The sequence below is a fragment of the Streptomyces sp. Y20 genome, from assembly GCF_043195475.1.
Lineage (GTDB): Bacteria > Actinomycetota > Actinomycetes > Streptomycetales > Streptomycetaceae > Streptomyces.
On the sequence record NZ_JBIDDP010000006.1, the window covers coordinates 281,260 to 337,661 of the forward strand.

The following is a 56,402-nucleotide window of genomic DNA, read 5'->3' on the forward strand; positions in this document are numbered from 1 at the left end:
GCAGTACCTCTCATCACGCATCGACAGGCTCAAGGAGGGCGGGAGATGAACTTCTGGGAGAAGGTCACAGGCAGCGATCTCACCAGGGAATGGAAGGCGTTCGAGGCCCGGGTCGATGTCCTGCCGGACGACTACCGGGCGGCGTGGGGGCAGATCATCGCCCACCTTTTCCCCTACGGAGACTTCACCGGTCGCAACCTGATGCCGATCCTCGACTCCGCCCTGGGGCTGCTCGAAGTAGCAGCGGCGGACGGCCAGAGCGTCCACGAGGTGCTCGGCGAGGACATCCAAGGCTTCTGCACCGCGCTGGCCGGCGGAGCAGGGGCCCGGACTTATCGCGACCGGTGGCGCGAGCAGTTGAACAGGAACGTCGCGAGGAAATTGAGCCGGCTGGGAGGCTGACGTGAGCATTCAGGACATCATCGAAGGCAAGAAACAGTGGCGGGCGCACGTGGCTCGGGTCAAGGCACTCCCGCCGGACTACCAGATCGTCTACAAGGAGATGCAGAAGTACCTGTTCAAGGTCGGGCCGATCAGCCTGCCTGACGGGCCCCTGCTCCCCGGGATCGTCGACTTCTTCGAGGAGGGCGTCGCCGGTGGCAAGGGGGTTGTGGAACTCATCGGCACCGACGTCGCCGCGTTCTGCGACGACCTGGTCAAGGACTCCCCTACCTACGCCGATATCTACCAGGCATCCATCAACGCGGAACCCGGCACTGACGAGAAGTGACGCCCGCCGCCCGGGTCCGGGCCATCCCCGCCTCTCGCGTGGTGGTGGACGCGATCCGGGAACAGCACGGACGGGTCCGGGAACGCTTCGGTGGCGCGTGCCAGTGGCTGTTCCCCAAGGTCAGCGGCAACCCTGACGGAAAGTATCCGATGCCCTACGGCACCGTCGATACTCGATTCGACGCCTGGCTGAAGCGGATCCGCCTCGTCGACTCCAACGGCGACGCCGCCGCCGTCAGCTGGCATCAGTTCCGGCACACGCTGGGCACCAGAATGGCGAACGCGGGCGTGCCCGGGCGCACCATCCGCGAGGTCTTGGGCCACACCTCCTGGCAGATGCAGGAGCACTACTCGCGCATCGCGGACGACACGCTTCGCCGCGAGTACGAGGAGAAGTACGAGGTCCGCTTCAACCTCAAGGGCGAGGCCGTCAAGATCCACCGCGACAGCGACCTGTCCGGCGTCGAGTGGCTCGCCGAGAAGATCGGCCGCCGCCTCCACGCCGTTGCCGGCGGCTGGTGCGGACGGCACATCTCCCGCCCCTGCCCCAAGACCGCAGCCGATGGCTGCTACTTCTGCCAGGACTTCCAAAGCGACCGGCAGTTCCTGCCCATCCACCAGGACACCCTCGACCGCACTCGCGAACTGCACGCTGGCGCCACAGCCGCCGGCCGTTCCCGCGCAGCCGACCTCAACACACAGCTGGCCGTCGCAGTCGAGCATCTCATCACGCGCATTACCGAACGGGAGAACGACGGAGTCGCCCCGCCGCCAGACGACCTGCCTGGCGGCCCAGTCGAGACGAAGGGGGACGCAGATGCGGGCTGATAACTCGTCCCACCTGGCCAAGGTCGCACAGCAGCGCCGCCTGGACTGCATCGAGCGCGTCCAAGCCCCTGGGGGCCCTGGAACGCGACGGCGGAGCGGTGACCGTCGCCGGTGTCGCCGCACGAGCCGGGGTCTCCCGAACCTTCCTCTATGACGACGCCCAGGCCCCACTGCTGGCCAAGCTGCGAGAACTCGCGAACAAGCAGCCCGCTACGGGACGACCGGCCCTGCCCGACCACCAGCGCATCACCACCAAGTCACACGAGACGGTGGTGCGAGCACTGCGGGAGGCCAACCGGAAACTGAACGAGGAGAACGAACGGCTCCGCAACGAACTCGCCGTGGCCCTCGGACAGCTCCGCGACCTTCGCCGAGGTATCCCCGCCCCACGCGGTTAATGTCCGGTCTCGGGGTAAGGCGCGAACCGGCGGATCCGGTCCTGTTCGGCGGTCTCGTCGGAGGCGTCGAAGTGCCGTACCTGGTTCCACCAGCGGTTGTGGTCGTAGCCGTCGCAGTGGTTGAACTCATGAGCCGTACTCCGTAGCCGCTGCCACTCCCGCACGATCGCGGCACGCTGCCACGTCTCGGGCCGCTCCACCGTGAGGAGCGTGTACAGGAGCCCGGCCGAGTCGCCGACCAGGCGGAGCAGAGACCGCATCGCGAAGGACGTCTCACCGGTCTCCCCGACCTCCTCGTACACCCGCCCCAACTGGACGTTGAGGAACGTCTCCAAGGCGCGGACGTCCTCGGGCCTGAGGTCTTCGGCGTAGGTGAGGGTGCGCTCGGACGGCGGGTTCGTCATGCGGGTGGGGCCTCCCGTTCGTATGGTGCCAGTCGGATCAGCTCCGGTGACATCTGAGCAACTCTACGGAGAGGTGGCTGACACTGTCAGCCACCTAAAAGGCCAGCTCATCACGCCTACCGGGCACAAGAAGTCCAGATAACGGCCTGCTCATCGCTCAGAGATTCCACCGGCACGAGCCGGACCGTAGCCAGCCCCGGACCGGGCCCGGAGGCGTTTCACCGAACCCCAGCGGCGAAGTGGATCACTGTGCTAGACGGTCATGATCGTTCTCACCGATAGCCGCTGTACCTATGTTCCCCGAGGCCGTCGTCCGCCGGTCAGCCCGGCAAACGGACCGGCTGGGGTCCGCGCTGGCGTCCGGCCGTCCGTCTCGTGCTCGCCGCCCGGTCCGGCGCCCGGTCGGGCGGACGCCTTCGGGGACCTGCGCCGGACCTGGGATTGAACATGTTCAAAAAACAGGGCTACGCTGATGCGGAGGAAAACCGAGGGGGATCGATGAAGGTAGTGCTGCCCGGGGGAACCGGACAGGTGGGCACGATTCTCGACCGTGCGCTGTCGGCGGCCGGTCACGAGGTCACGGTATTGACCCGGCGTCCCGTGCGGGCGCACGACATCGGCTGGGACGGGGCCACGCTCGGCCGCTGGGCCGCGGCGATCGACGGCTGCGATGCCGTTGTCAACCTGGCCGGACGCAGCGTCTCCTGCCGTTACACCGCCGAGAACCTGCGGGCCATGATGAACTCCCGGGTGGATTCGGCGCGAGTGGTCGGCGAGGCGATCGCCGCCGCGGCGCGGCCACCGCGCGTCTGGCTCCAGATGAGTACGGCGACGGTCTACGCCCACCGCTTCGACGCGGCGCACGACGAGGCGACCGGGGTGATCGGCGGCTCGGAGGCCGGGGTGCCGGACTACTGGGCGTACAGCGTCGAGATCGCGGAGAATTGGGAGCGGGCGCAGGCCGAGGCGCCGACTCCCGAGACCCGCAAGGTGGCGTTGCGCGCGGCGATGGTCATGAGCCCGGATCGGGGCGGTGTGTTCGACGTGCTGTCACGGCTGGTGCGACTCGGGCTGGGCGGTCCGGTGGCCGGCGGCGCGCAGTACGTCTCCTGGATCCATGACGAGGACTTCGTGCGAGCGGTGGAGTTCCTGATCACCCGGGACGACCTCGAGGGACCGGTGAACCTCGCCTCTCCCGGCCCCCTTCCGCACCGCGCATTCATGCGGGCGCTGCGCACGGCGTGGGGCGTCCCGGTGGGGATGCCGGCGACGCGCTGGATGGCCGGGCTGGGGGCGTTCGCGCTGCGCTCGGACACGGAGCTGCTGCTCAAGAGCCGTCGTGTGGTGCCCGGCCGGCTGCGCGCGGCCGGGTTCGACTTCGCGTATCCCGAGTGGGAGAAGGCCGCTACGTCCCTCGTACGGCGGGCCAGGCTGGTTCGTGCGGCATCGGGCGAGGAGTTGGCACCTGCGCCGCGGCCACGCAGATCACTTTGAGACAGTCACGGTGGCTTCGTCCTTGCCTTGGGCCGAGCGTCATTACTGTGTGCTTGTGGATCAGCACATTCCGTGTCGATCTGTGCGAACCGATTCAGGCGAGCAGTGGCCAGGACTTGGACCGTCTGCGATGGGGCGGGGGCAGGTGCGGGCTGTGACTCTGCTGTGACAGCAGGCAGGAGCGCAGGATGGCGACAGAAGAACAAGCAGTGCAGGAAAGCGGCGTCCTCGAGGACGGCAGCCGGGCGACACCCCCGTCGCAGGAGGAAGTCGTCAAGGCGGAGGCGGCACGCAAGGAGCTCGGCGCGCGAGGCTACGCCGTTTCCGTCAAGACGTTCTGGTGGGGCTTTGAGATCCACCTCAACGCTGAGGCGGCCGCGTTGGCGGGCGACATCGCGGAACTGATCGGCGACGTGGCAGGGGAAGCGCTGCCGTCGCCGATGAACAAAATCGTTGAGGCGTACTGCAAGATCAAGGCGTTGTGGATCAAGGAGGTCGGCCAGACCTACGGCTGCAAGCTGGTCTCCCCCTGGATCGCTCCGGGCATGCTCATCCCGGTCAGCCTGAAGCCCAAGGAGGACACCAACCTGTGGTGGACGGTCTACGAGACCCGGGAGGAATGGAGCAAGGACGAGAAGTTCACCGCCCACCACAGCGCCTCGAACCCGGCGCTGGCCGAACATCAGGGCAAGCTGTACTGCGCCCACCGCGGCTCGCCGTCCGACTCCAGGCTCTGGTGGACCGTCTACGACCCGGACAAGGGGTGGAGCGAGGACACTCCGTTCGGGTCCCATTCGAGCGAAGGCGGACCGGCACTGGCCTCCTTCGAGGGACGGCTCCACTGCGTGCACCGGGGCAGCGGCAACGACAAGGACCTGTGGCACACCACCTTTGACCCGGCAACGGGAAGGTGGAGCGCCGACACCCGTCTCGGTGCCCACTCCAGCTCCGTGGGCCCAGCCCTGGCGGTGTTCGGCGGCAAGCTCCACTGCGTCCACCGGGGCAGTGACTCGGCGCATCTGTGGCACACCACCTGGACCCCATCCACGGGATGGACCCGCGACGTCAAGCTGAACGTCGGCACCTCGGCGAACCCGGCCCTGGCGGTCTACGACGGCAGGCTCCACTGCGTGTACCGCGGCAACAACACCACAGCCCTGCAGCACATCAGCTACAGCGCCGACGCCGGATGGGGTACCGAGCGCCAACTGGACGCCCATCACAGTCTGGAAGGCCCGGGCCTGGCCGTGTTCGACAGCAAGCTGTACTGCATCCACCGCGGCCACGGCGGCAACGACCAGAAACTGTGGTGGGCCACCTACACCACCAACGGCGGCTGGAGCACCGACAGGGACTTCCCCGCCCACTCCAGCGGAGCCGGCCCCGCGGTGATCGCCTACCGCGACAAGTACGGGGACAAGAACCAGCTCCTCGTCGTCCACCGCGGCTACGGCAACCGCGCCGCCGGCACCGACACCGCCGAAGACGAAGCACGCCTCACCGAAGAACAACGCGCATGGGCCGCAGAAACGGCCACATCCTGATCTGAGCCCAGGACGGATCCGGCGGAGGTCGTCCCGGGCGAGTGCCAGGCCACGGCCGGATCCTGCGACTGCACCCGATGGACGCGCGGGGGAAGGACGCCGAACGGCAGATCAGCCTCGGGGGAGGGTCTGCTGCACTTCTCCCTCCCGCATCCGCAGCGGCCGGCCAGGGACGTCCGGCGTCCGTGAACCCATCAGCGGTAGCACCTCGGATTCGGTGCTCTGGCTTTTCGACGCGGCGAGGCGGGTGAACTCCCACGGGTCGTGGGCCACGCACCGCGCTGCCCTGTCGACATCACCCTCGCCGCGCTGGGTGGTCGATGGACGCCGCTGGTACTGCGGGAATTCCTGCGCCGTGGTGAGGCCACGTACTCCGAGCTGTCCGCCGCCCTGCCCGCTCTCTCGGACAAGGTTCTCTCGGACCGGTTGGCCCAGTTGACCGGTGCCGGCGTCATCGAGCGTCACCGAACCGCCAGTTGGCCTCCCCGCGTCCGCTATGTCCTGACCGGCCAGGGCCAGGCGCTGGAGCCGGTGATGCGCAGTATGTGGGAGTGGGACAGGGCGCGATGGGACGCCCTTGGCTGATCGTCAGACCCGTCGGCCCCCCGCCGGCCCGCCGGTTCACGCTCGCTGCGGCTGGGAACGGGAAGAACCCCTGACGGGCGGGCGGCCCGGCAGGGGTCCTTGCGGGGGCGTGGGTCAGCCGTCCGACTCCGGCGACGGGATGTAGGCGCCGGGTACGTCGTTCGGGGCGTGGATCTTCTTCTCGCCGGGGTACGGGCGCGTCCAGTTGTGGGTCTGGTACCAGGTGAGGTGGTTCATCTGGGCCGGGTTGGCGTAGTCGGGGACGGCGTGGGGGCCGGTCAGGTGCTGCTTGGACTTCCAGGCGTCCCACGCTGCGGCGAGGGACTTCTTGTCCGCCGGTACCTTCGCCGTCGGTACGGCCGCCGCCTCGGGGTCCTGTGCGGCGGGGGTGTCCACGCCGCACGACGGCGGGGTCTTCAGGCCGTCGGTCAGTGAGGTGCGGTTGGGCAGGGCGGTGAACGGGGTGTAGTCGGGGTGCCGGGTGAACGCGCCCAGCATGGGGGTGGCCGCGCTGTCCTTCTGGTTCATCGGGTGGATCCCGAGGATCTGCTCGATGGTGCGGATCATCGTGATCTGCGAGTAGTAGTGGCTGTCGACGGTGCCGTGCCGGGCCCAGGGGCTGATGATCTGGACCGGGGCGCGGTGGCCGTCGACGTGGTCCAGGCCGGCCTGGGAGTCGTCCTCCACGACGAAGATCGCCGAGTCCTTCCAGTACTTGCTGTGGGAGATCCTGTCGACGATCTTGCCGGTGGCGAGGTCGTTGTCGGCGACCTGGGCGGCCGGGCTCGCCGGGCCGCCGGTGTGGTCGCTGGAGAGCCAGAACATGTTCAGGTCCGCCGGGCCGTTCTTCTCGAAGTCCTGCTTCCAGATCTGGTACCGGTACAGATCCGGGACGCTGGTGTCGAACTTGGGAAAGCCGGGCACCGAAACGCTGTTGAGCGACGGGATCGGTGAGGAGGAGTTCAGGGGGTAGGCGGTGGCCTGGCCGGTCGCGTCCATGTTCTTGGCGTCGCAGTACAGGTTCTGCCAGCTGGCGCCGGACGGCTTGGCCAGGAACTGCTGGAACTCGCCGAAGTCCCGCACGCTCTTGCCGGCCGCCTGCGCGCCCGTCCACAGGAAGCCGGTCTTCTGGTGGCCGAGGGCGTCGTCCTCGGTGTCGTAGCTGCGCTTGTACTCGCCGGCCGAGGACTCGGTGTACTCGGGGTTGTCGGCCTGCATGAGCCAGTTGTGGCCCTCGGCGGAGTTGGTGCCGATGTCGTAGGTGTTGTCGTACAGCCCGAACTGTTCGGCCAGGGCGTGCTGGTTCGGCGTCACGTTCTCGCCGAACTGCGTCAGCGACGGGTCGCCGTCGCCCTGGGGGATGTCGCCGAAGACCTGGTCGTAGGTGCGGTTCTCCTTGACGATCAGGAAGACGTGCTTGATCGTCGACTGGTCGCCGATCCGTGCCGGGACCGGCTGCGGCTTGGTGTGGCCGTGGCCCTTGGCCAACGGGACGGAGCCGGCGCTCCAGCCGTTCTGCTGGAAGACCTTGGCGGTCCGGGAGCGGATGACACGGTCGCCGGGCAGAGTGAACTGCGTCAGGCTGGAGGTCGTGTCGTGGGTGCCGCGGCCGGCGCTGTCGGGGCGGCGGGCGTCGACGCCGCGGGTGTTGGAGACGACGACCTTCTTGCCCACGGTGGTGATCTCGGCGGGGAAGTAGTCCGTCGGAAGGAGGCCGATGTAGCTGACCGGCTCCTGCGGGGAGGTGTACCGGTACACGGCGACGGCGTTGGCGCGGCCGAGCGTCACCAGCAGGTGGCCGTCGTCGGTGAGGGTCACGCCGTCGGGCTCGTAGCCGACCGAGGCCTCCGGCCACGGCTGGGTGGAGATGGTCTGTACGACCTTGCCGTCGGCGGTGTCGATGACCGACACGTTGTTGTCGGCGGTGTTGGTGACGAACACCGCGCCGCGCCGGGCGTACACGGCGGTCGGGTGCAGGCCGACGTCGATGGTGCCGACGGCGGCGGACGGGTCGGCCAGGTCGATGACGCTGACCGTGCCGGTGGTGGTGGCGCCGGTCTTCGGGTCGGCCGGCACCTGGGTGCCGTACGAGTTGAGCGTGGAGTCACCGGGCTTCGCGGGCCGTCCGCCCTCGTTGCCGACGTAGAGCTTGTCGCCGGCCCGGGCCATGCCGCGCGGGGCGTTGCCCACCGCCCAGCTCCGCTTGACGGCCCCGGTCGCCGCGTCGATCGCCACCACCCGGTTCTGGCCGTTGACCGCGGCGTACACGGTGGAGCCGTCGGCGGAGAACACCGCCGCGGCGACCAGGGCCTGCTTGTCGCCGTCGGCCGGGATCTTGACGGTCACCGGGTCGGTGAGGGTGCCGTCCGCGTTCACGGTGAATCTGGTGTACCCGTCGGCCTGGCCCAGCCACAGCTGCTTGCCGTCGGGTGAGTACGTCGGGCCTTCCTGGCCGACGGAGCCGCTGCTGATGCGCAGGTCGTCCGCGGCGTTCGCGCCGACACGCTGCTTGATCCGCCCGGTCGCGAGGTCCACGACGACCAGCGCGGCGTCGCCGTCGGTGAGCGCGGCGGCGAGGTGGCTGCCGTCCGGGCTGACCGTCGACGACATGATCTTGCCGTCGTCGATGACGAGGCGGTCGCCGTACGGGTCGATGTACTGGTCGGCGGAGACGACCTGGCCCCTGTCGGTGACCTGGCCGACCTGGTCGGTGCCGAACTGACGGGTCCCGGCGACGGCGGTGCCGGTGGCCAGGGCGGCCGTGGTGACGCATGCCGTGACCAGCGTGGCCCGGCGGCTGACACGTCTGCCCAGCAGGTCGTAGTACTTCTTCTCGGCCTGCCGGCGGCGGCGTGCTATCTGCATGACGTCATTCCTTCGCGCACTCGGGGGTTCGGGGGGTGGCCGGAGAGGAAGAGTTCAGGGAGCCGGGGAGTCCGGGGAGGTGGAGAGCAGGTCGACGCTGCCGTCGAACTGCCACAGCGGATTGGGTGCGTCTCCGGTCGAAGTCCGCACCAGGAAGTAGCCGTTCACTTCCTTCGGTCCGTCGCCGTCGGCGACGAACCGCCCGTCCGCCGTGATGTCCAGCTGGTAGACGGCCGACCCGGTGGCCGCGACGCCCGGCAGGTGCCAGGAGACGACGCACCGCCAGTCGTTGCCCGGGCCCCGGGCGCCGTCCTGGACACCGGCCTTGGTGCACGCCGCCGAGGTCCTCAACTGCGCCTCGGTGACAGCGGGCCGGTGGAGCTGGTCGGTCTGCATGCGGTACAGGTGGGCGAACTCGGTGGCGAGCGAGTGCTGCACCTTGGCCCGCTCGATCCCGGAGCCGGTGGCCGTGGTCGCCGCCGCCAGGACCGCGACCGTCACACCGAGCAGACCCATGAGCGGCAGGGCGGCCGTGGTGAGCGCGCGGCGCGCCGAGCCGTCGTCGGTGGGGTTCGTGAAGTCGCGCCGTATGAAGAGGACATAGGCCAGCGCCGTCGCCGCCACGGCCCACAGGAGGCTGACAACGACACTGATGAGGACCGGGGCGAGCCGCGCCGGGCTGGTGAACAGGCCGTTCCAGGTGAAGAACGCGTCGCCGGGCAGGGCGAGGCGTACGGCGACGGGGAGCGGCAGCATCTGGGCGAACTGCGTCGCCGGCGCGATGACCGCGGGCAGCAGCAGACCCATGGGGGAGCGCCCGAGGGCGACCGACCCGAGGAGCCCGATTCCGGCGAGGGCCAGCGTCGGGGCGAGCACACAGGCCCAGGCGAGCAGGACCGTGCCGGCGGCGTCTCCCGGCGCGAGCACACGGCCGTCCAGGCCGACCAGTGGCTGGTCGCCGACGGCCACCAGCCCGCCGACCGTGCTGGAGACGGCCGGCCCGGCCACGAGCAGCAGGATGACGGTGACGCCGGCCAGTGCCTTCGCAGCGAAGATCCGCCGGGGCGAGCGGACGGCGACGAGAAGGTGGCGCCAGGTGCCGAGCCGGTCCTCGGCGGCGAACACGTCACCGGCGACGACGGAGGTGAGCAGCGGAAGCGCCCAGGTACCGGCGAAACCGAGGGTGACCAGCGGCCCGGCCCACCCGGTGGCGTGCATCCAGCGGCCGAAGAGGGTGTCCGTGGGCAGCGTGCTCTGCGCGCTCACCCCGGCCACGAAGAGCGCCGGCGCGATCCAGCAGGCCAGGAGCAGGAGGCGGATCCGCCACTGGGAGAGGAGCTTGACGACTTCGAAGCGGTAGCTCCGGGCGACTGTGACGCGGCCTGATGCGGTGCTATGCGCTTGCGCGGTGGGTACGGCGGTGGGGGCGGAACTTGCGGCGGGGGTCGTGGTTGCGGTCATCGGCCGTTCTCCTCCTGCCGGGCGTCCGCCCTCTGCTCTTGGGCCCCGGGCTTCCGCTGCTCGGTCAGGGCCAGGAACGCCGCCTCCAACGGGGAGACGACCGGGGCGAGTTCGCGCAGTGCGATGCCCTCGTGGACGAGCCGTGCCACCAGGTCGTCGAGGGCGGGCACCGGCGCGCGCACCAAGAGCACCTCCCCGCCCCGCCCCGCCGCGGTGCCGCCGGACAGGCGGACTCCCGGCGTGCGGGCGGCCAGCCGGCGTGCGCGCTCCGGGTCGGACGTCATCACCCGGTAGTCGAGTTCACGGTTCTCGGCGGCCAGCTTGCCCAGCGGCCCGGAGAAGACGATCCGCCCGGTCGCGAGGATGGTGACCTGCGAACACAGGGCCTCCAGGTCGTCCATGCGGTGGCTGGAGAGCACGACGCTCGTCCCCTCCCGCGCGAGCCGGGTGAGAACACCGTGGACGTGCTTCTTCCCGGCCGGGTCCAGGCCGTTGGAGGGCTCGTCCAGGACGAGCAGCCGCGGCTTGGTGAGCAAGGCCGCGGCGAGGCCGAGCCGTTGGCGCATGCCCAGGGAGAAGCCGCGGGTGCGGTCGTCGGCGACGTCCGTGAGTCCCACCTGTTCCAGTGCGTCGCCGATCCCGGCCGACCGCCCGCCGTCGCCCCGCAGAGCGGCCAGAGCGGCGAGGTTCTGCCGGGCGGTGAGCGAGGGGTACAGTCCCGGCCCGTCCACGAACCCGGCGACACCGCCGGGCGCTTCGAACGCCCGGCCCACCGGCGTGCCGAGGACCTCCAGATGCCCGCTGTCGGCCACGGCCAGGCCGAGAAGGAGGCCGAGCAAGGTGGTCTTGCCGGCGCCGTTCGGACCGACCAGAGCGTGGATCTGTCCTTGCGTCACATCCAGGTCGACGCCGTCGAGCGCGACGACATCGCCGTAGCACTTGGTGATGCCGCGAGCCCGGATGGCGAGCTGTGAGTCCATGAGCCCCTTCTTTCGGGAAGCCACATGGACCCTAGGAAGCGCACACGACGCTGACGGGGAGCACCGGTTGAACGCTCAGGGAACGGAATCCCAAACGGGAGTCAATGGACGCCCGCCGCGCCGATGGGCGTGGTCGTCACGCTCCGGCGGGCCGACGGGGCGTCAGCGGCCAGGGCAGTCCTGGTCCGCAGTGCATGGATCGTGGTGGGGTGCGGCCGGCTGGACCGTGGCGGTTGTGTCGTAGGGGATCGATGACCTCCTGCACCGGCTTCGCCCGAGCCGACCGGAACGGTCCCGCCCACGCGCCCGTCCGCACCCGTCCGCACCCGGCCGGTCCCGCCGGAACCCTTGACGCCGTCTGCGGGCCGGGCGGGCACCGGGTGGCCGGGGGATTCGAAGCTGCCGATGCGACTACTGGGTCTTTTGGGGTAAACGGGGACCATGTTCTTCTTCAGTAACCGGATCGGTTGTCTAGGTTCCCTGCTCATCAGCGCGGTAGCTACCGCCATCCTCTACATGATCGTCGCCCACTGACTCAGCCGTTCAGCCGCTGGGGCCGGTGATGAGGTGCGAGTGGCAGTGGGCGACGACCGGGGCCTGCCCGGCGATGCGGGAGCGGTGTTTTTGTCAGGGGCGGTAGGCGCCCTGCACCGACTGGCCGAGCAGGTGGAAGCGGCCGCCGTGGCACGCGCCAGGGAGCAGGGATGGTCCTGGGAGCAGATCGGAGACGCCCTCGGCGTGTCCCGCCAGTCCGTCCACGCCAAGTACGGGAAGTGAGACGACAGTGTTCGAACATTTCGCAGCCGGTGCCCGCACGGCAGTCAGCTCAGCGGTGGAAGAGGCCAGGCTGCGCGGCGACCGCCGCATCGGCACCGAACACCTCCTCCTCGGTGTGCTCAACGAGCCGGGCTCGGTCACCGTCCGGGCCTTCGGAACCGACGTGGAGACCGCGCGGTCCGCTCTCGCCGCCCTCGACCGGTCCGCACTGGCCGCGATCGGCATCGACGTCCAGGGAGTCGAGCGCCCACCGATCCCTGCCTCGCGCAAACGCACACCCTTCACCTCCGGCGCCCGCTCGGTCCTGCCACGCGCCCTCGCCGAGGTGAGGAAGACCGGCAGCCGGCGCATCGCACCGGAGCACCTGCTGCTCGCACTCCTCGAGTGTGAGAAACCGGATCCCGCGGCAGATCTCATGGCGCAACTCGGGATCGACCGCGCCGCCGTACGGGCCCGCATCCGGCAGCCCGGTTCCTGAGACGTCGGTCGGCCGGCGGAACGGCCGACCCGGCGCGGCCACGGCCTCGCCCGGGCACAGCGTGCTGGAGTACGCGTCCAGGTGGGCGTCGTAGTCGTCCGGGGTGACGGCCGTGGATGAGCAGCCAGCGTCCGCACTCCCGCCCGAGACCGCCCCAGGGGCTCACCTACGGAGTCGCCCGGCCTGCTGACCAGCGGCCGCTGGACGCACCGGAGCGCTGCGCGGACGGCCGAGCGGGTGGGGTCGTCAAAGACGCGGCAGGCCGACCGGGCCTCCTGACGTGCGGTACGCACGATGCCCTCGGCTCGATGTTCGTGCCGAGGGCATGGAGTGTCCGGCTCTCGATCAGCAGCAGGCGGCGTGGACCAGGGTCGCCTCGCTGCCCAGGCGGGCGGCGCGGGTGTCCGGGTACATCGTGGTCTCGCCGTCCGACCAGCGGACGACGAGGTCGTCGGTACGGCCGTTGCCGGTGAACTCGCCGGTCGTCATGACCGTGTCGTGCTTCCAGAGGTCGTTCCTGGCCAGGACGCGCTGTTCCCTGCCGAGGCCCGACGTGCCGGTGCCGGCGTAGTCGTCGAGCTCGCCGTCGGTCCAGCGCACCATGAGGTCCCACTTGGCGCTGCCGGAGTACTCGCCGGCGGTGAGCAGGGTGGCACTCCGCCAGGTGTCGTTCTTGCCCTTGAGCTTGTGCTCCTGGCCGAAGGTGCCGGCGCCGACGTTCGTGTAGAGGGTGACCTCGCCGTCGGTCCAGCGCACGATCAGGTCGGTGACGTGCCGGGAGGAGCCGAAGCGGCCCGCCGCGATCTCGGTCGCGTCCCTCCAGAGGTCGTTGGGCTTGATCATCTGGGTACCGGCCCGGTTCAGGCCCTTGGTGCCGACATCGCCGTACAGCGTCACCTCGCCGTCGGTCCAGCGCACCAGCAGGTCGAACCGGTCGGAGCCGGTGAAGTCGCCCGCGGTGATGGTGACCGCGTGCTTCCAGGTGCCGTTCTTGCCCAGCAGCCGCTGCTCACCGGTGAACCGGCCCTTGCCGTCACTGTCGTACAGCGTGGCCCCACCGTCGTCCCGCACCACGATCATGTCGCTGTGGCCGTTGCCGTTGAAGTCACCGGAGGCCATCAGCCTGGCGTGCTTCCAGGCCGAACCGGTTCCCATGGTGTACGGCAGGCGCGGCTGCCGGTACGGACCGTAGTCGGGGTTGTGCCCCTTCTGGGCGTCGGCGTAGAGCTTGAAGAAGCGGTCGCCGTACAGCGGGCTGTAGCTGATCTCGTTGTACCGGTGGTCGGTCTGCGGTACGTCCGGGCCACCCTGCATGAAGCCGCCCACGTTGCCGATGATCGTGCCGGTGTTGCCGGTGGCGTCGAGCGTGGAGAACCACGGCCCGCCGGACACCCCGCCCCACATGCCCCCGCAGTTGATCTGCATCTGGTAGTAGCCGGACAGCGCGGTCGTGGAGACGTCGGGGCAGCGGACCGCTTGGTCCTGCGGGTTGTGCGCGATCTTCGGGTAGCCGATGACGGTCGCCCGGTTGGCGTAGCCGGGCGTACGGGCGAGCGTGTTGGCGCCCACGACGTCCTGGACGTTCTTGCGGCCGTTGGGCTTCAGGCTCGCGAAAGCGTAGTCCAGGTCGGAGTTCTTGCTCTTGTCCGAGGCGTACCGCTTGTCACGGAACCACTTGTCGACCGCCCAGACCCCGTTCGGCTGCTGGGACGCGCTCTTGGTGTGGTCGTACATGGGCACGAACATGGACTTCGCGCCGACACAGTGCCCGGCGGTGAGGATCAGATTGTGCCCGTCGCTGCGCACAACACTGGCCGAACAGCGGTGGCCCTTCACGCCCGCGCCGGTGGTGAAGATCGTGCCGACGGACTTGATGCCCTTGAAGTGCTGGGCGGTGACGCCGGTGGCGGAACCCTGCTGCCGGGCCGCGGCCACGTTCTTGGGCGGGGCGGTGCGGCCCGAGGGGTCGGTGGCCGCGGCCAGACGCTCGGGCGTCCAGAAGCGGATGGCGTCCTGGGCCGTCCAGTCGCCGTCGGCGGCCGGCACCGGCGTGACGGAGGCCGAGGGCTCGGCCGCGGAACCGGCCGCGAGTGTCGGCGCGGGGGCGTCGCCGTGCGAGGGCACCGACGCGGTGGGCCGGGCCGGCGCGTTCGGCGCCGGTCCGCCCGGAACGGGGGCGGCGGTGCCGGCCTGAGCCGCCGCGGCGTTGCCCAGCAGCGTCGCGGCGCTCAGCGCGGCGACCGCCCCGAAACGTATTCGTCTATCGAGCACTTCTGGTTTTCTCCTACTGAGGCAGGCCGGACGGCGGCACGAGGACTCGAAGCCAGGCCACTGCCACCCGGCAGACGGCAAGCCGCTGTGGCGGACTCCGACGCGTGATCTTCCGCCGACGGCCTGCGCCGCGTTCATGGCGCACCCCCCGGTGCATTCCCCCGTGCCGCCGTGCGGCGGCTGTCGACCGACCGTGGTCAGCGGTCGCAGCGACCATGATCGCACAGCCGCCGTACGCGTGAGGTACACGTCGGTTGACGTGCTGCTCCCCAATGCCCATGCTTCTCATCGCAGTTGTGGCGAGCCCAGCTCGATGCCGGCGCCGCACACCTGCGCCCGCACATGACGCCCCTTCGCATCCGTCATCTTGACGATGGAGCCGTCCTTGGTGTGCGGGGGCACCACGGTGATGCTGGGGTCGTACTCGGCCGAGACCTCGCAACCGTCGCCCGGAGCGGCCGTCGCCTCGTAGAAGAGCGGGAACTCGGCGGTATGGCCCGGGTTCAGTTCCAAGTGCACTGCTGCGGCGCCCTTTTTCGGCTTCCCGTCGGCCGACGGCCCCTTGCCGATGTACACGTCGACGTCCGGGTAGCCGTCGAAGGCGCAGGTCTTCGATCCCTTGTTCTCGGCGCTCAGCGTGGCCGCCGGCGCGGTCTGCTGCCTGCCGGGCAGACGGGTCATCGTCCAGCCCAGCTGGGACGCCCGGCATACGGCGGGACGAGCGTCGGACGAGCCGTGGTCGCTGCCGCAGGCCCCGGTCCCCAGCAGTGCCAGCAGGCCGAGAGCGGGGACTGCCAGTGTCCGCCGTGCCATGAAAATTCCCCTGGTGAAGGCACCCCTGCGGGACCCGGCGCCACCGCTCCTGCCTCACCGCACAGCTAGACGCGGGCAACGCGGGCGAGGTTCCGGACACTCGTCCGTCCATCGTTCGAGGTCAGCCGCGCACGTGCAGTCCGAAACCCGTGCGGCCGGCCGGTTCCAGACCCTCCTTCAGGTGCAGTGAGGGGATCTCGTAGTCACCGAAGTTCTGCCGCCGGAACGCGATCGGCTCGGTCGACTCCAGGGTGAGCAGGCGCTGCTCCCAGGCCTTGGCGGCGTCCGTGTAGTCCTCGCCGGTCATCCGGTCGGTGCCGTACAGCACGAACGGCGGCAGGACCTCGATGCCCGGGTAGTAGAGGATGCCGTGGTGGATCGGGAACAGCAGGTCGTCGATGGGGCCGTTGATCCCGCGGGCGGCGTAGTGCGGTTCCGGGCCGCCGGCGGTCACCGACAGCAGAGCCTTCCTGCCCGCGAGGGTGCCTTCGCCGAAGCGCTCGCCGTACCTGGTGTCGCTGTGCTCGCCGACGCCGTACGCGAAGTGGTAGGTGAACACCCGGTCCACCCAGCCTTTGAGGATGGCGGGCATCGTGTACCACCACAGCGGGAACTGGAAGATGATCGTGTCTGCCCACAGCAGCTTCTCCTGCTCGGCGAGGACGTCCGGGGTGAGCGTCCCGGCGTCGAAGGCCCGCCCCGAGTCCAGGGCGACCCTCAGCGGATTCGAGGCGTGCGGGCCGTAGTCCGCGGCGTCCACGACCGCCTTCCAGTTCATCGCGTACAGATCGCTCACCCGTACCTCGTGCCCGGCGTTCATCAACGTGGACACCGCGAGGTCCTTCAGTGAGCTGTTGAGCGACTTCGGCTCCGGGTGGGCGTAGACGATCAGCGTTTTCATGGGAACTCCTCCGGATCGGATGCCTTCGATGGTGGACGCCGCGGCGCCCGGTGTTCAGGGGCGCCTCTTCCGTCGGACGGGAGTTCCTGGTATCGGCAGGGCCACCCTCACGGCCAGCACCGAGGCGATACTGGACGCATGGACGATCTTGCGGGCTTCCTGCGGACCCGGCGTTCCCGGGTCGACCCGGCGGCCGTCGGCATTCCCACCGGCAGCCGCCGCCGGGTCGAAGGGCTGCGCCGCGAAGAGGTCGCACACCTGTCCGGAGTCAGCGTCGACTACTACGTACGCCTGGAGCAGGGCCGCGCGACCCAGCCCTCCGAGCAGATCCTCGACGCGCTCGCCCACGTCCTCGGCCTCGACGAGACCGAACGTGCGCACCTCTACCGGCTCGCCCGGCAGCGCCGCCGCCGCACGAAGACGCCGGGCGGCCGTGTCCGGCCGGAGCTGCTGCGCGTCCTCGACCTGGTCGCCGGCGCACCCGCGCTGATCATGAACCACCGCCTGGACGTGCTCGCCGGGAACCGCCTCGCCGGGCTCCTCTTCGGCCGGCCGGTGCCGGGCCTGAACACCGCACGGCACATCTTCCTCGAAGAGGCCGAGCGCGGCCTCTACGCGGACTGGGAGCAGTGCACCCTCGACGTGGTCGGGCACCTGCGCCTGGCCGCCGGCAAGTACCCCGATGACCCCGGCCTGGCCTCGCTCATCGGAGAACTGGCGATGGGCAGCGAGCGCTTCCGCCGCCTCTGGGCCCGCGCGGACGTACGTGCCCGCACCCATGGACGCAAGGCGTACCGGCACCCGCTGGTCGGACTGCTGGAACTGCACCAGGAGAACTTCGCCCTGCCGGACGCATCGGGCACCGAACTGCTGGTGCTGTCCGCGGCTCCCGGCAGCCCCGCCGAGGACGGGCTGCGCCTCCTCGCGGGCCTGGACACGGCCGGCGGTGACGCGCGTGCCCCGGTGAAGGCTCAGGTCCGCGAGTGACTCTCGCCGTGCACGCCTGGGCGCGCCCCCGTGCGGCGGTACGCCCCCTTCATGGCCGAACGGCGTTCGGGGGCGATCGGCCGGCGATACAGGGGACGCCGGGTGCCGGAACGGCTGCCGTAGCGTCCATGCCGCCCCGGGGCGCGGCATACGATGAGCCGGCGGGCGCGACGCGGGAGGGGACGAGGTGAGCGGGGCGGGGAACGGGGCCGGGGGACCACGGCCGATGCAGATCTCGTCGTGGCAGCAGGCCGAGCACAACGCGGCCCGCTGGATGCGGCACTGGGGGTACACCGACGCCACCGCGCGTCCCGGCGGGCCCGACGCGGGCATCGATGTCCGGGCGCGAGGCGCGCTGGGGCAGGTGAAGTACCAGGCCGCCCAGGTGGGACGGCCGGATCTCCAGCGCTTCGTCGGTGCGCGGCCCAAGGGGTCGGCGGCCCAGTTGATCTTCTTCACCGGCAGCGACTACACGCCGACCGCCGTCGCCTACGCGCGGGAGTGGGACATCGCCCTGTTCCGGTACAGCCTCGACGGCACGATGACCCCGGTCGACCAAACCGCCCGCCGGGTCCACCGCCGGCCCGCCTCCGCCCCCACCGGCCCGCCGGCCCGACCCGCCCCCGAGCGGGCGCCGGCCGCCGCCGGGGGCTTCTGGCAGCGCCACTGGCGCGTGGTCGCCGGCGTCCTGTTGCTGATGGCCCCGCTGGGCTCGATCGGCGACGAGAAGACCTACACCGGCCCGCCGGCCGCGGACGTGCTCAAGTTCATCGGCATCCTGGCCGCCTGCTGGCTCCTGGGCGCGTATCTGCTGGCCACCCGGGGCGATCGGCGCGTGCGGGTGTGGACCCGCCCGTTGCGGGTGCGGGTCTCCCGGGACCGTGCGCCGTCGGACCGCACCGGTGCCTTGTCCGCGCTGACCGCACCTGTGCCGCGAGCACTGGTGACCGAGGCGGCCCGGCTCCTCTCCGCCGGCCGCGGGCAGCACCGGGTCGACCGGATGCTCCGGGAGCACGGGATGGGCTTCCTGGAGCGCGGCCGGATCCTCACCGAGGCCAAGAAGCTGGCCGGACGCCGCTGAGACGGGCCCGTACCGCGGCCGCTACCGGGCCCCGGCCACCCCGGCCGGCCGAGCGGCCCGCGCGCAGGATGCCGGCACCCGCCTTCGAGGTCAGCACGCAAGCGTGCGGAGCTGTAGCGCTCCAGGTCGAGTCAGGGCTGCGGTTCATGAACCCTCGCAACCCTTCTTTCCCCAACACATCCTGGTGTTATCGAACGAGGTCGCCGAGGCGTGCAGTCCACAGGGTTGGGAGACCTCTTGTGCGTACGCCCATGGGGGTTACCGTGGTGGTGTGGCTTCCGAACCGACAGCACCGGCCGATGCGGTCCCCAGCGCGATCGAGTCCGTCAGCGTCCTGAGCGAGGACTCGCGGCGGCGTATGTTCGCCTTCGTGCGGCGGGCCGGTCGTGCCGTCACCCGGGACGAGGCGGCCGCCAGCGCCGGGATATCCAGCAAGCTCGCCGCTTTCCACCTGGACAAGCTCGTCGACGCGGGTCTGCTCCGCGCGCGTTATGAGACGCCCGGCGGGATCCGCAAGGTCGGCAGACGGCCGAAGGTGTACGAGCCCAGTGGCGCGCAGATCACCGTGAGCATCCCCGACCGGCGCCACGAGTTCCTGGCGGACCTTCTGCTGGAGGCGGTCCTGGGTGAGGGGGCGGGTGAGGATGCGGCGCAGGCGGCGGTGCGGACCGCCGGGCAGCGCGGCCGGCGGCTGGGGGAGGCGGCGCGGGAGGAGACCCGTCCGGGTCGCCTGGGTCCCGAGCGGGGGCTGACCGCGTGCGAGCGGCTGCTGGACGCGTACGGCTACGAACCGGTGCGGGAGGCTCCCACCCGGCTCCGGCTGCGCAACTGCCCGTTCCATCCGCTGGCCGCGAAGGCGCCCGGCCTGGTGTGCGGCATGAACCAGGCCTTCCTCAGCGGTTACCTCACCGGCCTGGAGGTCCGCGGGGTCCAGGCCGTGCTGGCCCCCGAGGCCGGCGAATGCTGCGTACGACTGTGTCCCACCGACACCGATCGTGATGACCGGCCGGCCCAGGACCACTGACGCGAGGCCGGCCGCCCGCTCCCGCGGGCCACCGCCCCGACGCACGACCCCGCCCGCGGTGGAAGGACAGGTGGACCGGGACTCCCCCCTACCGCGCGGACTTACCCATGACCGGTGCTCGGCGTCCGGCCGAGCTGGGGGAGACGCCCGTTCTGGCGTTCCAACCGGAGCATTGCCATGTTGATCAAACACATTCTGAACAATTCCGTCTTTTCCGCGGAGCCGGTGGCGCATTCCACCACCGGGCCCACGACGACCGCCGGTGACTTCGGCCTGCTGCTCATCAGGCTGGCCTTCGGCCTGCTGATGGCCGCGCACGGGGCCCAGAAGGTCTTCGGACTCTTCGGAGGCCCGGGCCTGACGGCGACCGGCAAGGGGTTCGCGGCCCTGGGCTACCACCCGGGGAAACTCTTCGCCGTGATCGGCGGACTGTCCGAGTTGCTCGGCGGTCTCGGTCTGGCCCTCGGGCTGCTGACACCGCTCGCGGCTGCCGCCCTGATCGGCGTCATGATCAATGCGATGGCCACGGTCACCGGCGCCCACGGCCTGTGGGAAACGGACGGCGGCGTGGAATACAGCGTCTGCATCACCGTCGTCGCGCTGGCCGTCGCCGCCATCGGCCCGGGCCGGCTGGCCGCCGACCGCCCGTTCCGGTGGGGTAAGGGCGGCTGGAACGAGGCGGCTTTCGCCCTCGGCCTGGGAGGCATCGCCGCCGCGATCACACTCACTCTGTAGACGCAGAGGACCGGCTCACCCGGACCTCTCGCGAGGCACCTCTACGTGCTCTTGGCTCGCCCTGATTTCCCATCCCGAGCTGAGCGACGCCAGGGGTGCCGGCCCGGAGGGGCCGACGGTCCCACCGGCCGAGGCCACCGGTTGGATGGACGCCGCCCAGGTCGAACGGGCGCTGCGGCACAGCCGGGACTTCCTGGTGGCCGCGGGGCTCGACTCCCGCGTGCTGCGCGGCGAGCGGCCCACGAAGGCGATCGCGCCGTTGAGCCCGCACCATAGGGACGTCCAGCAGTATCTCCGTACGGCCCTGTCGTCGACGGCGCCCGCCCCTGAGACCGACCCGCTGCTGTTGTTCAGCCGCTTCCGGCCGCAACGGGCCCGGCTGGTCGGTGACGTGGTCAAGACGCGCGGTCGGCTGGCGTACCGGGAAGGGAAACGGGGGGCGGTCGAGGCGACGGCGGACGTCACCTGCGTGTACCCGGTCACCCCGGTGGGCGACGGCGGACGGGACGCCGAGGTCCGCCGTACGATCGTGCGGCGCGAGGTGGTGATGAGCGGGGACGACCCGGCCGAGGTCGTCGCCGAACCGGGCACGATGCCCCTGGTCTCGTATGCGCTCGACATGACCGACGGCGGCTGCTCCGCCCGGACCGGCTGCTTCCTGCCGCCCTTCGGCGCGGCCGACGAGAACCCTGCCGACGAGGCCCACCAGATCGATCCGTATGACCGAAGCGAGCCGATCAACGGGAGCAACGGCCCGACGGCCAAGGTCAACGGCTGTGCGACCGCCACCCGTTCCTAGGCGTCGTCTTCGAACTCGGCCTCCGCGGGCCCGGTCCCGCCCTCCTCATTCGGCCTCGGCGACATGCTTCGCGTCGTCGAACCGGAGCAGGTCCCACCGGGAGCCGTCGTGGACGAATTCGTTGATCGAAGTGGCCGCGGGTGTGGCGTCCGTGAACAGCACCGGTGGGACGACGTCCAGCAGCGCTGACATCACCGCGACGATGAGACCGGCATGGCACACCACCATGACCGTACCGCCACGGTGACCGGACATCAGGTCGTTGACGACACGGCCGGCCCGGGTCCGGAGCTGGTTCCACGTCTCCCCGCCGGGCGCGAAGGGCCGGTCGGGGTGAACGGTCATGTCGAACGCCCCGTGGATGCGCTGGTACTCGTCGATGGACAGGCCGTCGGCCGCTCCGAAGTCGAGCTCGCGCGCCCGTGTTTCGAGGACCGGTGCCCCGAGGCCCAGGCCGTTCGCCAGCACCTCGGCCGTCTCGCGGGCCCTGCGCACCGGGCTGGTCAACAGCGCGTCCGGCCGCGGTGGTTCGGCTGCCAGCCGGGCCGTGAGCCGCGCGGCCTGTTCCCGGCCCAGCTCCGTGAGGCCGGCACACGTACGCGAACCTGCGATCAGTCTCTTCACGCTGGCATGCGATTGCGCGTGCCGCACCAGCCATACACGGGTAGCGGATTTCCGTCCATGTGCGTACGCCATTCGCGTGGAGGTCCTTGGATCGGCTTGCTTCGCAGGTCAGTTCAGGTCCCAGCCGCCATCGACGGTCAGACTCTGGCCGGTGACGAAACCTGCTTCGGGAGAAGCCAGGAAAGCCACGGCCGCGGCCACGTCTTCGGGACGCCCATGCCGTTTGATGCATTGCCGGGAGAATTCCCGTTGCCGCCAGGACGGATAATCCGGGTGAGACCGCTGTTCGGTATCCAGTTCGATGGAACCCGGTCTCACGGAATTCGCTGTGACCCCGTGCGGGCCGAGCTCGCGAGCGAGAGCGCGGACGAATGCCTCCAGGCCGCCTTTCGCCGCGATGTAGGGGGCGAGTTCCACGCGTCCTACCCGCGTGAGCACTGTGGAAACGGCCACGATCCGGCCCGTTCCGCGCGCCACCAGATGGGGCGTGGCGGCGCGTACGCAGGCGATATGCGCGAGGAGATTGACGTCCAGGGCCTTGCGCACGTCGTCCCACGTGGTGTCCTGCCATGACGTATATCTGTACGCCCCGGCATTGCACACGAGGACGTCGAGCCTTTGACCGCATGCTGCCATGGATTTCCCCAGGCGCTCCACGGTCTCCTCATGCGTGAGGTCCCCGGCCACCGTGGCGAGAACGTCCGCACCGGCCGCTGAAACCCGGTCGGCGGTGTCGGCGAGCCCCGAGTCCCTTGTCAGATGGGTCAGCACCAGATCATGGGTGGCGGCCAGCCGTACCGCGATGGCGGCACCGAGGCCCGATCCCGCCCCCGTGACCACGGCGACGCCCCGAGACGACATCACATTCCCCTTCCGCGGCGCGGTTGATCGCCCGTTCGATCCTGCCACTCAAGACGGGCCGATCACCCCCGTTATCCGGCCATTCCGGCAATCACCGTTGTTGGCCGCGAAAACCCTGAGGCATTCTGTGGGTCCGGATCAGGCCGACGAAGCCGGAGGTATTCAGTGGGTGCCATGGACGCAGAACGTCGGACGAATGCTGATTGTCTGGAAAGCATCAAGGAGGTCGTCGCCGGCGGTGTCAGCAGCAGTATGCGGGCGGCGGCCGTCCCCGTGCCGCTCGTCGTACGGCGCGCCGACGGCTGCCTGCTCCGGGATGTCGAGGACAACGAGCTCGTGGACTTCAACATGGGCTATGGCCCCCACCTCTTCGGTTACGCCGACCGCGATGTGGCCGACGCCGTGGCCGACCAGTTCACCAAGGGCCATATGACCGGCCTGCCGCACGAGCTGGACGCCGAGGCCGGATCCCTCATCGCCGAACTGGTGCCGGGCGTCGAGCAGGTCAGGTTCGCCAATTCCGGTACGGAGGCGGTCGCCTCCGTGCTGCGGCTCGCCCGCGCCACCACGGGACGCTCACTGGTGGTCACCTTCGACGGGCACTACCACGGCTGGAGCGAGACCGTCCTGCGGGCGGGCAGCAAGACCACGTTCCAGATGGAAGGCGCCCGGCCGACGGACGTTGTCCCCGGGGCGCCGGGCATGATCCCGGAGGCGCTCGCGCACACCGCGCAGGTGCCGTGGAACGACGCCGAGGCCGTCAAAGAGCTCTTCGCGCGCGACGGCGGCCGGATCGCGGCCGTCATCCTGGAGCCGGTCCTGACCAATGCCGGTGTGATTCCCCCCTTACCCGGCTTTCTCGAACTGCTGCGCGACCTCACCTCTCGCAGCGGCGCGATGCTGATCTTCGACGAGGTGATCACCGGCTTCCGGGTCGCCCGCGGAGGCGCTCAGGAACTCTACGGCGTCGAGCCGGACCTCACGGTCCTGTCCAAGGTCATGGGCGGCGGATTCCCCGTCGCGGCCTTCGGCGGGCGGAAGAACGCGATGCGGATGCTCGCCACGAACGAGGCGTACCACGCCGGCGTCTACGCCGGGAACCACGCGGCCCTCCGCGCGGTCGTCAGCATGCTGACCAAGATCCGCGCACTGCCCGGCCTGTACGACGAGTTGGAGGGCGTCGGCGCCGGAGCGGAGAACGCCCTGCGCGAGATCTTCGCCGCGGAGAAGCGGCCCGTGCACATCAACCGGGTCGGCACCCTGATGTGCGTGGCCCTGCTCAAGAAGCCGCTGGAGAAGAACGACACGCTGCGCGACCTCACCGAGGCCATCGACTTCTCCCGGCACCGCCGGCTCCAGGTCCTGGCCCAGAGGGAGGGCGTCTACTTCCACCCCAACGCGCTGGAACCGTGGTTCCTGAGCACCGCGCACACCGGGGAGGTCCTGGACAAGGCGGCGGGGGCACTGCGACGCGGGCTGACCGAACTCGGATGACCGCCGCGCGCGCGAAGCTGCTCTCCCTGCTGTACGAGCAGGGCGCCCGTCCGGGGGACAGGCCGCTGCTCAGCGACGCCTCCGGGACCACCAGCGCCGGCCAGCTGGTCGAACGCGTAGACGCCAAGACCCGTGCCTTACGTCGGGCGGGCGCCGGGCCGGGCGCACTCGTGGGATCCGTCGCCTGGCCCGCGGCCGAGTTCGTCAGCGACGTGTTCGCGATCATTGCCACCGGGGCGGCCGCCGTTCCGCTCTCGCGCCGGACGACACCGTGGGAGCTCCGGCGGATCCGGGACCGCTGCGCACTGGACTTCCTCTCGGCCCCGCACGAGTCGCCGCTGGCCCTGCCGGTCACGGCCGCCCACTGGGGCGCGCGGACGCTGAGCGGTGTCCGGGAACCCGGCCGGCGAGCAGCGCGGCACCACGCCTTCGAGGAGGCGGCGACGGCGCAGATCACGTCGGGCACCACCGGGTACCCCCAGGTCGCGCTGCGCTCCGCCGCCGCCCTGCTGGCCGAGGCGGAGAGCTACCGTACGGCCCTGGGGCTGGGGCCGGAGAGCCGGCTGCTGTGCCCCGTACCCCTCCAGCACGCGTACGGCTTCGGGCTGTGCGCCGTCGCCGCGACCCTGGCGGGTGCGCCTGTCCGCTATCTGACGCCCGACAAGCCGCGTCTGCTGCTGCGTGAGCTCGCCGCCGCCGACGTGACGCTGTTCGTCGGTGTGCCCCCCCTGCTGCGCCTGCTCGCCAAGGCCGCCCGCGCCCTGCCGCACGACGGCCGCACGGTCGGGTTCCTCTCCGCCGGCATGGCGCTGGACGCGCACACCGCCGAACTGGTCGCGACCCGGCTGGGCGGGCACGTAGGCCAGGTCTACGGGACCACGGAGACCGGGCCGATCTGCGTGAGCAGCCCCGCCCCGTGGCAGCCGGGCGCCTCCGGACCCGGCGTGCCCCTGCCCGGTGTGGAGGTCAGGCTGTCCCCGGTCCCGCAGATCGCACGGGACGGTGCCGACGGCGCCACCGCGCTGCCGGGAGAAGCCGTGCCGGGGCGAACCGTGCCGGGGCTGGTGACCGTCACCTCGCCGTCGATGATGCTCGGTTACGCCGACGGGGAGAGCGTCGACGCGACCCCGCTGCGGGACGGATTCACCACGGGCGACCTGGCCCGATGGGAAGGGCGGGAACTCGTCCTCGCCGGGCGCCTGTCCACCAGCATCAACGTCGCGGGCGCCAAGGTCAGCCCCGAGGAGATCGAAGCCGTCCTGCTCGCCTTCCCGGACGTCGCCTCGTGTCTGGTGTCCGGGGTGGACGATCCGGTGCTCGGGCAGCGGATCAGCGCGACGGTGACACCCGGCACGGTCGACCTCGACAAGCTGGACCGCTTCTGCCGGGAGCGGCTGTCGCCCTCCTGCGTCCCCCATGCCTTCGCCTCCGTGGCGGAACTGCCGACCACCGAGACCGGGAAGGTCATCAGGCCACGGACCGGTCAGTTAAGGAACCCTGAGAGTGAGAACTGACAACATCTTCCTGGCCGGGACCGGGGCGTACATTCCGCCCAGGGTGAGCGTGGAGGAGGCGGTCCGGCGCGGCGCGTACGACAGGGAGCGGATGGATGCCTGCGGGTGGCGGAACATCGCCGTGGCCCAGGGCACTTCCGCGCCGGACATGGCGGTGACGGCCGTCCGGCAGGCGGTGGACCGCTCGGGCCTCGGCCCGGACGACATCGACATCCTCATCCACTCCTGCGCCTACCACCAGGGCCCTGACGGCTGGTCGGCGCCGCACTACATCCTGCGCTCCACCCTCGACTCCCCGATCCCGGCGCTGACGGTGGAGCAGGGATGCAACGCGTTCCTCGCCGCCCTGGAGATGGCGGCCCAGTACCTGCTGTGCGCGCCGTCCCGCAACGGTGCCGTGGTGAGCAGCGCGGACAACTTCGGCGCCCCCTCGGTCGACCGGTGGTACGCGCACCGTGACGCGGTGCTCGCCGACGCGGCCACCGCGGTCGTCCTGTCGAAGCGGCCCGGCTGGGCCGCGCTGCGCTCCATCGAGTCGGTGTCGCTCCCCCAGTTCGAGATCCTCAACCGCGGGCACGATCCGATCTTCCCCCCGGCGGTCACCACCGGGCGGAAGCTCGACATGAACGAGCACCTGGAGGCGATGGTCGAGGAGCTGGGCCCGAAGGCGTCAGAGATCGGTCAGGAGTACGCCGCGAGCGGTGCGAAGCTGATCGAGCAGGTGACGGGCGAGGCGGGCATCTCCGTGGCGGACCTGTCGAAGGTGCTCCACCTCGGGGCGGGTACCGCCGACTTCCTCGACAGCCACCTGCGGCCGATGGGCCTGGACGCGTCGCTGGGCGACGTGGAGTTCTTCCGCGACACGGGGCACGCGGGCGCCGCCGACGTCGGGCTCCAGCTCAACCACCTCGTCGAGGACGGGCAGGTGAGCGCCTCGGACCACCTCCTCCTGCTGAGCGCCGGACCCGGACTCATGGTCACCGCCGCGGTGGTCACCGTGCTGGAGCCTCCCGCCCGGCGCGCCGCGGGCACCGAAGGGGGCCGGGCGTGACGAGTCCGGGAGCCCCGCGGGAGCGGACCGCCGGGCGTGAGGAGCCCATCGCCGTCGTCGGGCTGAGCTGCCGGTACCCCGGTGACGCCGATTCCCCCGACGCCTTCTGGGAGCTCCTCGTCCAGGGCCGGGACGGCATCGGCGACGGAGCGGAGCGCTGGGCGCCGTACGCGGACACCGGGCAGGAGCACGCGGCCGTCGTACGGAACACCACGAGCCGGGGCGGCTTCCTCGCCGACATCGCCGGTTTCGACGCGGAGTTCTTCGGTGTCTCGCCGCGCGAGGCCGAGCTGATGGACCCGCAGCAGCGGCTGCTGCTGGAGCTGGCCTGGGAGGCCCTGGAACACGCGGGAATCCCGCCCCTCGGCCTGGCCGGCAGTGACTGCGGCGTGTTCGTCGGCGTCGGTTCGGACGACTACGGGCGCCGGCTGCTGGAGGACCTGGCCCGGATCGAGGCGTGGACCGGCATCGGCGCGGCCCTGTGCGCCACCGCCAACCGCATCTCCCACAGCCTCGACCTGCGCGGCCCCAGTCTCGCCGTGGACACCGCGTGCTCGGCCTCCCTCGTCGGTGTCCACCTGGCCCGCCGCAGCCTGCTCTGCGGGGAGTCCGACGTGGCGCTGGCCGCGGGGGTGAACCTCATGGTCGCGCCCGGCCTCTCGGTGACTCTGGACCGTGCGGGCGCCACGTCACCGGACGGCCGCAGCAAGCCGTTCGACGCCTCGGCGGACGGCTACGGCCGGGGGGAGGGCGCGGGCGTACTCGTCCTCAAGCGGCTGTCGGACGCCGAGCGGGCGGGGGACCGCGTTCTGGCGGTGATCCGCGGCAGCGGCGTGAGCCAGGACGGGCGCACCGCCGGCATCATGGCGCCCAACGGCGAAGCACAGGCCGACCTGCTGCGCAGGACGTACACGCGCTGCGGCATCGCCCCGGACACCGTCGACTACGTGGAGGCCCACGGCACCGGGACGATCGCGGGCGACCCGCTGGAGGCCGGTGCGCTCGCCGCGGTGTTCGGCGCGGGCCGGCCCGAGGGCAGCCCCTGCCTCATCGGCTCCGTCAAGGGCAACATCGGGCACCTGGAGGCAGGCTCGGGGATCGCCGGAATGATCAAGACGATCCTCGCCCTCGTCCACGAGGAGATCCCGCCCAGCGGGCACTTCCGCGCCCCCAGCCCGCGCATCCCCTGGGAGGAGTCACGGCTCAGGGTGACGCGTGAGCTCACCCCGTGGCCCCGTGGCGGCCGTCCCCGCCGGGCGGGTGTCTCCAGCTTCGGCTACGGCGGCACCATCGCCCACGTCGTCCTGGAGGAGGCACCGCAACGGCCCGAGCCGTCCGCCGCGTCCCGGCACGACCCCGCCCTGCCGCGCCTGTTCCCGCTCTCCGGCCGGTCGGGGGCGACCGTCCGGCAGGACGCGGCCCGGCTCGCCGACTGGCTGGACGGACCGGGCGCGGGCGTCGCGCTCACCTCGCTCGAGCAGGATCTGTGGTCCCGGCGCAGCCACCTGGAGTGCCGCGTCGCCGTCGTCGCCGCCGGCCACGCCGAGCTGGAGAGCAGGCTGCGCCGCTTCGCCGCGGGTACCGCCGGTGACAGCGCACCCGGTCTCGCCGAGGGCACGGTGGCGGGCGAGGGCGGGGGCCGGGTGGTGTGGGTGTTCTCCGGGACCGGCGCCCAGTGGAAGGGCATGGGGCGTGAACTGCTCGCCACGGACACCGTGTTCGCCGAGGTGATCGACAGGATCGGGCCGGTCTTCGCCGAGGAGATCGGCGCGACGGCCCGTCGGATGATCGAGGACGGGGACGTCACCGGTGTGGACATCGCCCAGACGATGATCTACGCGGTCCAGATGGGTCTGGCCGCCGTCTGGCAGTCGCTCGGGGTGAGGCCCGCGGCCGTCATCGGCCACTCGATGGGGGAGATCGCGGCCGCCGCGACGGCTGGAGTCCTGTCGCTGGAGGACGGCGCCCGGCTGGTGTGCCGCCGTAGCGTCCTGCTGCGGCGGGTGGCCGGCGCGGGCGGCATGCTGATGATCGGCCTGCCCGCCGACGAGGCCGCCGCCCGGCTGGCCGGCACCGACGCCGTGGTGCCGGCGGTGCTCGCCTCGCCCACGCAGACCGTGGTGGCCGGCGCGGTGGCGGAGATCGACGCCCTGGCGCTCCAGCTGGCGGGGGACCCGGACCTGCTCGTGCGCCGGGTCGACAGTGATGTGGCCTTCCACAGCCCGCAGATGGACCCCTTGACGCGGGAGCTGGCCGAGGCCGCGGCCGAGCTCACCGTCAACGCCCCCCGGATCCCTCTCTACAGCACCGCGCTGGACGACCCGCGCGACGAGGCTCCCCGCGACGGCGCCTACTGGGCGGCCAATCTGCGCAGCCCGGTACGGCTGTCCGGGGCGGTGGCCGCGGCGGCCGAGGACGGGTTCAGGACCTTCCTGGAGGTGTCGGCCCACCCGGTGGTCCGGCACTCCGTCCAGGAGACGCTGGACACGGTCGGGGCCGACCGGCACTGCGTCGCCGCGTCCCTGCGCCGTGACACCGGGGAGCGCGAGCAGCTTTTGGCCAACGCGGGGACGCTGTACTGCCACGGCGTCACTTTCGACCGGCCCCCGGCGCCGGACGCGGAACCTCTGGCACTTCCGACGCGGAGCTGGCGGCACCAGCGGTACTGGCGCGACCTGCCGGTCCGCAGGGCCGACCGCGGACGGCACGACACGACGAGCCGCACCGTGCTGGGACCGCGTACCACCCTGGCCGGGACCACGCCGCTGGACCTCTGGCGCACCCGTGTCGACCTGGAGTCCCGGCCGTACCCGGGCAGCCACACCATCCACGGCGTGGAGATCGTCCCGGCGGCGGTCGTCCTCCAGACGTTGCTGGACGCCGCGGGGCGGGGCGAGGGGCCGTACGGCCTCACCGACGTGTCGTTCGACCTGCCGCTGACCCTGGCCGCGCCCCGGGACGTCGACGTGACCGCACAGGACGGCGTGGTCCGCCTGCTGTCCAGGACCACCGGCCCGGACGATCCTGCCGCCGCCGATCCGGATACGGGTGATGCGGGTGCGGACGGGCAGCCGTGGCTGACCCACGCGACGGCCGTCGTGTCCGGCGACCCCTCGCCGCCGCCGCTCCCGCCCGCCGACGCCGAACCGGGGACGGTGCTTCCCCCGGACCGGATCGTCGCCGCCCTCGCCTCCGTGGGCGTACCGGGCATGGCCTTCCCCTGGCGGGTGGAACGGTTGGAGCGCGTCCGGGAGGGGCTGCGCGCGGACGTCGTCGCGGGCGACGGGCCGGCCTCCGCCCCGGCTCCGTGGGCCCCGCTGTTCGACGCCGCGCTGTCCATGGCGGCCGTCGCCTTCCCCGGACCCGCCGCCCTGCGGGTGGTGGCCGGCGTGGGCCGGGTGTGGGCCACGGGCGGACCGCCGTCCCGCGCACGCGTCGAGGCACGCGTCGAAGGCCCGGTCACCGACGCCGACGGCACGGTGAGCGTGCGTATCGCGGCGGAGGACGGGCGAACCGTGGCCGTGCTGGCCGGGGTGCGGTACGCGGGCGCGGAGGACCGGACGCGTCCGGGCGCACCAGGGGAACTGCTGTTCCGGATGGACTGGACGCCGCTGCCCCTCGACGGCTCCCACACCTCTCGGCCGCTGGTGCTGGTCGGCGCGGACGGGGAACTGCAGTCGGCACTCCGGGCCACGGCCGAGGGCCTGGGGATCGCGTGCCTGGCGACGCACGATCCGGACGGTCTCGCAAGCCTGCGCGATCAGGTGTCCCGACCCGTGGACGTGATCCTGCTGCCGCTGACGGACCGGCCGGGGCAGGAGGCCGGGGAGCGCGCGGTGCGGGAGGCGTGGCTGCTCGCGGGTGCGGCGCAGCGGCTCGGCGCATGGCCACCGGGCACGGCCAGACTCTGGTCGGTGACCTCCGGTGTCCGCGAGGCGGGCCGTCTCGAGGCCGTGGCTCAGGCGGCGCGGTGGGGTCTGGGCAGGGTCGTCGGGGGCGAACACCCCGAGCTGTGGGGTGGGACGCTCGATCTCGCCCCACGGCCCACGAGGGACGACCTCGTCACCGCGCTGGGCGTCATCGCGGGGAACCCGGGGGAGGACGTCGTCGCCGTCCGGGAGGGCGGGGCCCGGGCGAGCCGGCTGGTCCGCTCCGGCGCGGGCGCGGACCACGCCCCGCTGCGGTGCCGGCAGGACGCCACCTATCTCGTCACGGGCGGTCTGGGCAGCCTGGGCGGCGACATCGCCCGGTGGCTCGTGGCGCGGGGCGCGCGTCGCCTCGTACTGGCCGGACGCGGTGCCCTGCCGCCCCGGTCGGAGTGGGACGCCGTCACCGACGGAGTCCAGGCGCGCCGTATCGGGACCGTTCGCGGGCTCGAAGCGCTCGGGGCGACCGTACGGGTGGTGTCCGTCGACCTGTCCGACCCCGAGGCGGCGGCGGCCGTCCTGACCCCGGACGCTCTGGGCATGCCGCCGATCCGCGGGGTCGTCCACGCCGCCGGTGTGCTGGAGGACCAGCTCGTCGACCGGCTCGGCGTGGACGCCCTGACGGCGGTGATGCGGCCGAAGGCCGGTGGCGCCCTGACTCTGCATCGGCTCTTCCCGCCGGGGGCCCTCGACTTCCTGGTCCACTTCTCGTCGTGCGGGCAGTACCTGGGTCTCACCGGCCAGGCCGCCTACGCGTCCGCCAACGCGTTCCTCGACGCCATGGCCGCCTACGACCACAGCCTCGGTGCCGTCGGCAGCATGAGCCTGGCGTGGACGTCCTGGCGGGGCATGGGCATGGCGGCCAACGCGGCGGTGGACGCCGAGCTGGAGGCCCATGGGGTCGGTGACATCACGGCGTCCGAGGCCTTCGGCGCCTGGGAGCAGGCCAGCCGGACCGGCGCCGCCTGTCTCGCGGTGTTGCGCACCGTGCCGCTCCCGGCCGGCGCGCGCCGACCGGGCCTGCTGCGCGACATCGCCGATGACGGACCGACGCCGCGGGAGGAGACGATCGGGGCCCGGGACCTCGGGGAGCTGTCCGAGGACGCGCTCCGGGCCCTGCTGCATGAGCAGACGGTCTCCGTCATCGCCAGCGAGATGAAGCTGGATCCGGCGGAGCTCGATCCCGACCGGTCACTGCTGAGAACGGGGATGGACTCCGTGATGGCGATCGTCATCCGCCGCCGGCTGGAACGGCTGCTGGAGCGCAAACTCCCGGCCAATCTGGTCTGGCACCAGCAGACGGTCACGGCCATCGTGGACTACCTCGTATCCAGTACCCGCTCCTGAGCACTCCTCGAGCCGCGGGGCGAACTCACGGAAGGGAACCGATCCCGGTCGGCCGGCCCGCGACGCGGCCGGCCGGAATCCAGTCCGCCGTGAACCCGGCCTCCTCGGCGGGGGCCGGACGGCACGGGTCATCTGTATCCCGGAGCCGCCGGCGGCTAGCATCGCGGCGTGCTGCGTGACGCGGACCGGAGGCGGGGTCAAGGTGGGCTGGACGAGGCGCCGTTGGCGTTGGACTGCCGGATCACCGGCGATCCGGCGGGCAGACCGGTGGTCCTGCTGCACGCGCTGGGGAACACCGGACGGAGCTGGGACCGGCTCGTCTCCGCGCTGGTGCCCCAGGGGCACCGGGTGATCGTGCCGGACCTGAGAGGACACGGGCGGAGCCCCAGGGCCGGCGACTACACCTTCGAGTCGATGTACCGGGACGTGATGTCCCTGCTGGACCGCCAGAACCTCGGCACCGTCGATCTGGTGGGGCATTCCATGGGCGGTCATGTCGCCTGGCTCGTCGCCCAGCACCATCCCTCCAGGGTCCGCAGGCTGGTGATCGAGGACACGCCGCCGCCCCCTCGGGACGCGACGGCTGAGGCGCAGCTGCGGGCGCGGCCGAGCGGTGACCGGGCAGCCGTCATCTCCCTCTACCGGGAGTTCCGCGAGCTGCGCAGGTCGGGAGAGCTGGACAGCGCCACCGTGCGCCCGGTCATCGACGGCCTCAGGAAGGCGGACCCCGGGTGGTGGCGGCGGCTCCGGGAGGTCACCGCCGAGACGCTGGTGATCAGCGGGGGGCTGTCCAGCCCCGTGCCCCGGTCGCTGCTGGCCGAGGTCGCCGAGGCGGTGCCGCACGGGCGGCTGCTGGCCATCGACGCGGGCCACTACGTGCATCGCGCCGAGCCCGAGCGCTTCTGCGGCGAAGTGGCCCGCTTCCTCGGATGACCCGAGGGCCCGTATCCTCGGACGCCCCCGTCACCGGCTCCCGTCACCGGCCTCGCACGAGGGGACCGTTCGCGCCCCTGGCGTGCTCGTAGGCCGACTCCACGACGAGCTGGACCTCCAGGGCGTCCCTGGCGCTCACCTTTCCGTGCGGGGCGGCGGCGCCCGTCAGCAGGTCGAAGTACGCCGAGATCGCCGCGAGTTCGGGTCGTGCTCCGGCGGCCTCGACCGTGCCGTCCGCCAGCCGCAGCTCGTTGCGGCGCAGATCCAGGACATGGTCACCGTCCGCGGTCGTGACGGTGACCGACGTCTCCAGTCTGCGCGCGGCCCGATCGATCCGCAGCGTCGTCGGCACGCCCTGGCACGACAGCTCCAGCCGGACCCGCTCCTCGACGTCCGTCGCGTCCACCTCGCACGCCACGACGTCCGACCGCCCGAAGACCGTCATGAGCAGATCGATGGCATGCGGCCCCAGATCCAGGAGCGCGCCCCCGCCGGCCCGCCGCGCGTCGCCGTACCAGGGCGTGCAGGCCCGCCACACCCTGTTGCCGGGAGTGGCGATGGTGAAGTCGGCACGCTGTGCGCCGGACCGCGCCACCTCGGCGAAGGCCTCCAGCAGCGGGTGGAATCGGAAGGGCATGTTCACCCCCAGCAGCTTCTCGGCCGCCGGATGGGCCGCCATCCGCCGCGCCTCCTCCACCGTGGCGGCCAGGGGCTTTTCGCACAGCACCGCGATGCCGGCGTCCAGTGCCGCCAGAACCGGCTCCGCGTGCGCGTCGTTGGGCGTACAGACGCTGATCACGTCCGGCCGAGTCTCCTGGACCAGCCGGTCGACGCGGGTGCCGGTCCACACCCGCGGCCGGTCCGCCGTCAGCGCCCGGGCCCGCTCCACGTCGGTGTCCACCACCCCCACCAGCTCCAGGGCGTCCCGGGCGTCGACGCAGGGCAGGTGGTAGCGCTGGAACACCCTCCCGCAGCCCACGGCCGCGAACCGGACTCTTTCACGGGTCATCGGTCAGCCCCTCACTTGTGCGAGGGCGTGCTCGCCGCACGCCTTCGCCGTCTCGACCACGAAGTCCGGGAAGGTGGCGCCGAGGTGTTCGCGGTCGTACGCGGCGATCATGGCCCGCAGCTCGCTCTCCAGCCGGTCCGAGAGCCCGGGCGGGTTCTCGTCCGCCAGCAGCAGCCCCGCGTTGAGGAAGGCGACGAGGAGCCCGGCGAGCCCCTGGTCCCAGCGGCGCAGCCGGCCCAGCAGGGGGCGCAGGGACTCGGCTCCGGTGCCGCGCCGGGCACGGACGGCGTCCGCGATGCTCTGCGCCAGGAACGGCACCTCGTTCTCCTTGCGGTCGTTGATCTCCGAGGAGACCCGGCTCCAGGCCGTCCACAGGTGTTCCACGCGTTCGTCCTCGACGCGGTAGTCGCGGCGGGCGTGGCGCAGCACATCCCAGGCGGCGCCCTCCACGCCGGGGATGTCGGGCTCCTCGTACCGTGTGGCCTTTTCGTAGATCTCGGTTCCGCGGAGCGCGATGGCCCGGTTGATCAGGAAGAACGGGTTCTCGCTCTCGTGCACCCGGGCGGCCACGATGAACTTCAGGTTCTCCCAGAGTTCGTCGAGGGTCGTACCCGGCTCGATCATGATCCAGCCGGGTTCGAGTTCGATGCCCTCCTGCTTGAACATGCGGGCGGCGTCGAAGTTGTACTCCACGGTGGTTCCCTTGCGGAACCGCTTCATCATGCCGGGTGACCCGGTCTCCATGCCGAGGAGCGCCAGGTCCATGCCGGCCCGGCGCAGGGTGCGCAGTGCCTCCCGGTCGATGAGGCCGGTGTCGACGCGGAACTCGCAGTGGAAGGAGATGTCGAGGTTGCGGCGGAGGATCTCCTCGGCGAATCCGACGGCGTGGTGGTAGCCGTCCTGGAAGGCGCCGCCGAAGTTGTCGTCGTTGAACCAGAGGAACCGGGTGCCGAACTCCCGCTGGAGATACTCGATCTCGTCGACCGCGTCCTCCACCGGCCGTACGCGCCAGTACCCGTCCACCACTCCGGGTTGCCGCGGCGCGTAGCAGAAGGTGCACTTGGCGTGGCAGCCGCGGCTGGTGTACGTCGACGCGCGCGGCGTGGGGATGCCGTGCCTGCGGTGGTGGACGAGCAGGTCGCGGGCGGGCCACGGTTCCTCGGCGAGGTCGGGGAGCCTGGGCACGCCGCTGCTGCGGACGCGGCCGTCCTGCCAGAACCACAGGCCGGGCACACCGCGCCAGTCCCGGCCCGCGGCCAGGCACTCCATGATGCCCTCCACGGTGAGTTCGCCTTCGCCGAAGGCCACGCAGTCGGCTTCCGGGATGCGCTCGGCTATGAGTTTGGCGTTGTACGTGCAGAACGCCCCGCCGATCGCGACGAAGACGGAGGGATCCGCCTCGCGGACGCAGCGCAGCAGCCGGACGGCGTCGATGATGTGCAGGTCGTACATGATGCTGATGCCGACGAACTGGGGCCGCTCGCGCCGGATCAGGTCGACGATCGCCTCGTCGCTGGGGTTGCGTCCGTGCAGGTTCAGCGCCCGCACCGAATATCCGCAGGACCGCAGATGACCCGCGATGCAGGCCACACCCAGGTTCTCGCGGACCCGCTTGTAGAACAGCCGCATCGCCGGGTCGAGGGACAGGTATTCCTCATCGTTGATCAGGACGTTCTGGTTGTTCAGGCTCGCGGCGCCGGTGGGGATCTCCCGGGGGGTCAGCAGGACCACATCCGCCATGTCGGGTCTCCTTTCTCGTCCTTGCGTGCGCGTCCCGACACCGGCCGGGTCACCCAGCCATGGCTTGTTCTCCGCACAGCCGCTTGGTCTCTTCGACGAACACCGGATAGGGCCGGCCCAGAACCTCGCTGTCGTAGGCGTCGACCAGCGTGCGCAGCTCCGTCTCCAGCCGCTCGGCGAGCCGGGGCGGATTCTCGTCCGCGAGCAGCAGCCCGACGTTGAGGAAGGCGACCAGCAGATCCGGAAGGCCCCCGACCCAGGCGCGCAGCCGGCTGAGCAGCGGGCGCAGCCCCTGCTCACCCCGGGACCTGCGCGCCCTGGTCGCGTCGACGATGAGCTGGGCGACGAAGGGCAGCTCTTCCTTGTGGTCGGCGACCTCGGCGCTGACCTTGCTCCAGGCCGCCCACACGTCCTCGACCCGCTGGTCCGGGATCCGGTACTCCCGGCGGGCCTCCAGCAGGACATCCCTGGCCGGCCCCTCGACGTCCGGGAGTTCCGGGGGAGCGGGGTCGGTGATCTTGTCGTACATCTCCGTGCCGCGCAGCGCGATGGCGCGGCTGATGAAGGAGAACGGGTTCTCACTCATGGCGATGCCGGCGGCCACGATGAACTTCAGGTTCTCCCAGAGTTCGTCGAGGGTCGTACCCGGTTCGACCATGATCCAGCCGGGTTCGAGTTCGATGCCCTCCTGTTTGAAGATACGGGCGGCGTCGAAGTTGTACTCCACCATGGTTCCCTTGCGGAACCTCTTGGCCATCGTCGGAGCTCCGGTCTCCATGCCGAGCAGCGCGGAGGCCATCCCCGCCCGGCGCAGGGTGCGCAGTGCCTCCCGGTCGATGAGGCCGGTGTCGACGCGGAACTCACTGTGGAAGGAGATGTCGAGGTTGCGGCGGAGGATCTCCTCGGCGAATCCGACGGCGTGGTGGTAGCCGTCCTGGAAGGCGCCGCCGAAGTTGTCGTCGTTGAACCAGAGGAACCGGGTGCCGAACTCCCGCTGGAGGAACTCGATCTCGTCCACGACGTCGACCGGTGAGCGGACCCGCCAGGCCTCGCCCGCCACGACACCAGGCGCCCGGGGGACGTAGCAGAAGGTGCACTTGGCGTGGCAGCCGCGGCTGGTGTACGTCGACGCCACGGGCGTGGGGATGCCGTTCTTGCGGTGGTGGACGAGCAGGTCGCGGGCGGGCCACGGTTCCTCGGCGAGGTCGGGGAGTTTCGGTGGGCCGCTGCTGCGGACGCGGCCGTCCCGCCAGAACCACAGGCCGGGCACACCGCGCCAGTCCCGGCCCGCGGCCAGGCACTCCATGATGCCCTCCACGGTGAGTTCGCCTTCGCCGAAGGCCACGCAGTCGGCTTCCGGGATGCGCTCGGCTATGAGTTTGGCGTTGTAGGTGCAGAACGCCCCGCCGATCGCGACGAAGACGGAGGGATCCGCCTCGCGGACGCAGCGCAGCAGCCGGACGGCGTCGATGATGTGCAGGTCGTACATGATGCTGATGCCGACGAACTGGGGCCGCTCGCGCCGGATCAGGTCGGTGATCGCCTCGTCGCTGGGGTTGCGTCCGTGCAGGTTCAGCGCCCGCACCGAATATCCGCAGGACCGCAGATGACCCGCGATGCAGGCCACACCCAGGTTCTCGCGGACCTTCTCGTAGAAGAGGCGCATCGCCGGGTCCAGCCGGAGGTACTCGTCATCGTTGATCAGGACGTTCTGATTGTTGACACTGGAGAATCCTGTGAGGATCTCCCGTGGTGTCATCAGCACCGCGTCAGCCATCCCTGCTCCCCTCCCTGCGCCCGGCCGCGCCCCCGGTGAGGAGGAACGCGGCGTTGTTGCCGCCGAACCCGAAGCTGTCGACCATCACGGAGCGAATGCCGGCACAGGGCTCCGGATCGCGCAGCACCCGCACATGCCGCGCGTCGAGAGGCTCGCGCAGCCCGGGTGTGCCCGGGAGGACCCCATGACGCAGGGCCCGGACCGCCGCCACGACGCCGGGGAACACCGAGGCGTGCAGCAGATGGCCGGCCGCCCCCTTGTACGAACTGACCGGGACGCCCCGCCAGCCGTGCTCGGCGCCGATCCGGTCCAGGGCCAGCAGTTCGGCCTCGTCGCCCTGCCGGGTGCCGGGGGCGTGGCCGTGGACGTAGTCGACGCTGGTGAGCCCGGCCATGGCCAGCGCCTCCCGCATGCACGCGGCGCCGATGTGCGCGTTGAGCCGGCTGATGCCCTGACCCGCCACCCGGCAGGAGATCCCGCTGAGCGTCGCCAGGGGAGCGTGCCCGCGGGCCGCCGCCCGCTCGGCGGTCTCCAGCACGATCACCCCGGCGCCTTCCCCGATGGTCACGCCGGAGCGGTCCTCGTCGAACGGGCGGGCGGCGGTCGTACTCGTCGCGCGCAGCACGTCGAGGCAGGCGTAGTCGTACGCGTTGAGGGCCGACGCCCCGATGACGACCGCCGTGTCGGCCAGCCCGCACAGCAGCCACTCGCGCGCCATGGCCAGCCCGAAGGCACCCGACGCGCAGGCGTGTGCCATCAGGACCGCGTTCGGTGGGGCGATGCCCGAGCCGTCCCCGTCCCAGTCGGGCTCCAGCGCTATCTCGTCGATCCGGGGCGCGTCCCTGACCTGCGGCAGGTGCGGAACCACCCCGGCGTACACCAGCAGGGTCCGGTCCGGCAGCTTGGCGAGTCCGGCCTCCCGCAGCGCCTCGGAGCGCGCCCGGTCGACCAGCGCACGCCGCGTCGGCTGTCCGGGCGTCGCCTCCACCTTCGTCTGGCACACGGTCGTACTGCGGAAGCGGGACGCGTCGAACCGGGTCAGCTCGCAGAGCCCTCGCCCGCCGGCCAGCAGGTTCCGCCAGAACGCATCCCCTCCGTCACCGAAGGCGGTGACCAGGCCGGTGCCGGAGAGGACCACCGACGGCCCCGGCGGCCGCCGCGGCGCCGTCCGGCCGGTGCCGCCCGTGCCACCGATGCCGTCGGCCGGTGAGGAGCGGGTACCACCGGCGGCGGTCACGGGGACGGCCGCGACCCGGTAGCCGTCGCCGTGCGGATCGCGCACCAGCTCGCACACGACCATCGCCTCGTGCAGCCCCGCGGAGATCGTGCCCCACGCCCAGCGCACCGCCTGCAAGGTGGCCGAACGCGGGCTGATCAGCACGTAACCCGGCCCGTCCCAGTCGCCGGCCGCCGCCAGCTCCTGGAGCAGCTGCGCCGGCTCCGGGGTCATGGCCTCGGACGGCCGCAGTCTGCGGCCCCCCGCCTCCGCCTCCACGCACCGGCTGACGTACCGCGAGGTGGCCGAGACGCAGTAGTCCGTGGCCGCCATGACCACGGGGGCGCCGGTCCGCAGGGAGGCGGGCAGACGGCCCAGCGCCGCGGACAGCACGTCGACGAAGGCGGCGCCCAGGGTCTCACCGGCGGCCAGGACGGACAGGTCCCGCCGGGAGCGGAGGCCGTCCAGCATCTGTGGGGCCGTACCGCCCACGATCACCGTGGCCGCCTCCGGGGTCGTCATGACACCGCCGTTCCGGATGCCACGGCGCCGTCCGCACGAGAGAGCCGCTGGGCCAGTTCATCGAGGGAGAGCCGGCCGGCGAGGAAGGTGCCCACGTCCGCGAGGCGCGGGTCGCCGTGCCGGCCGGCGACCCGCCGCCAGAACCGGGGCAGGAGGTCGCCGGTGTCCCGGCGCGCCGTCGGCAGGTGGTACGCGGTGGCGTCGAGCGGTTCGAACGTGCTGCCCGAGGCGGAGAGCCGCAGCCCGAGTTCGAGGTCCTCACCGCCCCACAGCTCTCCGTAGTGCTCGTCGAAGCCACCGACCCCTTCGAACACCGTGCGCCGGATGCTGGTGTTCGTTCCGATGCAGGACAGCCAGCGCAGCGCGGCGTGGTCGGGCGACCGCGTCACCCTGCGGGCGGTCCTCTCGATGAACGACAGGCGCGGTCCGAGGAGGGGGACACGGGAACCGAGGTCGGCGACGGTACCGGGCTCGATCCTCCGCCCCCGGGCCCCGGTCAGGGCCGCCTCCAACAGCCGGGGATCGGGCGTCATCGCGAACGCGGACAGATCGGTGACGCCGCCGTGCACCACGGCGGCACCGGCGTCCTGGTGGGCCGCGAGGTGCGCCTCCAGCAGCCCCGGTGTGGCGAGCGTGTCGTCGTCGAGGAAGAGCAATACCTCCCCGCGAGCCAGTCGTGCCCCGCTGTTGCGCGCGCAGGCCGCACCACGCCCGCCCGTGGCGGCCCGCCGGACGGGCAGCCCCGCCGGTCCGGCCGACAGCACCTGCTCCACGGCACCGCGGCCGGGTACGTCATCGGCACCGTCGTCGGCGTCATCGACCAGGATGACCTCGAACCGCTCACGGTCCATGGTCTGATGTGCCAGGGCCGTCAGAGTGAGCAGGAGCCGTGTGGTCCGGTCACGTGTCGGAACGACCACACTGACCGACACCTCGCCGGCCGCTCCACCCGGCCGCGCGGCCGTCGGCGTCATGGCCGTCACGTCAGGGAGCGGCTCTCGCCGGCCCTCTGCTCGATGATGTAGGTGGCCAGGCCCTCGATGGAGAAGAGGGTCTCCTCCGTCAGGTCCTCGTCCTCGAAGACGACATCGAACTTCTCCTCCAGGATCAGCAGGTACTCCAGAGCGTCCAGGGAGCTGAATCCGTACTGGTCCACGAGGCTTGCGTCGCCCTCGTCGGGCGCCTGCCGGTGATCACCCTTGGTCATGCCCGCTGCGATCTCGTGAAGTTCCCGAATGAGTCCGGCGCGATCCATCGTCTCTCGTCTCCCGTGGTCTCAGTCTCGGTCAAACCTTCGTGAACCGTTCGTCGAGCTGCTGCTCGGTCAGCCCGCGGAAGCGGTCCATGCGGAAGTAGTGCTGGAGGTCACCACCGAACTCGACGCGGTAGTAGAAGTCGGTGGTATGGCGCTCCGGCTCCGTGCTCACCGTCTCCCCGCGCCGGAGCGCGGCGATCAACCGGGGCACGGGGTGGGTGAACTCCGCGTCACTGCGCAGGTACCAGCGTTCCCCGTACTTCGTGACGACCGGGAGGTCCTCCTCGGGACCCGAACCGTCGGGCAGCGGGCGGACGGGCTGGCACAGCAGGTCGTAGCGGAACACCTCGTCCAGGAGGGGCAGCAGGTGTTCGGGCACGTGGGGGCGCATGGCCTCCTGCCACCACTGCCGCAGCAGCCCCTTGGTGAGCAGGCGCCAGACGTTGGGGTCGACCAGTTCGCTGGCGGAACTGGCCGGTCTGGCGACCGCGTGCAGCTGCCGGGCCCCGGGGGCGTCGCTCTTCTCGATCCAGTCGGAGAAGCTGAGGATGACGCGTGACTGGGGGACGCCGGCGAGCTCGCGCAGGGCCACCCAGATGTTGTGCAGCAGCAGGCTCCGGGCCAGCACCCGGTTCCAGCAGATGAAGCGGAGCATGCGCTCGTTGTCCGCGAGCGTCATGGTCCTGTGGGCGAGCACGTAGTCGAAGTCGTCCTGCTCACCGCGCACGGTCACCAGTCCGTGCTGCTCCCGCTTGTCGTGGTACTCGGTGTTCGGCAGCAGCATCAGCGGATGGACCGCGATGAACGGCGTATGCCGTGCCGCCCGGTCGTAACCGTCCAGGAACGAGGCGATCGTCTCGCCCGGCGCTCCCCAGATCAGCTCCAGATACGGTGTGATGCCGTGTTCGGTCAGCCAGGCGACGAGACTTTCCCAGTCGTTCAGCTTCATGTTCCGCCGGCGCATGAGATCCAGCACGGAATCATCCATCGTCTGCAGGGCGAGGATGAAGGCGCTGTGCATCCCGGACTGCTTCATCTTTTCCATGATGCGGTAGAAGCCGGGGGACTTGTTCTTGGCCCAGGAGGTTTCGAGTCTCCTCGGGAACCCGTATGTACTGCGCACCCGGAGCAGATCATCGAGGAATTCCTCGTCCTGGCGCAAGAGGCCGAAATTGGAATCGGCGAGCATGAGGATGTCCGCGCCATGCCGCCCCAGCACTTCGAGTTCCTCGCGCAGCCGCTCCCGGGAGAACGCCCGCATCTTCTGCCCGGTGGCCCCTCCCCAATAACAGAAGGCGCACTTGTAGGGGCAGCCGCGATTCGTCTCCATGAGCGCGTAGTCGTAGAGGAACCGGCCTTTTTTGTCGACGAGCGGTACCGCTCCGGACAGGATGGGGGACGGCAGGATCTCGAGATCCTCGATACGTGCGCGCTCGGGAGTCGTGACCAGGTTTCCATCCGCCTCGCGGAAGGAGATGCCGCTGATCTCGTGGAGGCCGGTGCGGCGGGCGCCGTCGAGGTAGCCGTTCATGAGATCCCGGAAGATCAGCTCTCCCTCGCCGTTCACCACCACGTCGACGTGGGGGAACATACGGAAGACCCGCTCGGCCTGGTGGGCGACGTGGTTGCCGCCGAAGATGACCCAGCCCTGCGGGTTCATCTGCTTGAACGTCTCCGCGAGGGTGCCGAAGGAACGGTAGTTCCAGCCGAGGACGGAGAAGCAGAGGATGTCGGGACACCCGTCCCGGACGAGATCCCGGGACATGGCGTTCAGGGTGACGTCGCCGGGATAGTTGCGGATGGAGATGTCCATACGCCGCCGAATGCGCTCATCGGCGTCGGCGTAGGCCTTCAGGTAGCCGATGGCCAGCGGCATGGAGGCCGCGGAATTCCCCCAGACTCCTTGCTGAACAAGTAGTACGCGAGTCTCCATTCACTGCCTCGTCCTCTAATCGTCCCGGCAGGCCAAATCGCAACTTTGAGGCTACAGCAGAAGATCCCCGGCGCAATGGGGCCGCCGTCACCTGGCCGCCGGCATGGCCAATTCCCTGCGTTCGGTACGTGTTCAACCATGCCGGCGTGCTGGTGAAACTCACCCTCCGGGCGCGGTCGGGCGGCCCGGAACTCCGCCGGTGCCGGGCGGCTGACGTGCGAATCCGGTCGAGGCTGCGCGGCGCGTTCCCGGTGCGCTGCGCGGGCCGGGGGATGCGGCCGGAAGCGGTCTCCGGGGCGGAATGAATGACCGGAAACCAATCCGCCTCTCGGCGGTGCGCGAAGAAAGATCATAACAGCCGCGGCAGGATGATTTCGGCCACCCGTCCATCATTTTCTGCCGGTCCGGAATCCGCCCTGTGCGCGTGTGGTGGCGATCGGTATGCTCCGCCCATATCGCGTCTGTCATTCGTCACCGCTCGGGCTCGGGAGTTACATGACAGAGATTCCTGACACATGGTGCCCGACCGCTCTGCCGCATGTGGAGACAGTCGACGGCCGGCTCCGTTTCATGGGACGTCAGGTCGATGTGGCCGGGCCCGTCCCGGACCATGACGCCGTCCTGCTGTCCCACTGCGACGGCAGCCGGCCCCTGTGCGGGTTCACCGCGGCGGACCGGGAGACCATCGGCCTCTGGCGGCGGCACGGGCTGCTGCTCATGGCGCCCCCGCGCACAGCCGGCCAGGCGGTCACGGAACCGCCCGTGCTCGTGTCCCCGCACCCGGACGACGCCGCCTTGGCCCTCGGCGGGACGGTGGCCCGGACGGGAGGCCGGTTCCTCGACGTCTTCAGCGTCGAGACCTGGACCAGGGATCCGTACTACGGCCGGCGGCCGGCGACGACCCAGCGCCTCCTGCTGGCGGAGGAAGCCGTCGCCGCCCGCGTGCTGGGCGCCCGCGTGGAGCTGCTGGGATTCGTCGACGCCGCCGACCGCGACCTCAGACGGGATCGCTTCTTCGCCGACCCGGCCTGGTCCGACGGATTCGCACGGGAAGAACCGGAGCTCTTCGACGCCGTCACCGAACGCCTGGCCGCCCTGCTGGACGGCGCCGGCGTCGTCTACGCGCCCCTGGGCGTCGGCGGTCACGTCGACCACCTCGCCTGCCGGGAAGCGGTGCTGGAACTGGTGCGCGACGGCGGACTCGGCGGTGCGCGGGTCGCCTTCTACGAGGACCAGCCGTACTCCCTGTTCTCCGCCGCCGAGGAGACCGCGAAGCGGCTCGGCGCACGCCTGGCCGAGGCGGGACTCGGCGAACTGCGCCCGCACCTGCTCCCCGTGGACGAGACGGCGGCGCTCATCAAGTGCGAGGCGCTGGGCGCCTACCGCATCCAGGTGCGCAAGGGCATCATCCAGCGCATCCGCCGCCACGACACGCGCCTGGCGCAGGGCGCGCAGGGCGCGGCGGCTCCGGCATCTGCGGCAGCCGAACGGGTCTGGCTGATGCGCGGCTGACCGTCTCTCCCACCCGACCGGCAACCGCGGCCCCGCCGCTCTGTGAAGGGTTTCCCATGTACGCGTTGGCTCAGTCCCTGATACCGGCGGACCTGGAGGTCCTCACCGAGGCATGCGCCGAGGTGGGCCTCCCCCTGCATGTGACGGACCGCGGAGCGGGCCAGGCCCCGCCGCCCGGCGCGCTGCTGGTCTCCTTCCACCGGGTCGCCGCGGCCCGGCCGGACGACCTGTCCATGGAGGAGCTGAAGCGCGGGGGCGGTTACCCCGTGGCCGTACTGGACGGCGTCTCCGCCACCGAGGTCCTGGCCGCGGTCTCCCGCGGCTTCAGCTTCACGCTGGCCAGCCCCCTGCGGCACCCCCGGCTCGTGGAGACCCTCAGCTACCTCAAGAACGTCACGCCGTCGGAGAACACCCAGGTGCTCACCCTCGACGGGAAGGGCTCGCTGAGTTCTCCCGCGAAGTCGCTGCCCGTGACCGACGCCGAGGCGCGGCTGCTGCGCCTGCTGTCCGACCGGTCGGGCCAGATCGTCTCCCGTGAGGAACTCACCGAGGCCACGGGTGGGGAGGACGTGAACAAGGTGACGTCGGTCCTGAAGCAGAAGTTCCTGGACCTCGACTCCGGTGCGAAACTGCTCAAGGTTCCTCACCTGGGCTTCCGCCTGGTCGGAACCGTCCGCGAGGGTGAGAGCTGATGCGCGCGGTGGTGATCACCGGTGCTCCCGGCGTGGGCAAGACCAGGCTGGGCCACCAGTTGGTGACCCGGTACAGCGTCCCGGCCGCCGCGATGGACTGCGATCCCATCGTCCATCCGTGGAACGGCGGCGAGGAGGTGTACGACCTGATGGCCGCGACCGTGCGCGCCGCCCTGCCCGTCTACCGGGAGTGGGGGGCGCGCGTCGTGATCGTCACCGGGGTGGTTCTCGCCGGCCGTGTCTACGAACGTTTCCAGAAGGTGTTCGAGGAACTCGGCGCGGACCCGGTCCACTACGGGCTTCGGGCCGACGCGGAGGCACTGGCCGCCCGGATCGAGAAGGACGCGGGCGGCCGGCACTTCGTCGAGGGCCGGCTCGCCGAGCGTCACCTCGACGCGGAGGTGCCCGATGTGCCCGGAGTCCGGCTGGTCGACACCACGCGCCTGACCCTGGTCGAGGCGACCGACGCCGTCGCGGCCCTGGAACGCGCCGAGTTGGGACCGGACTGGCTCGGCGCGCCCGGGTGATCACCGGAAGCGGCCCACCTCCATGCCCTCACCGCCGAGTCGCACCGAGAGGACGAACCCGTAGTAGTGCGTGGCACCGATCCGCGTGACGTACTCCCGGACCTCGTCGCCGAGCGGGCCCGTGAGCTGCTGCTGTTCGTCGCGCGGCGCGAAGGCCGGCCAGCGCGGGGGCGTCGAGGGCCGCAGCAGCAGCCGTCCGGAGACCTTCAGGCGCCGCAGCGCGGCCTCCAGCTCCGGGACGAAGAACGGCCCTCGCTCGTCCCCGTAGGCCGCGGCCTGGAGCAGTGCCTCGCCGTCCTCGGTGAGCAGCCGGGGGACCTGGCGCAGGAGTTCCCAGAAGAACTCCAGGCCGTCCAGCCCGGCCTCGCCGGCCAGCCAGCCGAGCGAGCCCCGGCGCAGCGGGAGGCAGGGGGGATTGGAGACGACGAGATCGAACCGGGAGCCCAGGGAGAGGGACATGATGTCCCCCTCGGTGGCGGTCAGCCGGTCTCCCAGCCCGTTGACATGGGCGTTGAGCGTCGCAGCCGCCGTACATTCCGGATTGACGTCGACCGACAGCACCTCGGCGCCGTTCCTGGCCGCCGACAGGCCGAGGATGCCGGTGCCGCACCCGAGGTCCAGGGCCGACCGCGCACCGCGGCGCGCCGCCACGAGGCGGGAGAGCGTCATCGAGTCGGTGCCGACCCAGGGCGCGTACGATCCGGTGTCCCGTCCGGCCGCCCGCCAGGCGGCCAGCAGCGACATACCGTCCCCGCGGACCAGGCAGTAGTCGGCCGACACCTTTCCGGAATCCTCGGCGAGCACCCGGGCGCGGAGCAGGAGATCGAGCAGCGGACCGGGGACCTCCGCGCGGACGTCGGACTCCGCCACCCGCTCCCCGAAGACGAACAGGGAGGAGAGGACGGACCCGGCGCCCATGGTGGTGGAGATCGCCGCCAGGGTCTCGGCGTTCCGCCACGGTGCCAGTTCCCCGAGCCAGTCCCCGGCGAGCGTGAGCAGATCGTGCTGCGGAAGCGTGAGCAGCCTCTCCAGCCCGGCACCAGCGAAGTCGTCGCCGGAAATCCCATCCACGGAAATCATTACTCTCCTAGAGGCCTCGGTATGCTCTGCTTCTCCGGCATTCCGCCGCCCGCGGGATCAGTGGGCGGGCTGCTCCCCGGCCGGCTCGAAGATCGGCGTGAACGCCGACTTCAGTTCCCGTAGCCGTGCCAGAGCGCGGGGCCCGGCGTACGGCGCACAGCGCGCGATCTCATCCTCGGAGATACCCCCGAACAGATAGAGGTTGACCACGTCGATCGGTCCCGTGCAGCTCTTGCAATACGGGAAGCGGGGCCGGGACTGCATGAACATATCGTAGTGCTGATGCTTTCCGAACTGTTCGTGGATCAGTTCGGGGCTCTCCTTTATGTTTCCCATGGGCTTGAGCCAGGCGTAGGGGCAGCAGGAGACGTCTCCCTGGCCGAAGAGCTGGACCATGGTGGCCGTCGCGTAACACCTCAGGGTGCGGACACCGGTGCTGAGTTGATTGGCTATGTGTTCCACGAAGGCGCGCGGCGGAAGGACCGCGGACAGTTCGTCGTAGCGTTCCAGCAGTGGCGCGAAATGGTCGCCGAGTGGAGGCGCGTGAGTGGTCCTGGTCTCTCCGCGCACGGGGAAGAAGTAGAGCATCACGCCACGCCCGTACCGTTCGAGCAGGAACTCGGCGAAGTCCGCCTGGCTGGCGGCGTTCAGGTCACTGAGCACCGACTGGATCTCGATGGGGATGCCCAGCTCCACCGCGTTGTCCAGGTGGCGCATGATGACGTCGAAGAGCTTGTGCTGCTTCGGTGGCAGCCGGTGGCCGTTCAGCTCCAGCGTATGGCCGTCCAGGGAGAGGCACAGCTGGACGTTGCCCAGCTCGGCGAGGGTTTCCAGCCGGTGCGGTGTCAGGAAGGCGCCGTTGGTGATGACCTGCACGACCTCGTACTTCTCGCTGCACTCCGCGACGAACTCGGTGGAGCCCTTCAACCAGAAGAACTCGCCACCGCTGAGGCGCATGATGGGGCTGTCCACATGACGGTGATAGGCGTCGAGGATCTCATGCCAGTCCGCGCGCCGGTCGGTGGTCAGGCGCAGCCTCGCGTCCGGGACCTGCATGAGCAGATTGAAGTCCTCGGTGAGGCAGTAGGAGCATCGCATCTGGCACAACTGCTCCTCGATGACCATGTCGTTCATGAGGAGCTTGAGACGGTCCTGGCCATCGCGGTGTGCGAACATCGCTTCACGGAACTCAGTTTTCAGGGCCATGCCTTATCACCGAACCCAGGGTCGTTTTCACGCATGACGCTCCGTTGGCCGACGAGTCTAAGTTCACTCTGAACGCAGGGTCAATGCGCGCGACCGGGGGCGCCGCCTTTCGGCTGGAACGCGACCCGGGCCGGCCGGAGGATGGCTCATATTCGCCTGATGGCCGACCACTTGTAACAAGGTAGCGTTACATCCACGTGCTCGCCAAATCAGTAGGCTGAACTGGCAGTAAGGACGGCAGTATGCTGGCTCTCGGGCTCGGTGGTTCCAATCATGACTTCTCGGCTTGCCTCGTCGAGAACGGTGAGATCGTCGTCGGCATTGAAGAGGAGCGGCTCACGCGCCGCAAATACGCCGTCAATGTGAATTCACTGGCGAACCAGTGCTGGCGGTACTGCCTGACAACCCGGGGAGTCCGGCTCGGTGAGGTGGAGTCGATCGTCGCGGACGACACCCTCCTGCCCAGTTGCTACTTCCCGTTCCGCAGTCGGACGACGCTCATCCGGCATCACATGGCGCATGCGGCCAGCACCTTCTATCCCTCGCCCTTCCCCGAGGCAGCGGTCCTCGTGGTCGACGGCGCGGGCAGCCTGTTCGAGGGGCACGGCGTCGAGACGATGACCATGTCGGTCGGCACCGGCACGGAGATCACCGAGATCTCCAAGGTGTACGGGACCAACTGGAGCACCGACGGTCTGCGGGAGGCCAAGGTCTACCAGGCCGGCGACAGCGACCACTCGCTGGGCTTCATGTACAAGGCGGTCAGCAGGGCCATCGGCTTCAGCCTCTACGAGGAGGGCAGCTGGTACCTGACCGAGGACGGCAAGACCATGGGCCTCGCGCCCTACGGGACCGACCGCTACCGGGCGCGGTTCCGCCGCTACCTCGACCTCCTGCCGGAGGGCCGGTTCCACCTGCACCTCAAGAGCGGCGGACTGCTGCACTTCGTCGAGCACGCCCTGGACGGACTGGAAGGGGACGAGCGCTTCGCCCGGGGTGCCGACCTCGCCTGGGCCGCGCAGGACCTCCTGGAGACCGCCGTCCTGCACGCCGCCCACTGGCTGCACCGGGAGACCGGGCTCTCCCGCCTCTGCCTGGCCGGCGGCGTGGTCCTCAACTCGGTGGCGAACGGCAAGATCCTGCGGGACACGCCGTTCACCGACGTCTTCGCCCAGCCCGCCGCGGGCGACAACGGCTGCGCGGTGGGCTGCGCGTACTACGGCTGCCACATCCTCGGCGAGCAGCCGCGGCCGCGCGGCCCGAAGGCGCCGAAGTCGGCCCCGCGGCCCCAGCGCCACACCTACCTCGGCCGGTCGTACAGCACCGAGGAGATCCAGACCGCCCTCGACGCCTCCGGCCTGCCCCACCGGCGCGTGGCGCGGCCGGCCCGGCTGGCCGCCGGACTCCTCCCGCGGGGCGCGCTCATAGGCTGGTTCACCGGTGGCTCCGAGTTCGGACCGCGCGCCCTCGGCCACCGCAGCATCCTCGCCGACCCGCGCCGCGCCGAGATGAAGGACATCCTCAACCGCAAGGTCAAGCACCGCGAGGCGTTCCGGCCGTTCGCCCCCGCCGTCCTCGCCCACAGGGCCCGCGAGTACTTCGAACTCGACATCGAGTCGCCGTACATGCTGCTCGTCGCGCCGGTGCGCGACGACAAGCGCCAGGAGGTGCCGGCCATCACCCACGTGGACGGGACGGCGCGGGTCCAGACGCTCACCCCGGAGGCGAACGGCGCCTTCTACGAACTGGTGGAGCGGTTCGGCGAGCTCACCTCCGTACCCGTCGTGCTCAACACCTCCTTCAACGACCGCGGTGAGCCGATCGTGGAGACGCCCGAACAGGCGCTGGCCTTCTTCGGGCCCAGCCGGCTCGACTATCTCTTCCTGGAGGACTTCGTGGTGGCCCACAGCACGACGGACCTCGACACAGTGACGGAGGCGGCCGCGTGACCGACGGCCCGCAGATGCGGTACGAGACCTGGCGGGCCCTCGCGCTGTGGGGGGAGGAGGAGGCGGCCGCCGCCATGGAGGTGATCCGGTCCCGGTCGCTGTTCCGGTACTACGGGCCGCACCTGGGGCACCGGACCGACGCCTTCGAGGCCGCGTTCTCCGCGGTGGCGGGGGTCCCGTACACCGTCGCCGTGTCCTCCGGCACCGCCGCGCTCACCGCCGCGCTGATCGGCCTCGCCATCCCGCCCCGGGCGGAGGTGATCGTGCCCGCCGTGACCTTCGTCGGCAGTGTCGGCGCCGTCGTCGCCGCCCGCGGCATCCCCGTCTTCGCCGAGGTCGACGACTCGCTGACGCTGGACCCCGCGAAGCTGGAGGAGCAGATCACCGAGCGCACCTGGGGCGTGATGCCGGTCCACCTCAACAACGCCGCCGCCGACATGGGGCCGATCACGCAGGTCGCGCGCCGGCACGGACTGCGGGTGATCGAGGACGCGGCCCAGGCCGCCGGTGCCGGCTACCGGGGACGGCCCGTCGGCAGCCTCGGCGACGCGGGCGCCTTCAGCTTCCAGCTCGACAAGAACATCACGGCCGGCGAGGGCGGCGCGGTCACCGTGGCCGATGCCGACGTGTACGACCGGGTGGCCCGGTACCAGGACCAGGGCGGCCAGTTCACCACCTCCAAGGGCGCGACGCGGGGGACCGGCGACAGCCCGCCGTTCATCGGCGCCAACCAGCGCATGACCGAGCTGACCGCGGCCATCCTGTCCGCGCAGCTGCCTCGGCTGGTCCCCATGTGCCGGCGCCTGCGTGACGTGGCGCGCCATGTGCGCGCCGAGACGGCCGATCTGCCGGTGCGCTGGCGGCGGCTGCCGGACGAGGAAGGATCGGGTGGCGACCTCACACTGTTCCTCGACTCGCGCCTGGCGGCGCGGGGCTTCGTCGCCGCCCTGAACGCCGAGGGCATCCCGGCGCACACCATGTACCAGGGGCAGCCGGTCACGGCCAACCGCGCCGTGCGGGAAGGGCGTACGCCCTGGGGCGTGGAGTGGGACCGACCCCCGCGCTACCGGATCAGTGAGGGGCTCCTGGGCCGCTCCGTCACCATCGGTCTGGGCGCCGGCATGACCGACGAGGACGTCGATGCCGTGGTCACCGCCTTCCGCAAGACCTACCCGGGCACCACCCGGACCGACTGAACGAGCACCCCCGACAGGAGCGGAGCGACACGCCGACATGACCCTGTACGACATTCCCGTCCACACACTCGCCGGGGAGCCCGGCGACCTGAGCGCCTACCGGGGAAAGGCACTGCTCGTGGTCAACGTCGCCTCCCGGTGCGGGCGGACGCCGCAGTACGCTGCGCTGGAACAACTGCACCGGCGCTTCGGGCCCCGCGGGTTCGCCGTTCTGGGCTTCCCCTGCAACCAGTTCGGGGAACAGGAACCGGGAACCCCCGAGGAGATACGGGAGTTCTGCTCGACCACCTACGACGTCACCTTCCCCCTCTTCGAGAAGGTGGACGTCAACGGCGCGCGAAGGCACCCGGTCTACGAGATTCTCACCGCCGCCCCCGACGAGCACGGGGTGGCCGGAGACGTCGAGTGGAACTTCGAGAAGTTCCTCGTCTCGCCCGGCGGTCTGGTGGCGCACCGCATCGGTTCACGCGTCAAGCCGGACACCCCCGAGATCATCGCCAAGATCGAGGCGCTCCTGCCGACCTGACCCCGGCCCGGGCCGCGCCGTCCCCCCTCCCGAGAGACGCGCGGGGTCGGCAGGGCGCCCGTACCGCGTCGGTCGACCGGTGCGCCGGCCGGACAGGATGAGGCCGGCCGTCCGGGGTCGAGGCTGCCCGGCCCGGACGGAACGGACGGTGACAGATAACGATCTCGGCGCATACCTTGCGTAATCCACGTGTCCGTCTAGCCTCCGGCCATGGCTTTTCTATCGCGTCGCCGCAGAGCGGCACGCCTGGCGCCGGAACTCGGTGACCAGGACCTGGGCAGGCTGCTGAAGTCCCTGCTGGCGACCACGAGGACCGGAACGATCGCGACGACGGACCTGTGTGCCGCGCAACTGTCCCGGCTGCTGGGCCAGGAGCCGGGCGACTGGGACCGCCGGACGCACCGCATGGGCGTGCTGGCCGGTTTCCTGGCCGGATCGCATCTGGCGCGGACCTGGGCCGCGCGCGAGCCGCGTGACGTGAACGCACTCGTCCTGCACGCCTGGACCGAGGTCGCCCACGCCCGCACGCACGGGGGCCTGGAGGACGCGGCCGGCACCGTGGACAGCTGTCTGCGGGCCGCCGAACTCGCACCGGACGATCCCACCCCGTGGGTCGTTCTCCTGGCGGTGGCACGCGTGGAACGCTGGGCGCAGCCCCGGGTGTTCGGGGTGTGGAACGAGGTTCTCGCGCGTGACCGCTGGAACCGTGAGGCCTATCTGGGAATGCTGGGCTATCTGAGCCCTCAGGAGGCCGGATCGCGCATCCAGGTCCTGGAGTTCGTGGACACCCTGCGGGCCCGGATGCCCGCGAACGCCCCTTGCGCGGCGACGGAACTGACCGCCCAGGTCCAGCAGTACCACGCCCTGCTCGACCGGGGCGGGTTCGAGGCACTGGTGGCACGCAACCACTGGTCCCAGGCGATGGCGGCCCAGGCCCTCGACCGCGTCGTCTCCACCTGGGTACGGCCTGGGTTCCTGACCCACGCCGCGGCGAAGGCCGATCTCAACGTCCTCGCCTACGCGTTGCTGGCCGCCGACCGGCGGGTGGAGGCCCGCGCGGTGTTCGACGCGCTCGACGGTACCGTCACGGCCTGGCCCTGGCAGGCCGGCGGCGACCCGGTCCAGGAGTTCGAGCAGGCGCGGCGCAAGGCGACGGCCGGTATGTGACCGGCGCCCGTGCCCCGTTTCACAGCGCGTCGGGGAGCAGGGGGAGATAGCCGAGGGAGTGTCCGGCCGCCGTGGGGTGGTAGGACTCTCCGAGGTCCAGCCAGTCGAGGCTGTGCAGCCATGGTTCGGGCGAGCAGATCTCGTGCCCGGCGAACGCGCTCCGCACGTCGACGAAGGTGAAACCGTGGGCGGCGGCGCGCCCGGCGAGCACCTTGTCGAGATGGTCCGCGACGTCGTTGAGCGCGGACCGCTCGGTGTCCGGCAGGCCGCCCGAACAACTGCCGTGCAACCGGTACAGACGCGGATAGCCGAGCACCACGACACGGGCCGCGGGTGCTTTGCCGCGGATGGCCGAGTAAAGACGGTCGAGGTTGCCCGGCAGCGTCCGGTCCATGGCGGAGCGGGCCTTGGCCGCGGCGGACAGACACGTGCTGCCGCCGCCCACCACGCAGGCCGCCATGACGCTGGTGAAGCCCGCGTCCCGGCCGCCTGCCGTGAGGGTCACCAGGCCGGTGCGCGGGCCGAGCGGGCCGAGCTGGTTCTTGAGCACATCGCCGGTCTTGGCGCCGTCGCAGGCGGTGAAGCCGAACGACGAGGGGGAGTGGGCCGCGGCCCACAGGGCTGGGAAGGACAGGCTGCTGCGCAGGCAGCGCGGCGTGGCGGTGAGGTAACTGCCGGCTCCGACCCCCGCCGAGTAGGAGTCACCGAGAGCCACGTAGCCCGTGGCCGCGATGCCGGGTGCCGCCGCGGTGGCCGCGGGACCGGCGAGGGTGCAGGCGGCCGCGAGGAGGAGGGAGGCCGCCCAGGGCGGTATTCGGGACTTTCTCATGACTCTCCTCTATCCCGGCCCGGCTGGCTCCGCCCGCCCTGGCCCCCTGCGCGACCCCGCCGAGTTGACGGCTACCGCCGCCCGTGGTGCGGCGGGGGCAGCCCTGTGGCGCAGGCACGCGGGCCCGGAAGGGCCCCGCGGGTGAGGGGCCGGTCACCCGGCGCACTTCACCCGATGAGCCGTCACTCGCCCGGCGGCGTACCCGGCCGCCGATCACATCGTCGGATGGAACCCTTGTATTGGCATGGACCTGACGCACAGACGGGGCTAGGCTCTGCCCCGCCACGAACGAGAGCGCTCTCAGGCATCGGCTGTTCCACCCCCACCCCTGGAACGACGAAGGGCAACCCCCATGAGACGCACCAGACTTGCGCACGCCGTCCTGTCCGCGCTCCTCGTCCTCGGCGGACTGAGCGCGGCCGGTACCTTCCCCGCGTCGGCGGCCGGCTCCGCCGCCGAAACCACCACCTCCGTACGATCCGCGGAACCCGCCGCCGACGGCGTCCTCACCGCCATGCAGCGGGACCTCGGCCTGACCCGCACCCAGGCGGTGACCCGGCTCGCGGCCGAGAGGACCGCCGCGAACCTCGCCCCCAAGGCTCGCCGCACGGCGGGTGCCGCCTACGCGGGCTCCTGGTTCGACGCCCCGAGCGGGCGTCTGACCGTGGCACTCACCCAGGACGCCCCGGCCGCCACGCGCCGGGCGATCGAACGCTCCGGGGCCACCGTCCGTACCGCCGAGCGCAGCGCCCGGCAACTGGACGCGGCCAAGGCGCGCATCGACCGGCTGACCGCGCCCCCGGGGGTCAGCGGCTGGCATGTCGATCCGAAGGCCGGCACGGTCGTCGTCGAGGTCGTACGCGGCGAGCGGGCCGACAACGATGTCCAGCGCTTCCTCTCCCGGGCCCGCCAGACCGGGCCCGTCACCGTCGAGGCCTCCGGGGCCCCGAGAACCCTCGCCGCCGGCACCGTGGGCGGTGACCCCTACTACACCGGCAACGTCCGCTGCTCCATCGGCTTCTCGGTGTACGGCGGCTTCGTCACGGCCGGGCACTGCGGGCAGCCCGGCGCCGGGGTGAGCGGCTGGGACCACTCCTACATCGGAACCTTCCAGGGCTCCTCGTTCCCGGACAACGACTACGCCTGGGTCAGCGTGGGCAGCGGCTGGTGGACGGTGCCGGTGGTGCTCGGCTGGGGCACGGTGCCCGACCAGCTCGTACGCGGTTCCGCCGTGGCGCCCGTCGGCTCCTCGGTCTGCCGTTCGGGTTCCACCTCGCACTGGCACTGCGGCACGGTGCTGGCGCTGAACGAGACCGTCAACTACAGCCAGGGCGCGGTGCACGAGCTGACCAAGACCAGCGCCTGCGCCGAACCCGGTGACTCGGGCGGCTCCTTCATCACCGGGGACCAGGCCCAGGGCGTCACCTCCGGCGGCTGGGGCAACTGCTCCAGCGGCGGCGAGACCTGGTTCCAGCCGATCAACGAGATCCTGGGCCGGTACGGCCTGACCCTGCACACCTACTGACCGGGAGGCGGCGGCCCGGGGGGTTCCGCGCGCCGTGCGCGGAACCCCCACCCGTAACCCCCCCCGGCGCCGCCGGGACCGTCCGCGTGACGGCGACGTCTCGCCCACAGGACGCCTCCGCCCGCATCCGACCGCACCTCACCCCCGAGGCGCCCCGCTGCGCAAGCCGGACATGACCAGGTCGAGGAGCCGGGCGGCGCGGGAGCGCCAGTCCTCGTGGGGGTCGAGCTGCCACAGGCCCGCTATGGCGAGGAGGAAGTCGTCGGCGGTGACTGCGGGGCGGATGGCGCCGGCTTCCTCGTTGGCGCGCAGCAGGAGTTCCGCCGCGCGGGCCACCGGTGTGGGGGACGGCTTGGCGGGGCCGCCGGGCGCGCCGGTGACCTGCCGTATCGCGTCGGCCAGTCCGGCCTTGGTCATGGCGAACTCGGCGAGCCGGTCCATCCAGGCGCGCAGGGCCTCGTCGGGCGCGCGGGTGGCGAGCAGGTGTTCCGCGCTGTCCGCGACCTGCTGCATCTCGTGGCGGTAGATCTCCAGGACGAGTGATTCGCGGTTGGGGAAGTTCCGGTAGAAGGTGCCCTGCCCGACACCGGCCTTCTTGGCGATCTGGCTCAGCGGGGTGTCGGCGCAGCGCGACAGTTCCGCGAGCGCCACCTCCAGGATGCGCTCGCGGTTGCGCTGTGCGTCCGAGCGCCGGGGTGAGTCCATCTGCTGCGGCACTCGTCCTCCTCAAGGCGTGGCCCAACGGTGTGGCCGAACGGCGTGGCCGAACTTCGCCCCTTGCTAAGCGGACAGCTGTCCGTTACGTTTTCTATGAGCGGACAGCTATCCGGTTACGTTCACCATAGCGGCGGAGGCGACCCTGCGGGAGTCGCCGGTCATCCCCACGGGGCCTGCGCCCCGCACCTTCGTTCGCCCCCGCCCTCGCGCCACCCACCGCACGACGTACTCCCCGCGCGGCCGCTCCCGGGCCGCCGGCCCCCCGTCTGTCCTGGAAATGCGAAAGAAGCAGCTCATGCCCTCATCGACGTCCAGTGCCATCACCTTGAGGATCAACGGCGAGAAGTACACACTGCCCGTCGACCACCGCACCACCCTGCTCGACGCCCTGCGCGAACGCCTCGATCTCACCGGCACGAAAAAGGGCTGCGACCAGGGCCAGTGCGGGGCCTGTACGGTCCTGCTGGACGGACGCCGGTCCGTCGCCTGCCTGCAACTGGCCGTGGCGGCCGAGGGCCGGGAGATCACCACCATCGAGGGCGTGGCCGACGGTGAGCGGCTGCATCCCGTGCAGCAGGCATTTCTCGACCTGGACGGTTTCCAGTGCGGCTACTGCACACCGGGCCAGATCTGTTCGGCGATCGGGATGATCGAGGAGCACGCGGCGGGCTGGCCGAGCGCCGTCACCGAGGACGTCCGCCCCGAAGCGGGGCCACCACCCCTGAGCGCCGAGGAGATACGCGAGCGGATGAGCGGAAACCTGTGCCGCTGCGCCGCCTACGTCTCGATCGTCGACGCGGTGGCCCGCGCGGCCGAGGCCCGCCCGGACGAGGAACACGCGCACCCCGTGACGGGTGCCGAGGAGGCTGTGGCATGAGGGAGTTCGACTACCGGCGCGCGCACGACGTCACCGGGGCCGTCGCCCTGCTCGGCGCCGATCCGGACGCCCGCTACCTCGGTGGCGGCACCAATCTGGTCGACCTCATGAAATCCGGCGTCGAGCGGCCCGCGCGGCTCGTCGACGTCCGCGAACTCCCCCTGGACGAGATCGGGACCACGCCGGAGGGCGGTCTGCGCATCGGCGCCACCGTCACCAACGGCGACCTGGCCGCCCACCCCG

Annotated in this window: 50 protein-coding genes (2 of these 50 only partly in view); 30 read left to right on the top strand and 20 right to left on the bottom strand. The window is 71.0% G+C overall.

The genetic code is table 11. The annotated features are described in order from the left end of the window. From ACGFT1_RS18040 to ACGFT1_RS18060, 5 genes are all read left to right on the top strand, one after another. On the top strand, window positions 1–49 hold the 3' end of the coding sequence (locus ACGFT1_RS18040; RefSeq protein ID WP_053711998.1) for a PadR family transcriptional regulator. 278 nt of this gene lie to the left of the window's left edge; only the last 49 of its 327 coding nucleotides appear in the window; the start codon falls outside the window, past its left edge; it ends in the stop codon at window positions 47–49. Further along, window positions 46–402: a DUF1048 domain-containing protein gene (locus tag ACGFT1_RS18045; protein WP_053711997.1), complete on the top strand. Its 357-nt coding sequence runs from the start codon at window positions 46–48 to the stop codon at window positions 400–402. Before ACGFT1_RS18040 ends, ACGFT1_RS18045 begins: the two co-directional genes overlap by 4 nt. Window position 403: 1 nt before the next feature. Next, window positions 404–730: a DUF1048 domain-containing protein gene (locus ACGFT1_RS18050; protein WP_043230017.1), complete on the top strand. Its 327-nt coding sequence runs from the start codon at window positions 404–406 to the stop codon at window positions 728–730. Then, complete coding sequence (locus ACGFT1_RS18055) at window positions 727–1,557, top strand: tyrosine-type recombinase/integrase (protein WP_373909952.1); 831 nt, start codon at window positions 727–729, stop codon at window positions 1,555–1,557. Before ACGFT1_RS18050 ends, ACGFT1_RS18055 begins: the two co-directional genes overlap by 4 nt. 98 nt (window positions 1,558–1,655) lie before the next feature. After that, window positions 1,656–1,955, top strand: a complete 300-nt coding sequence (locus ACGFT1_RS18060; RefSeq protein WP_373909953.1) for a DUF6262 family protein — start codon at window positions 1,656–1,658, stop codon at window positions 1,953–1,955. On the opposite strand, the gene ACGFT1_RS18065 is transcribed toward ACGFT1_RS18060, so the two are convergent. Beyond that, complete coding sequence (locus ACGFT1_RS18065; protein WP_373909954.1) at window positions 1,952–2,359, bottom strand: hypothetical protein; 408 nt, start codon at window positions 2,357–2,359, stop codon at window positions 1,952–1,954. The genes ACGFT1_RS18060 and ACGFT1_RS18065 overlap by 4 nt on opposite strands. 498 nt (window positions 2,360–2,857) lie before the next feature. On the opposite strand from ACGFT1_RS18065, the gene ACGFT1_RS18070 reads away from it, so the two are divergent. The 3 genes from ACGFT1_RS18070 to ACGFT1_RS18080 all read left to right on the top strand — a co-directional run bounded on the left by ACGFT1_RS18070 (window position 2,858) and on the right by ACGFT1_RS18080 (window position 5,982). After that, window positions 2,858–3,853, top strand: coding sequence for a TIGR01777 family oxidoreductase (locus ACGFT1_RS18070; protein ID WP_373909955.1), 996 nt, complete (start codon window positions 2,858–2,860; stop codon window positions 3,851–3,853). Between the two features lie 188 nt (window positions 3,854–4,041). Beyond that, window positions 4,042–5,397, top strand: coding sequence for a hypothetical protein (locus tag ACGFT1_RS18075; protein ID WP_373909956.1), 1,356 nt, complete (start codon window positions 4,042–4,044; stop codon window positions 5,395–5,397). Window positions 5,398–5,661: 264 nt separating this feature from the next. Next, window positions 5,662–5,982 carry a winged helix-turn-helix transcriptional regulator gene (locus ACGFT1_RS18080; protein ID WP_373909957.1) on the top strand — a complete coding sequence of 107 codons (321 nt, stop codon included), beginning with the start codon at window positions 5,662–5,664 and terminating at the stop codon, window positions 5,980–5,982. A 114-nt stretch (window positions 5,983–6,096) separates the two neighbouring features. Here the strand turns inward: ACGFT1_RS18080 and ACGFT1_RS18085 are convergent, their stop codons facing one another. Genes ACGFT1_RS18085 through ACGFT1_RS18095 form a run of 3 tightly spaced genes read right to left on the bottom strand, consistent with a single transcriptional unit; the run spans window position 6,097 to window position 11,288 of the window. Next, the gene (locus ACGFT1_RS18085; protein WP_373909958.1) at window positions 6,097–8,847 is read right to left on the bottom strand and encodes an alkaline phosphatase family protein; all 2,751 of its coding nucleotides are present in this window, start codon (window positions 8,845–8,847) and stop codon (window positions 6,097–6,099) included. Between the two features lie 54 nt (window positions 8,848–8,901). Beyond that, window positions 8,902–10,308, bottom strand: a complete 1,407-nt coding sequence (locus ACGFT1_RS18090; RefSeq protein WP_373909959.1) for an ABC transporter permease — start codon at window positions 10,306–10,308, stop codon at window positions 8,902–8,904. Next, window positions 10,305–11,288: an ABC transporter ATP-binding protein gene (locus ACGFT1_RS18095; protein WP_373909960.1), complete on the bottom strand. Its 984-nt coding sequence runs from the start codon at window positions 11,286–11,288 to the stop codon at window positions 10,305–10,307. Before ACGFT1_RS18095 ends, ACGFT1_RS18090 begins: the two co-directional genes overlap by 4 nt. Before the next feature lie 573 nt (window positions 11,289–11,861). Between ACGFT1_RS18095 and ACGFT1_RS18100 the strand changes: the two genes are divergently transcribed. Both ACGFT1_RS18100 and ACGFT1_RS18105 read left to right on the top strand, forming a co-directional pair. Beyond that, window positions 11,862–12,065: a helix-turn-helix domain-containing protein gene (locus ACGFT1_RS18100; protein ID WP_373909961.1), complete on the top strand. Its 204-nt coding sequence runs from the start codon at window positions 11,862–11,864 to the stop codon at window positions 12,063–12,065. A 7-nt stretch (window positions 12,066–12,072) separates the two neighbouring features. Further along, window positions 12,073–12,543: a Clp protease N-terminal domain-containing protein gene (locus ACGFT1_RS18105; protein WP_373909962.1), complete on the top strand. Its 471-nt coding sequence runs from the start codon at window positions 12,073–12,075 to the stop codon at window positions 12,541–12,543. Window positions 12,544–12,888: 345 nt separating this feature from the next. Here ACGFT1_RS18105 and ACGFT1_RS18110 read toward each other — a convergent pair whose 3' ends face one another. The 3 genes from ACGFT1_RS18110 to ACGFT1_RS18120 all read right to left on the bottom strand — a co-directional run bounded on the left by ACGFT1_RS18110 (window position 12,889) and on the right by ACGFT1_RS18120 (window position 16,528). Beyond that, window positions 12,889–14,814: an FG-GAP-like repeat-containing protein gene (locus ACGFT1_RS18110; protein WP_373909963.1), complete on the bottom strand. Its 1,926-nt coding sequence runs from the start codon at window positions 14,812–14,814 to the stop codon at window positions 12,889–12,891. 285 nt (window positions 14,815–15,099) lie between these two features. Continuing rightward, complete coding sequence (locus ACGFT1_RS18115) at window positions 15,100–15,627, bottom strand: DUF4232 domain-containing protein (RefSeq protein ID WP_373909964.1); 528 nt, start codon at window positions 15,625–15,627, stop codon at window positions 15,100–15,102. A gap of 121 nt (window positions 15,628–15,748) precedes the next feature. Next, window positions 15,749–16,528, bottom strand: coding sequence for an NAD(P)H-dependent oxidoreductase (locus ACGFT1_RS18120; protein ID WP_373909965.1), 780 nt, complete (start codon window positions 16,526–16,528; stop codon window positions 15,749–15,751). A 138-nt stretch (window positions 16,529–16,666) separates the two neighbouring features. Here ACGFT1_RS18120 and ACGFT1_RS18125 point away from each other — a divergent pair, with 138 nt between their 5' ends. The 5 genes from ACGFT1_RS18125 (at window position 16,667) to ACGFT1_RS18145 (ending at window position 21,154) form a co-directional block, all read left to right on the top strand. Then, a complete protein-coding gene (locus ACGFT1_RS18125) occupies window positions 16,667–17,515 on the top strand; it encodes a helix-turn-helix transcriptional regulator (RefSeq protein ID WP_373909966.1) in 849 nt (282 codons plus the stop codon). 226 nt (window positions 17,516–17,741) lie between these two features. After that, window positions 17,742–18,596, top strand: a complete 855-nt coding sequence (locus tag ACGFT1_RS18130) for a restriction endonuclease (RefSeq protein ID WP_373909967.1) — start codon at window positions 17,742–17,744, stop codon at window positions 18,594–18,596. Window positions 18,597–18,867: 271 nt separating this feature from the next. Next, a complete protein-coding gene (locus tag ACGFT1_RS18135; RefSeq protein WP_373908040.1) occupies window positions 18,868–19,620 on the top strand; it encodes a helix-turn-helix transcriptional regulator in 753 nt (250 codons plus the stop codon). Between the two features lie 177 nt (window positions 19,621–19,797). Then, complete coding sequence (locus tag ACGFT1_RS18140; protein ID WP_373909968.1) at window positions 19,798–20,355, top strand: DoxX family protein; 558 nt, start codon at window positions 19,798–19,800, stop codon at window positions 20,353–20,355. A 145-nt stretch (window positions 20,356–20,500) separates the two neighbouring features. Beyond that, window positions 20,501–21,154, top strand: a complete 654-nt coding sequence (locus ACGFT1_RS18145) for a hypothetical protein (protein WP_373909969.1) — start codon at window positions 20,501–20,503, stop codon at window positions 21,152–21,154. 45 nt (window positions 21,155–21,199) lie between these two features. Here ACGFT1_RS18145 and ACGFT1_RS18150 read toward each other — a convergent pair whose 3' ends face one another. Further along, window positions 21,200–21,850 carry a histidine phosphatase family protein gene (locus ACGFT1_RS18150; protein ID WP_373909970.1) on the bottom strand — a complete coding sequence of 217 codons (651 nt, stop codon included), beginning with the start codon at window positions 21,848–21,850 and terminating at the stop codon, window positions 21,200–21,202. A 36-nt stretch (window positions 21,851–21,886) separates the two neighbouring features. Further along, window positions 21,887–22,639 (bottom strand): SDR family NAD(P)-dependent oxidoreductase, encoded by a 753-nt coding sequence (locus ACGFT1_RS18155; protein WP_373909971.1) that lies wholly within the window; start codon window positions 22,637–22,639, stop codon window positions 21,887–21,889. Between the two features lie 174 nt (window positions 22,640–22,813). Between ACGFT1_RS18155 and ACGFT1_RS18160 the strand changes: the two genes are divergently transcribed. The 5 genes from ACGFT1_RS18160 to ACGFT1_RS18180 all read left to right on the top strand — a co-directional run bounded on the left by ACGFT1_RS18160 (window position 22,814) and on the right by ACGFT1_RS18180 (window position 32,904). After that, window positions 22,814–24,133 (top strand): aspartate aminotransferase family protein, encoded by a 1,320-nt coding sequence (locus ACGFT1_RS18160; RefSeq protein ID WP_373909972.1) that lies wholly within the window; start codon window positions 22,814–22,816, stop codon window positions 24,131–24,133. Continuing rightward, window positions 24,130–25,647, top strand: coding sequence for a class I adenylate-forming enzyme family protein (locus ACGFT1_RS18165; RefSeq protein ID WP_373909973.1), 1,518 nt, complete (start codon window positions 24,130–24,132; stop codon window positions 25,645–25,647). Before ACGFT1_RS18160 ends, ACGFT1_RS18165 begins: the two co-directional genes overlap by 4 nt. Beyond that, complete coding sequence (locus ACGFT1_RS18170) at window positions 25,637–26,698, top strand: ketoacyl-ACP synthase III family protein (protein ID WP_373909974.1); 1,062 nt, start codon at window positions 25,637–25,639, stop codon at window positions 26,696–26,698. The genes ACGFT1_RS18165 and ACGFT1_RS18170 overlap by 11 nt, the downstream gene beginning before the upstream one ends. Beyond that, window positions 26,695–31,971, top strand: a complete 5,277-nt coding sequence (locus tag ACGFT1_RS18175; RefSeq protein ID WP_373909975.1) for a type I polyketide synthase — start codon at window positions 26,695–26,697, stop codon at window positions 31,969–31,971. Before ACGFT1_RS18170 ends, ACGFT1_RS18175 begins: the two co-directional genes overlap by 4 nt. A gap of 168 nt (window positions 31,972–32,139) precedes the next feature. Next, window positions 32,140–32,904 (top strand): alpha/beta fold hydrolase, encoded by a 765-nt coding sequence (locus ACGFT1_RS18180; protein WP_373909976.1) that lies wholly within the window; start codon window positions 32,140–32,142, stop codon window positions 32,902–32,904. A gap of 43 nt (window positions 32,905–32,947) precedes the next feature. On the opposite strand, the gene ACGFT1_RS18185 is transcribed toward ACGFT1_RS18180, so the two are convergent. The 7 genes from ACGFT1_RS18185 to ACGFT1_RS18215 form a co-directional block, all read right to left on the bottom strand. Next, the gene (locus ACGFT1_RS18185) at window positions 32,948–33,913 is read right to left on the bottom strand and encodes a Gfo/Idh/MocA family protein (protein WP_373909977.1); all 966 of its coding nucleotides are present in this window, start codon (window positions 33,911–33,913) and stop codon (window positions 32,948–32,950) included. Between the two features lie 3 nt (window positions 33,914–33,916). Then, on the bottom strand, window positions 33,917–35,653 hold the full coding sequence (locus ACGFT1_RS18190) for a radical SAM protein (RefSeq protein WP_373909978.1): 1,737 nt from the start codon (window positions 35,651–35,653) through the stop codon (window positions 33,917–33,919). Between the two features lie 49 nt (window positions 35,654–35,702). Further along, window positions 35,703–37,430 carry a radical SAM protein gene (locus ACGFT1_RS18195; protein ID WP_373909979.1) on the bottom strand — a complete coding sequence of 576 codons (1,728 nt, stop codon included), beginning with the start codon at window positions 37,428–37,430 and terminating at the stop codon, window positions 35,703–35,705. Continuing rightward, entirely contained in the window at window positions 37,423–39,168 is a 1,746-nt protein-coding gene (locus ACGFT1_RS18200) for a beta-ketoacyl synthase N-terminal-like domain-containing protein (protein WP_373909980.1), read from the bottom strand. The genes ACGFT1_RS18195 and ACGFT1_RS18200 overlap by 8 nt, the downstream gene beginning before the upstream one ends. Further along, window positions 39,165–40,142, bottom strand: a complete 978-nt coding sequence (locus tag ACGFT1_RS18205; RefSeq protein ID WP_373909981.1) for a glycosyltransferase — start codon at window positions 40,140–40,142, stop codon at window positions 39,165–39,167. The genes ACGFT1_RS18200 and ACGFT1_RS18205 overlap by 4 nt, the downstream gene beginning before the upstream one ends. A gap of 5 nt (window positions 40,143–40,147) precedes the next feature. After that, window positions 40,148–40,375 carry an acyl carrier protein gene (locus ACGFT1_RS18210; protein ID WP_373909982.1) on the bottom strand — a complete coding sequence of 76 codons (228 nt, stop codon included), beginning with the start codon at window positions 40,373–40,375 and terminating at the stop codon, window positions 40,148–40,150. Window positions 40,376–40,454: 79 nt separating this feature from the next. Continuing rightward, a complete protein-coding gene (locus ACGFT1_RS18215; protein ID WP_373909983.1) occupies window positions 40,455–42,356 on the bottom strand; it encodes a KedN5 family methylcobalamin-dependent radical SAM C-methyltransferase in 1,902 nt (633 codons plus the stop codon). A 570-nt stretch (window positions 42,357–42,926) separates the two neighbouring features. Between ACGFT1_RS18215 and ACGFT1_RS18220 the strand changes: the two genes are divergently transcribed. The 3 genes from ACGFT1_RS18220 to ACGFT1_RS18230 are packed head-to-tail and all read left to right on the top strand — an operon-like array spanning window position 42,927 to window position 45,087. Further along, entirely contained in the window at window positions 42,927–43,868 is a 942-nt protein-coding gene (locus ACGFT1_RS18220; RefSeq protein WP_373909984.1) for a PIG-L deacetylase family protein, read from the top strand. 56 nt (window positions 43,869–43,924) lie between these two features. Beyond that, window positions 43,925–44,560, top strand: coding sequence for a transcriptional regulator (locus ACGFT1_RS18225; protein ID WP_373909985.1), 636 nt, complete (start codon window positions 43,925–43,927; stop codon window positions 44,558–44,560). Further along, window positions 44,560–45,087 (top strand): hypothetical protein, encoded by a 528-nt coding sequence (locus tag ACGFT1_RS18230; RefSeq protein ID WP_373909986.1) that lies wholly within the window; start codon window positions 44,560–44,562, stop codon window positions 45,085–45,087. The genes ACGFT1_RS18225 and ACGFT1_RS18230 overlap by 1 nt, the downstream gene beginning before the upstream one ends. Here the strand turns inward: ACGFT1_RS18230 and ACGFT1_RS18235 are convergent, their stop codons facing one another. Both ACGFT1_RS18235 and ACGFT1_RS18240 read right to left on the bottom strand, forming a co-directional pair. After that, window positions 45,088–46,158 carry a methyltransferase gene (locus ACGFT1_RS18235; protein ID WP_373909987.1) on the bottom strand — a complete coding sequence of 357 codons (1,071 nt, stop codon included), beginning with the start codon at window positions 46,156–46,158 and terminating at the stop codon, window positions 45,088–45,090. 66 nt (window positions 46,159–46,224) lie between these two features. After that, window positions 46,225–47,343 carry a radical SAM protein gene (locus tag ACGFT1_RS18240; protein WP_373909988.1) on the bottom strand — a complete coding sequence of 373 codons (1,119 nt, stop codon included), beginning with the start codon at window positions 47,341–47,343 and terminating at the stop codon, window positions 46,225–46,227. Window positions 47,344–47,615: 272 nt separating this feature from the next. Here ACGFT1_RS18240 and ACGFT1_RS18245 point away from each other — a divergent pair, with 272 nt between their 5' ends. The 4 genes from ACGFT1_RS18245 (at window position 47,616) to ACGFT1_RS18260 (ending at window position 52,211) form a co-directional block, all read left to right on the top strand. Further along, window positions 47,616–49,322, top strand: coding sequence for a carbamoyltransferase (locus ACGFT1_RS18245; RefSeq protein ID WP_373909989.1), 1,707 nt, complete (start codon window positions 47,616–47,618; stop codon window positions 49,320–49,322). After that, window positions 49,319–50,518: a DegT/DnrJ/EryC1/StrS family aminotransferase gene (locus tag ACGFT1_RS18250; RefSeq protein WP_373909990.1), complete on the top strand. Its 1,200-nt coding sequence runs from the start codon at window positions 49,319–49,321 to the stop codon at window positions 50,516–50,518. The genes ACGFT1_RS18245 and ACGFT1_RS18250 overlap by 4 nt, the downstream gene beginning before the upstream one ends. A 37-nt stretch (window positions 50,519–50,555) precedes the next feature. Beyond that, window positions 50,556–51,044 carry a glutathione peroxidase gene (locus ACGFT1_RS18255; protein WP_373909991.1) on the top strand — a complete coding sequence of 163 codons (489 nt, stop codon included), beginning with the start codon at window positions 50,556–50,558 and terminating at the stop codon, window positions 51,042–51,044. Between the two features lie 210 nt (window positions 51,045–51,254). Beyond that, complete coding sequence (locus ACGFT1_RS18260) at window positions 51,255–52,211, top strand: hypothetical protein (RefSeq protein WP_373909992.1); 957 nt, start codon at window positions 51,255–51,257, stop codon at window positions 52,209–52,211. Window positions 52,212–52,230: 19 nt separating this feature from the next. On the opposite strand, the gene ACGFT1_RS18265 is transcribed toward ACGFT1_RS18260, so the two are convergent. Continuing rightward, window positions 52,231–53,040: an SGNH/GDSL hydrolase family protein gene (locus tag ACGFT1_RS18265; RefSeq protein ID WP_373909993.1), complete on the bottom strand. Its 810-nt coding sequence runs from the start codon at window positions 53,038–53,040 to the stop codon at window positions 52,231–52,233. 352 nt (window positions 53,041–53,392) lie between these two features. On the opposite strand from ACGFT1_RS18265, the gene ACGFT1_RS18270 reads away from it, so the two are divergent. Beyond that, window positions 53,393–54,565 carry a S1 family peptidase gene (locus tag ACGFT1_RS18270; RefSeq protein WP_373909994.1) on the top strand — a complete coding sequence of 391 codons (1,173 nt, stop codon included), beginning with the start codon at window positions 53,393–53,395 and terminating at the stop codon, window positions 54,563–54,565. Window positions 54,566–54,703: 138 nt separating this feature from the next. Here ACGFT1_RS18270 and ACGFT1_RS18275 read toward each other — a convergent pair whose 3' ends face one another. Next, a complete protein-coding gene (locus tag ACGFT1_RS18275) occupies window positions 54,704–55,270 on the bottom strand; it encodes a TetR/AcrR family transcriptional regulator (protein WP_373910106.1) in 567 nt (188 codons plus the stop codon). 307 nt (window positions 55,271–55,577) lie between these two features. Between ACGFT1_RS18275 and ACGFT1_RS18280 the strand changes: the two genes are divergently transcribed. Then, window positions 55,578–56,159, top strand: a complete 582-nt coding sequence (locus ACGFT1_RS18280; RefSeq protein WP_373909995.1) for a (2Fe-2S)-binding protein — start codon at window positions 55,578–55,580, stop codon at window positions 56,157–56,159. Then, window positions 56,156–56,402: the 5' end (the start) of a xanthine dehydrogenase family protein subunit M gene (locus ACGFT1_RS18285; protein WP_373909996.1), read on the top strand. Its footprint extends 746 nt past the window's final position; 247 of the gene's 993 nt are visible here — the first part of the coding sequence; its start codon is at window positions 56,156–56,158; the stop codon falls past the right edge of the window. Before ACGFT1_RS18280 ends, ACGFT1_RS18285 begins: the two co-directional genes overlap by 4 nt.

Excerpts from the sequence above, each read along its gene's own strand:
- ACGFT1_RS18045 (WP_053711997.1), top strand. The coding sequence starts at position 46 with ATGAACTTCTGGGAGAAGGTCACAGGCAGCGATCTCACCAGGGAATGG.
- ACGFT1_RS18065 (WP_373909954.1), bottom strand. The coding sequence starts at position 2,359 with ATGACGAACCCGCCGTCCGAGCGCACCCTCACCTACGCCGAAGACCTC.
- ACGFT1_RS18070 (WP_373909955.1), top strand. The coding sequence starts at position 2,858 with ATGAAGGTAGTGCTGCCCGGGGGAACCGGACAGGTGGGCACGATTCTC.
- ACGFT1_RS18075 (WP_373909956.1), top strand. The coding sequence starts at position 4,042 with ATGGCGACAGAAGAACAAGCAGTGCAGGAAAGCGGCGTCCTCGAGGAC.
- ACGFT1_RS18085 (WP_373909958.1), bottom strand. The coding sequence starts at position 8,847 with ATGCAGATAGCACGCCGCCGCCGGCAGGCCGAGAAGAAGTACTACGAC.
- ACGFT1_RS18090 (WP_373909959.1), bottom strand. The coding sequence starts at position 10,308 with ATGACCGCAACCACGACCCCCGCCGCAAGTTCCGCCCCCACCGCCGTA.
- ACGFT1_RS18095 (WP_373909960.1), bottom strand. The coding sequence starts at position 11,288 with ATGGACTCACAGCTCGCCATCCGGGCTCGCGGCATCACCAAGTGCTAC.
- ACGFT1_RS18115 (WP_373909964.1), bottom strand. The coding sequence starts at position 15,627 with ATGGCACGGCGGACACTGGCAGTCCCCGCTCTCGGCCTGCTGGCACTG.
- ACGFT1_RS18120 (WP_373909965.1), bottom strand. The coding sequence starts at position 16,528 with ATGAAAACGCTGATCGTCTACGCCCACCCGGAGCCGAAGTCGCTCAAC.
- ACGFT1_RS18125 (WP_373909966.1), top strand. The coding sequence starts at position 16,667 with ATGGACGATCTTGCGGGCTTCCTGCGGACCCGGCGTTCCCGGGTCGAC.
- ACGFT1_RS18130 (WP_373909967.1), top strand. The coding sequence starts at position 17,742 with ATGCAGATCTCGTCGTGGCAGCAGGCCGAGCACAACGCGGCCCGCTGG.
- ACGFT1_RS18140 (WP_373909968.1), top strand. The coding sequence starts at position 19,798 with ATGTTGATCAAACACATTCTGAACAATTCCGTCTTTTCCGCGGAGCCG.
- ACGFT1_RS18145 (WP_373909969.1), top strand. The coding sequence starts at position 20,501 with ATGGACGCCGCCCAGGTCGAACGGGCGCTGCGGCACAGCCGGGACTTC.
- ACGFT1_RS18150 (WP_373909970.1), bottom strand. The coding sequence starts at position 21,850 with ATGGCGTACGCACATGGACGGAAATCCGCTACCCGTGTATGGCTGGTG.
- ACGFT1_RS18155 (WP_373909971.1), bottom strand. The coding sequence starts at position 22,639 with ATGTCGTCTCGGGGCGTCGCCGTGGTCACGGGGGCGGGATCGGGCCTC.
- ACGFT1_RS18160 (WP_373909972.1), top strand. The coding sequence starts at position 22,814 with ATGGACGCAGAACGTCGGACGAATGCTGATTGTCTGGAAAGCATCAAG.
- ACGFT1_RS18165 (WP_373909973.1), top strand. The coding sequence starts at position 24,130 with ATGACCGCCGCGCGCGCGAAGCTGCTCTCCCTGCTGTACGAGCAGGGC.
- ACGFT1_RS18185 (WP_373909977.1), bottom strand. The coding sequence starts at position 33,913 with ATGACCCGTGAAAGAGTCCGGTTCGCGGCCGTGGGCTGCGGGAGGGTG.
- ACGFT1_RS18190 (WP_373909978.1), bottom strand. The coding sequence starts at position 35,653 with ATGGCGGATGTGGTCCTGCTGACCCCCCGGGAGATCCCCACCGGCGCC.
- ACGFT1_RS18195 (WP_373909979.1), bottom strand. The coding sequence starts at position 37,430 with ATGGCTGACGCGGTGCTGATGACACCACGGGAGATCCTCACAGGATTC.
- ACGFT1_RS18200 (WP_373909980.1), bottom strand. The coding sequence starts at position 39,168 with ATGACGACCCCGGAGGCGGCCACGGTGATCGTGGGCGGTACGGCCCCA.
- ACGFT1_RS18205 (WP_373909981.1), bottom strand. The coding sequence starts at position 40,142 with ATGACGCCGACGGCCGCGCGGCCGGGTGGAGCGGCCGGCGAGGTGTCG.
- ACGFT1_RS18210 (WP_373909982.1), bottom strand. The coding sequence starts at position 40,375 with ATGACCAAGGGTGATCACCGGCAGGCGCCCGACGAGGGCGACGCAAGC.
- ACGFT1_RS18215 (WP_373909983.1), bottom strand. The coding sequence starts at position 42,356 with ATGGAGACTCGCGTACTACTTGTTCAGCAAGGAGTCTGGGGGAATTCC.
- ACGFT1_RS18220 (WP_373909984.1), top strand. The coding sequence starts at position 42,927 with ATGGGACGTCAGGTCGATGTGGCCGGGCCCGTCCCGGACCATGACGCC.
- ACGFT1_RS18225 (WP_373909985.1), top strand. The coding sequence starts at position 43,925 with ATGTACGCGTTGGCTCAGTCCCTGATACCGGCGGACCTGGAGGTCCTC.
- ACGFT1_RS18230 (WP_373909986.1), top strand. The coding sequence starts at position 44,560 with ATGCGCGCGGTGGTGATCACCGGTGCTCCCGGCGTGGGCAAGACCAGG.
- ACGFT1_RS18240 (WP_373909988.1), bottom strand. The coding sequence starts at position 47,343 with ATGTTCGCACACCGCGATGGCCAGGACCGTCTCAAGCTCCTCATGAAC.
- ACGFT1_RS18245 (WP_373909989.1), top strand. The coding sequence starts at position 47,616 with ATGCTGGCTCTCGGGCTCGGTGGTTCCAATCATGACTTCTCGGCTTGC.
- ACGFT1_RS18255 (WP_373909991.1), top strand. The coding sequence starts at position 50,556 with ATGACCCTGTACGACATTCCCGTCCACACACTCGCCGGGGAGCCCGGC.
- ACGFT1_RS18260 (WP_373909992.1), top strand. The coding sequence starts at position 51,255 with ATGGCTTTTCTATCGCGTCGCCGCAGAGCGGCACGCCTGGCGCCGGAA.
- ACGFT1_RS18265 (WP_373909993.1), bottom strand. The coding sequence starts at position 53,040 with ATGAGAAAGTCCCGAATACCGCCCTGGGCGGCCTCCCTCCTCCTCGCG.
- ACGFT1_RS18270 (WP_373909994.1), top strand. The coding sequence starts at position 53,393 with ATGAGACGCACCAGACTTGCGCACGCCGTCCTGTCCGCGCTCCTCGTC.
- ACGFT1_RS18275 (WP_373910106.1), bottom strand. The coding sequence starts at position 55,270 with ATGGACTCACCCCGGCGCTCGGACGCACAGCGCAACCGCGAGCGCATC.
- ACGFT1_RS18280 (WP_373909995.1), top strand. The coding sequence starts at position 55,578 with ATGCCCTCATCGACGTCCAGTGCCATCACCTTGAGGATCAACGGCGAG.